Raw genomic sequence first — 57671 nt, 5'->3', positions numbered from 1 at the left:
GGCTGCTGCTCGCGGATGCGCGGCGGCGCGGTGTGCCGGTGCTGGCGGTGGACGTGAACCGCTCCTCCGTGACTCACCGGATCGAACTGGTGTCCGGTTCGGCGCAGGGGGGTGCGGTCTGGGGGCTCCGGCTCGCGCTCTTCGAGGTGCATGGCATAGGTGCGGCCGAAGCCCGGCGGATCGAGGCGGGCCGGCCCTACCTCTCGCTCCAGGACCTCTGGCAGCGGGCCCGACCGGGCCACCCGGTCGCCGAACGCCTGGCCCGGGTGGGCGCGTTGGACGCCTTCGGCGCGAACCGGCGCGATCTGCTGCTGCACATCGCCGAGCTGGACCGGCGCGGGCCCGGCGGGTCCGGGCGGACGGGACGCCCGTCGCTCCTTGCTCCCGCCGATCTCAGCGACGTCGAACGGCTCAGCGCCGACCTGGGGATCCTCGGCACGGGCGCCTCCCGGCATCTGATGGCCGACCATCAGGAGTTCCTCACGGAGCTGGGCGCGCTGTCGGCCGCACTGCTGCGCGAGGTCAGGGACGGCGAGACGGTGCTGGTCGCCGGGGCCAAGACGGCCACCCGGACAGCGCCGGACGGCTCGGGCCGCGGGGGCGTCCGCACCACACTCGACGACGGCACCGGTCTGATCCACTGCGCCTTCCTCGACATCGCCCCCGGCCCCGGCGGCCCGGCCGATCCCCACGGCCGGGGCGCCTGCGCGCAGACCGTCCTGCACTCCTGGCTGCTGTTGGTACGCGGCACCGTCCAGCAGCACGAATCGGGCAGCTTCAGCGTGTTCGGCGGCGCTGTCTGGAATCTCGCCGAGCTGGCTGAACTGCGCCGCCAGGGCGGCCTGGAGGCGGTCACCGCGCGTCTCGCCGAGGGGCCCCGGCCGACTGCGGGGCCGGCCGGCCCCGGCGCGGCGGACCACCCGGATGCGGGCCCCGGGGGCGCGGCCGGCGCGCACCCGGCGGACGCGGCGGCCGCCGCACCGGGGCGCACCATCCAGCTGGAGACCGGGCATGAACTGCCCCCGGGGGCCGGCCTCCAGCCCTCCGGCGCCCGCGCCGCGACCGCCCGCAAGCTCTGGCACGCCAGCCCGGGGAGCGCGGGATGAGCGCCGCGCCCCACCTGCCCGCCACGCCGCCACCGGGCGAGGGCAAGCCCGCCGTGCCACCGGCGGCCACCGGTGTGCTGCGGCCTCCCGGCATGCTCCATGTGCGCTTTCGGGGCGCCGGGGATACCGCCGTGGGCGCCGAGGTGTACGAGGAACTCCTGGGGCTGTTGGCGCGGTTCACACCGGTGGTCGAGGCGCTGCCGCCGGACGCGGCGCTGGCCGACGTCCGCGGGGCACAGCGCTACTTCGACCGGGACGCGGCGGGCATCGCCGAACTGGTGCGGCTGCGCGCCCTGGCGTGGCACGGTGTGCGGTGCACGATCGGGATCGGCGCCAATCCGCTGCTCGCGAGGATGGCGGCCCAGGAGGCCGGGCCCGGAGAGATTCGGGCCGTCCCCGGCGACAGTGAATCCGTCGCCGCGTTCCTCGCCGGCCGGCCGGCCTCCGCGCTGTCCGGGGTGGGGCCCGCGACCGCCCGTACCCTGTGCGCGTACGGCCTCGACAGCATCGGCCGGATCGCCGCCGCACCGCCCGCCACCCTGCAGCGGATCCTCGGGGCGAAAGCCGGCCGCGCCGTCCACGAGCGGGCGCGCGGCATCGATCCGACACCGGTCTCGCCCAACGCGGCCGCCCGCTCTATGGGCGCGGAACACCACTTCGTGCACGACGAGCTGGACCCGGCAGGACGCCGCCGGGCGCTGCTCTCCCTCGCCGACGACCTAGGGGCACGGATGCGGGCGACCGGGCAGGCGGCCCGCGCGCTCACCCTCACCGTCCGCTACGCCGACCGCTCCACGACGACCCGCACCCGGCGGCTGGCCGAACCGACCGCGCACGGGCCCGCGCTGACCGAAGCGGCCTACGCGCTGCACGCCGCACTCGGCCTGCAGCGGGCGCGGGTGCGGTCCGTCGCGCTGCGGGCGGAGGACCTGTGCCGCGCCGAACTCGCCACGCGCCAGCTGATGTTCGACCCGGCGGAGGACAAGGCGCACCGCATCGAGGCCGCCGTCGACCGGGCCAGGGCCCGCTTCGGAACCGCGGCGGTGCGGCCGGCGGCGAAACTCGGCTCCGGGGGCCGGCCGCCGTGGCCGGCCGGCAGGCCCGGACCTCGGGCCGCTCAGCCGTAGAGCCGCTCGGCGTACCGCGGGCCGTAGTGCTCCTCCAGCGCATCCAGCGGGAGGTCCTGGGCCTCGACGCCCTTGACGATCCGCGCCCGCGACGGCAGCGCGTCCGGCTCCCAGCTCTCCGGCTCCCACAGCCGCGAGCGCAGGAACGCCTTGGCGCAGTGGTAGAAGACCTCCTCGATCTCCACCAGCAGGGCGAGTCGCGGCCGGTTGCCCTTGACCACGAGGTCGTCGAAGAACGGGGCGTCCCGCAGCAGCCGCGCGCGGCCGTTGACGCGGAGGGTGTCACCGCGCCCGGGGATGACGTAGTTCAGCCCGACATGCGGATTGGTGAGGACGTTGGCGAAGCCGTCCAGGCGCCTGTTGCCGGGGCGGTCCGGGATCACGAGGGTGGTGTCGTCCAGGACATGGGTGAAGCCCGCGGGGTCGCCCTTGGGCGAGACATCGCACCGGCCCCGGTCATCCGAGGTGGCGATCAGGCAGAACGGGGAGCGGGCCAGCCACTGGCGGTCCAGGGCGTGCAGCCGGTCCCGGGTCTTGTTCGCGGCGTGCGCGGTCGGTTCGCCGATGAGCTCGCGCAGCTCCGCCTCCGACGAAATCTCGCTGAGCCCGGCCAGATCTGCCCTCGTCACCGCAGTCTCCCCTCGGTCACTCCCCGGTCCGCCACGTGTGTGGCGACCGTGCGACCGACTTTACGGGAGCCCTCCGACAAAGCGGCCGATCGCGACGTACGCGACGTGGGACGGCGGGTGACGCACCGCAGACCCCGGACGTCCGGTGAGAGTTGTGTGCTGCTTCCTTCACCGTCACGCGGCTGGCCCTCACTGCTTACCCGGCCGTAACTTTAACTTTCAGTCAACAAGCTTGGCCCTTGCGATCCGGATCGCAGGTGAACGGCTCACCGGGCACTTCGGAGACCCCTCACCCCGCAAGGAGCACCGTATGAAGCTGCGTTGGACGCGCACACTCACCGTACTTCCCACCCTCGCCCTGGCCCTCGGTCTGACCACGGCCGCCCCGGCCGCAGCCGATGCCACCGTCAGCAGCGGCTGGAACAACTACTCCTGCAAGCCCTCCGCCGCGCACCCCCGGCCGGTGGTCCTGGTGCACGGCACCTTCGGCAACTCCGTCGACAACTGGCTCGGTCTCGCGCCCTATTTGGTGGCGCGCGGCTACTGCGTCTTCTCCTTGGACTACGGCCAACTCCCCGGCGTCCCGTTCTTCCACGGGTTGGGCGCGGTGGAGGCGTCCGCGCAGCAGCTCGCCACGTACGTCGACCGGGTGCTGGGCGCCACCGGGGCGCGCAAGGCCGATCTGGTCGGGCATTCCCAGGGCGGCATGATGCCGCGGGTGTACCTCAAAAACGGTGGCGCGGACAAGGTGAACGCGCTGGTCGGGCTGGCCCCCAGCAACCACGGCACCGATGTGAACGGGCTGACCGATCTGCTGGATCAGTTCCCCGGTGTGAAGGACTACGTCGACGCCTTCACCCCCGGACTGTCCGACCAGATCGCCGGATCGGACACCCTCAACCGGCTCAACGAAGGCGGCGACACCGTCCCTGGTGTGCACTACACCGTCATCGCCACCCGGTACGACGAGGTCGTCACGCCCTATGGGACGCAGTTCCTCGACGGCCCCGACGTGCGCAACGTCCTGCTGCAGGACTTCTGTTCCGCCGACCGCTCCGAGCACGTGGCCATCGGGCTCTTCGACCGGATCGCCTTCCACGAAACAGCCAACGCCCTCGACCCGGCCCACGCCACCCCGACGACCTGCGCGTCCGGCTGACGAGGGGCGGCCCCGGCCCGCAATCCGGGGCCGGGGCCGCCTTCGTTTCCGGGCGGGGCGGCCGGCCCGTCACCGGCCGGCCGCCATGGCTCAGCCGCGCTGCCGGGCGGCCTTGCGACGGCTGGTGGCGAACAGGAACGCGGCGCCGACGGCCAGTACGGCGGCGCCGCCGACCGCGAGCGGAGCGGTGGAGCTGTCGCCACCGGTCTCGGCCAGCCGCAGGCTGTCCACCGGCTTGCTGTTGCCGTTGGGCTGCGGGGCGTTGGCACCCTCACCGCCGCCCAGGGCCGGGTCGTCCGCCCCGGCCGACGGGGCGGACGGCCCGGCCTGGGTGTGGGCGTCCGCGTCGCCGTGGCCGTGGTGCTCGACGGAGGACCTGCCGGCGCCCGCGGCGATCTGGGTGTCGGTCGGCGCGGACGCGGACGGCGCCGGTTCCGCGGTCTGCGAGGAGCCGCCCGCGGTGCTGCCGCCGCCCTTGCCGAACGTCACGTCGGAGCAGGTGTAGAACGCCTCGGGGCTGTCCGAGCGCTGCCAGATGCTGTAGATCAGGTGGCGTCCGGTCTTCGCCGGCACCTTGCCGTCGAAGACGTAGTCGCCGTTCTCCATCTTCGGGTCCGTCACGTCCACGAACGGCTTCGACTCCAGGTCCGACCACTTCAGCGGCTTCGTCGGGTCGTAGCTGTCCTTCGTGATGTACAGCTCGAAGGAGCCCTTGTGGGGGGCGGTGCCCTTGTAGCGGAAGGTGTGGCCGCCGGCCTGCATCGCGCTCGACGGCCAGTCGGCGCGCGGCAGGTCCAGGCCCTTGTACTTGTCGTTCCCCGCGCTGCACAGCTTCCCGTCGGGGATGATCTCCTTCGACTTGCCCGCGGCGTTGGCGATGTTGACCGCGTTCCAGTCGTAGAAGGCCTGCACGCCGCTCGCCGCCACCGCGGCCTTGCACGCCGCGGACCGCGGGCTCTCGGGGCCCTCCGCGTAACAGGCCGACACCCGGCTGACCGGGTCCGTCATCGAGCCGTGCGCGGCGGCAGGGCCCGCGGCGAGAGCGGTGAGGGCGAGCGGGGCGATGCCCACCAGTGCGATCCCGGTGGCCTTGCGACGAGCGGTCATCGTGGGGGTCTCCTTCATCAGGTACATCGAGCGGGGTGAGGACAAAAGGGGGCGGTGGGGGGTCGGCAGGCACGGCCGGTGCCGCCCCCCGGTGAACGGCGCCGACGGCACACAACTCCGCCTTGCGAACAGCACGTTAGCCCCGCTGAACAGCCGATTTGAGGGCCGAAGGCCGATCCCGGGGATCCTTATGGTGCGGTTAAGGAAGGGCTAAGCGGGGGCACAGGCACGCGAGGTGAAAAGGGGCATCCGGGGCGGGAGTTGCGGGCGTGTGCCGTCCTCCCGGTCGCGCCGGGCCGCTCCGGCCGGACCGCCCCTGACGCACCGTGCTCACCTGGCGCTTCCCGTGCTCCCCCCCTGTGCGCTCTTGCGGGATGACCTTCCGGGTTGCACGGTCGGGGAGGACTGCTCCGGAGGCGCTGCCGGACGGGGAAGGTGGGAGGGCATGTGACCTTGTCATCGCGATGGGCGCGCGAGACGTTCGGCGGCTTGGCCGGTCCGCTCGCGGAAGCCGTTCCGACCTGCCTCGCACGCGCTCACGAACGCGCCAGAGACGGCCATCACGGCGTGCACACCCAGACGCTGGAGGCATACGGGCACGGCTTGCACGCGGTGCAGTACGAGGAGCTGGCAGCCGGGCTGGAGCACCTCGCGGGGGCCACGGCGGTCCGCCTCCAGACCCGGACCGTGATGATCGTCGCCGACCACGTCGTCCATCCGATCCGCTACGCCAAGACCGACGTGCCGGTGACCGCGGCCCGGCTCAGGCGTGCCACCGGCCTCCGTGCGGACCTCATCCGCCGGCACGGGCCGGAACCCCTGCAGATGGAGCTGGACCTCGGGCTCGACGAGGTCGAGGAGCAGGAGGTGCACCCCGACCTCGGGCAACTGCCGCCGGGCGTCGGCCTGGTGCTCGTCGCCTACGCCTGTTCCATGGACCGCGGCGTGATGCGTCTGGAATGGGGCTCCGCGGAGCTGAGAACCGCCGACCGCTATCTGGTCTGGCATCACCACGAGCCGCTCCCGGTAGCGCCCGGCCGGCCGGAGGTCGCATGACGCCGTCCGCGCGTCGGCGCCGGGCGACCGCTCAGGCGATCCAGCGGTAGCGCCGTTCCGGGCGGCCCGTGCCGCCGTAGCGGAGCGAGACCTCCGCGCGGCCTGTTTCGGTGAAGTACTCCAGGTAGCGTCGCGCGCTCACCCGCGACAGCTCGCCGACCGCCGCGCACTCGGACGCGGACAGTCCCTCGGTGTGCCCGCGCAGGGTGCGCTCGACCAGTTCCGCGGTGTGCGCCGCAAGGCCCTTGGGCAGCCCGCGCGAGCCGGGCGGGCGGGTGCCGAAGATCTGGTCGACGTCCTCCTGGCTGGCTTCCTCCAGCCGCTCCAGCCGGGAGCGGACCGCCGCCACATGCCGCAACTGCTCCTGAAGAGAGGTGCGGTGGAACGGCTTGATCAGATAGTGCAGGGCCCCGGCCCGCAGGGCGTCACGGATGATGTGCGCATCGCGGGCGGCGGTGATGAACAGGGCGTCGACGGGCTGCCGCGCCTCGCGGCCGGGCCCCCCGCGGGCCGCTTCCTCCCGGGCACGCAGCTCGCGCAGCACACTCACCCCGTCCATGTCCGGCAAGTACACGTCCAGCAGTACGAGGTCGGGCCGCAGCCGGTCGGCCGCGCGCAGCGCCTCGGCGCCGCTGTGCGCCACGCCCGCCACGGAGAAGCCCTCGGTGGCGGCGACGTAATGGCTGTGCATCTTCGCGACCATGAAGTCGTCGTCGACGACCAGCACCTCGGTCATCGGACGCCTTCCTCCATGACCACAACTTTCATAAGGACCCTTAATACCGGAAGCGAGACGCGAGGTTAACCCCCGGGCAACATGTGGCCCGCATCACACCGTCCACCCCCCGCCGGCCAACCACAGAAGGGTGGTGTCACCTGTGCGTCCGCGCACACCCCTCGCTCTGCTCGCGGCAGCGCTGCTGGTCCTCCTCGGGCCCCCGCTGCTCACCTCCGGCAGCGGCGCCGAGACCGGCACGCAGATCCCCGGCCTGAAGATCATGGTCCCCAACACCCCGGGCGGCGGTTACGACATCACCGCCCGTACGGCCGCCAAGAGCACCGAAGACGCCGAGCTGAACCACAACGTCGAGGTGTACAACCTGCCCGGCGCCGGGGGCACGGTCGGACTGAGCCGGCTGGTCAACGAGCACGGCAACGGCAAACTCGTGATGTCCATGGGGCTCGGGGTGGTCGGCGCGGTGCACACCAATCACGCGCCCTCCACCCTCGCCGACACCACCCCCATCGCCCGGCTGACCGAGGAGCCGGACATCGTCGTCGTCGCGAAGGACTCCAAGTACAAGACCTTCGGCCAGCTGCTCGCCGACTGGAAGAAGCGGCCCGGCAAGATGCCGGTCGGCGGCGGATCCTCGCCCGGCGGCCCGGACCACCTGGCGCCCATGCTGATGGCCAAGGCCGCCGGCATCACCCCCAGGACCGTCAACTACGTCCCCTTCGACGGCGGCGGTGAACTGCTCGCCTCCGTCCTCGGCGGCAAGGTCGCTTTCGGCGTCTCCGGCCTCGGCGAATACCTCGACCAGATCAAGTCGGGCGAACTGCGGCTGCTCGCCGTCACCGGCCCGAAACGCGTCCCCGGATTCGACGCGCCGACCCTCAAGGAATCGGGCGTGGACGTGGAGTTCACCAACTGGCGCGGCATCGTCGCCCCGCCCGGCCTGTCCGCCACCGAACGGGACAAGCTGATCAACCTGTTCACGAAACTGCACGACTCCCCGCAGTGGAAGGACGCCGCCAAGCGCAACGGCTGGATCGACGCCTTCGCGACCGGCGAGACCTTCGGCCGCTTCCTGGACGCCCAGGACCGGCGGGTCGACAGGGTGCTGAAGGAGCTGGGGCTGTGAGTACCTCCGAGACCACCCACCGCACCCTGCGCGAACGGCTGCGCGGCCGCTCCGAACTCGGCGTGTGCGCCCTGCTCCTCGTCCTCGGCATCCTCGTTCTGACCGACGCCGTCACCATGGACACCGACTTCGCCCAGCGCGGCCCGGTGGGCCCGACCACCGTCCCGTTCGTCGTCGGCGGCCTGCTGCTGCTCGTCGCCCTCCTGCTCGCGGTGGACGTGCTGCGCGGCGGCCGCGGTGAGGCCGAGGGCGGTGAGGACGTCGATCTGACCGAGCCGGGCGACTGGCGCACCGTCGCACTGCTCGTCGGCGTCTTCCTCGCCAACGCCGTCCTCATCGGCCCGCTCGGCTTCCCGATCTCCGGCGCCCTGCTCTTCTGGGGCTCCGCGTACGCGCTGGGCAGCCGCAACCTCACCCGCGACCCGCTGATCGCGGCCGGGCTCGCCCTGGCCACCTTCCTGATCTTCAACAACCTGCTGGGTGTCCCGCTGCCCGGCGGCCCGCTGATGGGGGTGCTGTAACCGATGGACTCCCTGAACTCCCTCCTCGACGGCTTCGGTACGGCGCTCACCCCGCTCAACCTGCTGTGGGCCGCCATCGGCGTCCTGCTCGGCACCGCCATCGGCGTGCTGCCGGGCATCGGACCCGCCATGGCGGTGGCGCTGCTGCTGCCCGTCACCTACGGACTCGACCCCACCGGCGCGTTCATCATGTTCGCCGGCATCTACTACGGCGGTATGTTCGGCGGCTCCACCACCTCGATCCTGCTCAACACACCGGGCGAGAGTGCCGCCGTCGTCGCCGCCATCGAGGGCAACCCGATGGCCAGGGCCGGCCGAGGAGCACAAGCACTCGCGGCGGCCGCCATCGGCCACTTCGCCGGCGGCATGATCGGCACGATCCTGCTCGTCGTCCTCGCTCCCACGGTGGCCGCGCTCGCCGTCGACATCGGCGCCCCCGACTACTTCGCCATCATGGTCCTGGCGTTCATCGCGGTGACGTCCGTTCTCGGCAGCTCCCGCATCCGCGGCTTCGCCTCCCTGCTGATCGGCCTCACCCTCGGCCTGGTCGGCCTGGACCAGATGACCGGCCAGCAGCGGCTGACCTTCGGCTCCCTGCAACTGGCCGACGGCATCGACGTGGTGATCGTCGCGGTCGGGCTGTTCGCCATCGGCGAGGCGCTGTGGGTGGCCGCCCACCTGCGGCGCTCCTCCGGCGAGTCGATACCCGTCGGCCGCCCCTGGCTGGGCCGCGCGGAGCTGCGCCGCACCTGGAAGCCGTGGCTGCGCGGCCCGCTGATCGGTTTCCCGTTCGGCGCCATCCCGGCCGGCGGCGCGGAGATCCCCACCTTTCTGTCGTACGTCACCGAGAAGAAGCTCAGCAAGCACCGCGACGAGTTCGGCCGGGGCGCCATCGAGGGCGTGGCCGGTCCCGAGTCGGCGTCCTCCGCGTCCGCGGCGGGCACGCTGGTGTCCATGCTGACGCTGGGCCTGCCCACCACGGCGGTCGCCGCCGTCATGCTGGCGGCCTTCCAGCAGTACGGCATCCAGCCGGGACCGCTGCTCTTCGAGCGGGAACCGGACCTGGTGTGGGGCCTGATCGCCTCCCTGTTCGTCGGCATGGTGCTGCTGCTCGTCCTCAACCTGCCGCTGGCACCGGTCTGGGCGAAGCTGCTGCGGATCCCGCGTCCGTACCTCTACGCGGGCATCCTGTTCTTCGCGGCGGTCGGCGCGTACGCGGTCGGCGGCGAGGCCCTGGACCTGGTGATCTTGCTGGTCATCGGCCTGATCGGGCTCGGCATGCGGCGCTACGGGCTGCCGGTGCTGCCCGCCGTCATCGGGGTCATCCTCGGCCCGGCCGCGGAACAACAGCTGCGCAGGGCGCTGCAGATCAGTGACGGCAGCGCCGCCGGTCTGGTCAACACGCCGTTCGCGGCGACCGTCTACACCGTGATCCTCGTTTTGCTGGCATGGCCCTGGCTCAAGCGGCTGGTGCTGCGGGGGCGGACCGGGCCGGGGTCGGGGACGGGAGAGGACTCGGAGTCGGGCTCTGGCTCTGGCTCTGGCTCGGAGGGTGACGCGAAGGGGTGAGCCGGGGGCTGCGGTCTGCGTGTCCCCGGTCCGCCGACACGCAGAGCGCGATCCGGTAGCCGGTAGCGGCGGTCGGTGAAGGGTGAAGGGTGAAGGGTGACGGGCGGTGGTTTCCGGCGGGGTGAGGCCCGTCTGCCACCACGTGCAACTCACCGGCTGCCGCGGACTGTCGGGCGACCGGCCTCCTCGCGGAACTCCCGGGCCTCCTCACGGACCCTCGGCCGGGACGCTCCGGATTCCGGCCGGTCGGGTCCGGCCCGGGCGCGCGTCCGCTGCTCTCCGGCAGTTGTCAGTGGGCTCCGGCACCATCGGTACATGACGACAGACCAGCCCGCCGACCAGCGGGAAGCGCCGCTGCATGGCACCGAGGCCGCCTATTGGGAGTCCGCCGCCGAGACCTTCGACGACGAGCCCGATCACGGCCTGCGTGATCCCGCCGTCCGCGCCGCCTGGGCCGATCGGCTGCGCTCATGGCTGCCCTCCGAGCCGTCCGACATCCTCGATCTCGGCTGCGGCACGGGCAGCCTGGCCCTGCTCGCCACCGAGCAGGGCCACCGCGTGACGGGCGTCGACCGCTCGGCCGCCATGGTCGCGCGCGCCCGCGCCAAGCGCGCCGGGCGTGAGGCCGACTTCCTCGTCGGTGACGCCGCCGCTCCGCCTGTGGGGGAGCGGCAGTTCCCCGTCGTCCTGGTGCGTCATGTCCTGTGGGCGCTCCCGGATCCGCAGGCCGCCCTGCGGCACTGGGCCGGCCTGCTGGTGCCCGGCGGGCGGCTGGTGCTGGTCGAGGGGCGCTGGGGCGAGGCCGATCCGATCGGCCTCACGGCAGAGGAACTCACCGCCCTCACCGCCCCGTTGGCGTCATCCACCCGTCTGGAAGATCTCTCCCGCGATCCCGTCCTCTGGGGCAAGGAGGTGCAGGACGAGCGGTATGCCCTGATCGCGTACCCGGGCCGCACGCCCCACGCGGCCCCTCCGCGGCCGGATGCGGCCGTCCGACCCGAACGGCCCGTCCGGCACACCGAAGTCGTGGACGTGCACCTCGTGTTGCGCCGAGGCGACGAGGTGCTGCTCGCCCGCCGCTCCGGCACCGGCTATGCGGACGGCCTGCTGCATGCCCCGTCGGGACATGCCGAGGACGGCGAGGACGTGCGGGAGGCCATGATCCGCGAGGCCCATGAGGAGCTGGGCCTGCGGCTGACGCCGGCGGACTTGCGCGTGAGCCTGGTCATGCAGCACCGCGCTCCGGCACCGGCGCAACCCCGCATCGGCTGGTTCTTCGAAGCGGCCTACGGCGCGGGCGGAGAGCCGGAGAACCGCGAGCCGGAAAAGTGCTCGCAGCTGGCGTGGTTTTCGCTGGACGCGTTGCCGGACGACATGGTCGCGTACTGCCGGGCGGGGCTGGACGGCCTGCGGGCAGGCCACCGATTCCTGCTCCACTGGCACCGCGCCGGCGACAGCATCGCCTACGACCCCTCAGCCCCCGGCCGCGCGGTCGCCCTGGACGGGCCGTAGCCGGCCGGGCGGTGGTGGCCGGAGGTCCTGGTCCCGGCCCCCGTCCAGGCCCCCGTCCCGGTCCCGGTCCCGCGAAAGTTCACGCACACATCGCCACTCGGCGCCGAACGGCCGGTAGCCGAAGGCTCGGTTGATGGCCAGCATCGGGGCGTTGGTGGCGTCATTGCCGGTGAAGGCCACGGTGCATCCGGCGTCCCGGGCGCGGCGCAGCGAATCGGTCTTCGCGAGCCGGGCCAGCCCCCTGCCTCGGAAGGCGCGGAGGGTGCCGGTCATGCCCGAGGAATAGCGGCCGAGACCGTCGACCTCGGCCAGGGTGTACGCCGCGACCGCACCGTTCACGGTCACCACCGAGCTGAGGTTCCAGTCGATGTCCGGGTGTTCCCAGGTGTGCAGTAGCCAGTCCTCGTAGGTCATGGCGTCGCACGCGACCTCGCCCGGCTCGTCCGCCGTCGCCTCGGCGTCCGCATCGAACAGCGGGCGCGGGTCGGCCCCGAAGTCCGCGCCGGTGCACAAACGGACACCGGGAGGCATGGGGGAGGGCAGGGGCGGCAGATCGGCGGACCGTAGATCGAGACGGAGGGAGCGGGCCGGGCGGGTGCGGTGGTAGCCGCGGCGCTCCGCGAAGGCGAGCGCACCGGGCTCGTCGAGGGCCCAGGCGTGCAGATGGGTGGCGCCGGCCTCGGTCAGATGCGCCTCGGCCGCGGTCAGCAGCGCCGATCCGACGCCCCGACCCCGGTGCTCCGGGTGCACCTGCGGGGTCGCGGCGCTCTGCCCCGGCAGGCTGCTGTCGTACAGCAGGGCGCTGCGAACGGCGCCGACGATACGGCCGTCCAGCTCGGCGACGAACAACCGCAGACGCTGCGCCGCCGGCGCGCAGGCGACATCCCAGGCAATGCCCTGCGGAGTGGAGAGGAGGAACGGCAGCGCGGCACGCCGCAGGTCTGCCACGGCCTTGGCGTCGGCGGGCCGGAATTCGCGCACGGTGGGCGTCATGGCTGCGGACGGTACGCCGCCCGCTCCCTCTGCGCCTCCCCATTTCCGCCCAGCGATGCACGGTTGCCTCATTCCGGACGCCCCGTCACCGGCATTGGCGAGCCCCGGCAACCGCCGGGGCACGGTGACCACCGGAGGCCACCCGGGGGCGCGCCGGCTCGTAGCCTCCGCGCCACCGGCGCGAATTCGCCCCGATCCCGGTGTGGGCGGCGCTGCTGACGCACAATGGGTGCGACAAAACCGCGCACCGGCGGATGCGGGCACCCCGCGCACCCGCCCGGGCCCCACCAGCACCAGGAGCGCCACCGTGTCCCCCCAGACCCTGACGATCATCATCGACCCGGACGCGGCGGACGCGCCGTACGAACAGGTACGCACCCAGATCGCCGACCGGGCCAGGGACGGTGCCCTGCCGGTCGGCTACAAGCTGCCGACCGTCCGCGGACTCGCCGAAGACCTCGGTCTGGCAGCCAACACCGTCGCCAAGGCGTACCGCGCCCTGGAGTCCGACGGCGTGATCGAGACCCGGGGCCGCAACGGCAGCTTCATCGCGGCCGCCGGCGAGGCCGCGGACAAGGAAGCCGCCGCGGCCGCCGAAAGCTATGCGCGGCGCGCCCACCGGCTGGGCCTGGACCGGCGCGCCGCCCTCGCCGTCGTCGAGGACGCCCTGCGTGCGGCCTACGGAACCGGCACCTGACCGCGCCGCGCGGCGCCCCGCACGCCACCTGAGATGCCCCGGACGCCGGTCCCCCGGCGTGCCGCCCTCCACCCGCCCGAAGGAATCGCATGCCCAGTCAGCAGGCACTCGTCCGCCGTCCCTCTCCGCGTCTCGCCGACGGCCTGGTCACGCACATCGACCGGCAGCCGGTCGACGCCGCCCTCGCCCTGCGCCAGTGGGAGGGCTACGTCCAGGCGCTCCGCGAACACGGCTGGCACACCACCGAGGTGGACGCGGCCGACGACTGCCCGGACTCGGTCTTCGTCGAGGACACCATGGTCGTCTTCCGCAATGTGGCGCTGATGGCCCGCCCCGGTGCGGATTCCCGCAAGCCCGAGACGCGCGCCGCACGGGCCGCGGCCGAGGCACTCGGCTGCTCGGTCAACGAGGTCCGGGCGCCCGGCACGCTCGACGGCGGCGACGTCCTGAAGATCGGCGACACGGTCTACGTCGGCCGCGGTGGGCGCACGAACGCCGACGGCGTACGGCAACTGCGCGCCGCCTTCGAGCCGTTGGGCGCCCGTGTCGTCGCCGTACCGGTGAGCAAGGTGCTGCACCTGAAGTCCGCGGTCACGGCCCTGCCGGACGGCACCGTCATCGGCTACCCGCCGCTCGTCGACGACCCGGCGGCGTTCCCGCGTTTCCTGCCGGTCCCCGAGGAGTCCGGTGCGCATGTGGTGCTGCTCGGCGGTGGCAGGCTGCTGATGGCCGCCAGCGCGCCCAAGAGCGCGGAGCTCTTCGCCGACCTGGGCTACCGGCCCGTCCCCGTGGACATCGGGGAGTTCGAGAAGATGGAGGGCTGCGTGACATGCCTGTCCGTACGCCTGCGCGAGCTGTACGCCTGAACGCGCATATCGTGGCGGTATGAGCAACCTCGATCTCAGACCGGCACCCAACCTGTGCGGGGGGAACGGCCGTACGGGACCGGTCCGCGACGTCCAGCCCGGCAAGCAGGTGCCTCTCGGTGAGAGCACCGTCGTCCGCCGGCTGCTGCCCAACCTCGGGCGGCGGATGGTCGGCGCCTGGTGCTTCGTCGACCACTACGGTCCCGACGACATCGCCGGCGAGCCCGGGATGCAGGTCCCACCGCACCCGCACATGGGCCTGCAGACCGTCAGTTGGCTGCACGAGGGCGAGGTGCTGCACCGCGACAGCCTGGGCAGCCTGCAGACCGTACGGCCCCGCGAGCTGGGCCTGATGACGTCGGGGCGGGCCATCTCCCACTCCGAGGAGTCCCCGCACGGCCACGCGCCACTGCTGCACGGCGCCCAGCTGTGGGTGGCGCTGCCCGGCGAACACCGCAATGCCGCGCCGGCCTTCGAGCACCACGCCGACCTGCCCGTCATCACCGGTGGCGGCGGTCTGTCCGCCACCGTCATCCTCGGTGAGCTGGCCGGCGCCACCTCACCCGGCACCACCTACTCCCCGCTCGTCGGCGCCGACCTCACCCTCGCCGCGGGCACCGACGCCCGCCTGCCGGTCGACCCGGACTTCGAGTACGCGGCGCTGGCAATCTCCGGGGAGACCGAGGTCGACGGGGTGCGACTGGCGCCCGGCGCCCTGCTCTACCTCGGCTGCGGACGCACCGACCTCCCCCTGCGGTCCGACGACGCCGGCAGCCTGATGCTGCTGGGCGGTGAGCCGTTCGAGGAGGAGATCGTGATGTGGTGGAACTTCGTCGGCCGTACCGGCGAGGAGATCGCGCAGGCCCGCGCCGACTGGATGACCAGCTCCCGCTTCGGCGACGTCCACGGCTACGACGGCACCCGGCTACCCGCCCCCGAGCTGCCGCCGGTACCCCTGAAACCACGGGGAAGGGTGCGCTGACCTGCGGCTACGGTGGACACTCGGGTCTGCGTGCGATCCGCGATGTGGGGTGGGACGGCGATGCCCGGGGTGAGCCGCGGGTCCGGTTCGGGGGCGCCCCAGGAGGTCTGGAGGGGGAGGGTGCCGGCCCACACGTCCAGTTCGGCGTCAGGGCCCTCACCGTCGTCCGGCGGGCCGGTGCGAATCTTCACCGACGCCTCGTCGAGGGAGAGGGCGAGCAGTGCGGTGGCGGCCAGTTCCTTGCGACCGGGGCGTCGCGCGTAGTCCCACTGGCCCGGTGCGGCCTGCTCGGTGAGGCAGCGCAGGCCCTTGATCTTCTCGTCGGGGTCGGTGACGGGGCGCGGAGTGCCGAAGACCATGGCGCTGCGGTAGTTGACGCCGTGCTCGAAGACCGAGCGGGCCAGTACCAGCCCGTCGACGTGGGTGACGGTGACACATACAGCTGCCGCGGGGGACGCCACCAGGCTGCGACTGGCGACGGAGCCGTGGAAGTAGAGCGCCGCGCCGTCCGAGCCGTAGACCGTGGGCACCACCATCAGCGTGCCCTCCACCGTCACACCGAGGTGGCAGATGAAGCCCGCGGCCAGGATGGCATCGAGTTCGGCGCGTTCGAGGCTGCCCTGCTCGCGGAGCCGACGGTGGCGAGTGCGCTCGGTCTCCGGCAGCGGCCGGTCGGCAGGGGAACAGGTCAAGGCGGTCCTTCCCGGGCGGTTGCGCAGGCGGTGTGTGGCGACTGAGCCGTGACGGTCCTCGGAACGCACGAAGCTGCTGGCGGGCAGGGGGCTGACTCACGTCGGAGCATACTGATATGGCCCGTGAGTGGCTAGGCGATCAGCTGAATTCGTTGAATGGTTCGCCTGCTGCGACGAATTTCGTTGCGGAGAAACTTGCTGCGGGATGACGGCTAGGGGATGGCGGAGTCCACCATGGCAGCCCCGTCGACCTTGCCCGCCCCCCAGTCGTTGTCGGCCATTGCGCCGGTGAAATTGTCCAAGCGGGCGGAATCGGCCAGCAGTTGCGCGAGTTCGGTCTGGTGGAGGGCAGGGCGCGCCTGGAGTGCGAGAGCGCACACCCCGGTCAGATGCGGCGCGGCCATGCTGGTGCCCGACATGGACTGGTACTGGTTGGTTCCCGCACCTCCCACCAGCGCCGAGGTGATGGCCTGGCCCGGAGCTGCGAGGGTCGGCGCGGCGCGGCCGTCGCGGGTGGGCCCACGGCTGGAGAAGGTGGACAGGTTGCCCCGGCCGGCGCCCTTGGTGATGTAGGACGCGGCGGTGACCACCTTCCGGCTGGTGCCGGGGACGGAGATGGTGATCTCGTCGTTCCGGTGGGGGCCGAGGAACTGGGGGACGGTGAGACCTCGCTCCATCCAGGCGTGCCAGCGGCCGCCCTCGGTCACCGTGCGGCCGGTGAGCGTCAGACCCCAGGTGCCGGGCAGGACCGCCGTACGGCCCGCAGGGTTCAGTTGCACGTAGATCCGGTTGTCGCCGTTTCCGGGGTGGTCGACGACGGAGTCGACGAAGGCCCTGTTCCCACCCGGGAGGGCCATGTCGTGGGTCGTGCCCGGCGTGACTTCCGTGCTCGCTGTGCCGCCGGGAGGCGTGATACGCAGGGAGAGGCGATCCGCGCCGGAGTACCAGATGTCTATCGTGTCCGGCGTCGTGTCGTCGGCGGGCACCGAGAACTGCACGATGTCCTGAGTCCCTTCGCTCACCTGCCCTGTCGCGTGGATACCGGCGTTCGCCGCGTTGCCCGCGGACTTGACCAATGCGTGCCCCGCGTCGCGGAGCAGATTGTCGATGCCGACTTCGAGCAGGCTCGACCCGTCGTGCGGCCCCAGGTTGTCCCCCTGGCTGATGTTGATCACAGCCGGCCGGCCGAGAGCCTCGGCGACATCGAAGACGTAGCGCACGGCATCGAGGGTGCTTGCCGAGTCGCCCATGGCTTCGGTGGTGACCTGGTTGGCCACCACGACCAGTTCCGCCTCGGGTGCGACACCGATGAAGGTGAACTCGGGTTGTCCGTTGCCGGCTGACGAGCCGTCGCCCGCGGCGATGCCCGCCACATGCGTGCCGTGTCCGACGGAGTTGTCCATGTGCCGGACGACGTCCAGCGGGTCCGGTGCCAGGAGCGCGGCGTCGATGGCGGGGCGCTGGTACTCGACGCCGTAGTCGAAGGGGGCCGGTGAGACCTCCCCGGCCTTCGGCGTCAGATTCTGATCCCAGATACGCAGAATGCGGGTACTGCCCGTCGGTCCGCGGAAGCAGCCGTGGCGCCAGTCGATGCCGCTGTCGATCACTCCCACGATCACTCCGGTGCCGCGGAACGAGGGTGGGCCCGCGTGCACCTCGTCCGCGTTGATCTCCGGCAGGGACGCGTCCAGTTCGGGGAAGGTCGGGCGGGACGCCTCGACGTGGGCGACGGCGGCCAAGTCGTCGAGCTCCGCGAGACGATCGACCCCGACCTCGCCGCTGAGGACATCCCCGGCCCGGGTGAACACCGACATCCCGAGGCCCCGGAGGGTCTCTTGTGCCTCGGGCCCGTCACCGCCGTGCCCCTCCGCGAGCCGTACGAGTACGCGTACCCGCGGCGCTTGGACACCTTCAACCGTGAGGCCGAAGCGGCCGGTGGATTCCAGGAGGGCGAGATCCGCCCGCCCGTTCTCGGCCTGGGACGTCAGGAATTTCAGTCGTGAGTCGAGCATGGGAAAGCTTCTCTCTGACAGACCACCGTTCCCTTGTGGGGGCCGAGTGATCATTTGTCAGGTGCCCCGGTGCCCATCTCGCGGTGGAGTGGCTCGGACAGCTCCACATGGTCGACACAGTCAAGTTCTGTCAGACGCCCGAGGCTCTCGGGCGTGAGGCTCGCGGTCACCACGTCGCCTGCGATGGTGTGCACCCGCGCGCCGGCGTCGGCGATGCCTCGTCGCTCTTGCTCGCCGGGCTCACCCGTCAGTCGGACAAGTACCCTGAGGGGAGTTGTGGCGGCTGATTCGCGGGCCGGGTCCGCGGCGAACAATGCGCGCCGCGCGGCGGAGCCAAGCTTCTCAGTGCGCATATTCCTCACCTTGCCTGCTCCGGTGAGTGACCCGTCTCCCTCCGGATTGCGCGCTTCTGCACCTCTTCTTTGCGTGGACGGCTGCATATGCCGTACTTCAACGGTACGCAGTGCACGCGCCTCCCGCCACCGTGCGCGCCGGGCCACCTCGCACACCTGCCGCACGCCGGCAGGTCGTTGACCGTTCGACCGTGCCGGCGTGCTCACCACCGGTCGTGCGGAGCGCCGCAGCGATGGGCACACGCCTCACATCTGCTGCGGGAAGACGTAATAGGACTCCAGCGGGCCCCCGCTGATGTGCACCAGTCTGACGAATGCCACCTGATCGTCGTCATTCGACAGGTGATCGAGAACTCTGGTGTCGATGCAGACGCCGTTCACCTTGAACTCGGGCTCCAGCCGTTCTCTGATGAACTTCTCCGGGTCGGCGCTCAGGGTTTCCCAGTCCCCTTCGTCGAGTTCTATCTCGAAGGTTTCGAGAGGGTACGACTGCGCCTCGCTTTTTCGGATCGCCTTGGCCATGGCGCGCGCTCCTTCCGAAGAGAGCTCTCCCCTCCTTTCAGCTTGCGCTCTCCAAGAGCCCGGGCAAGTCGAGTGCAGGCGACCGGGCTTCCTTCCGTGGGAGGAAGCCCGGTCATGCGAGCGGGATTTCGCACCGAAGCGTGGCGACTACAGATACATCCCCGCGTCCGCCCCCGAGTCCTGGGCCGGGACCGAGGCGGGGCGGGTGCCGCGGCGCAGGGCGTAGAGCTCGGCGAGGGAGGCGCCCTCGCGGCCGATGCCCTCCTCGGTTCCCAGCCAGTTCACCGCCTCGGTGCGGGTGAGCGGGCCGACCTCGATCCGGGCCAGGCAGCGGCCGGGGCGGACCACCGCGGGGTGCATGCGCTCCAGATCCTCGTTGGTGGTGACGCCGACCAGGACGTTGCGCCCCTGGCCCAGCAGACCGTCCGTCAGGTTGAGCAGCCGCGACAGTGCCTGGCCCGCGGTGTGCTTGGCCTCGCCGCGGATGAGTTCGTCACAGTCCTCCAGGAGCAGCAGACGCCAGCGGCCCTTGCCGGTGCTGTCCTCCTCCCCGATGGCGATGTCCATGAGGTAGCCGACGTCGTTGAACAGCCGCTCCGGGTCGAGTACGCAGTCCACCTGGCACCAGTCGCGCCAGGAGCGGGCCAGGGTGCGCAGCGCGGAGGTCTTGCCGGTGCCGGGCGGGCCGTGCAGCAACAGCAGTCGGCCGGCGATCTCCTCGGGGGCCACCTTCATCAGCCGGTCCATGGCGTCGGCCACCGGCGCCGTGTAATTGGGGCGGATCTCGTCCCATGTTCCCGCGGAGATCTGCCGGGACGTCCGGTGCGGGCCTCGGCGCGGTGAGAAGTACCAGAACCCCATCGCGACGTTCTCCGGCTGCGGCTCCGGTGCGTCCTCCGCGCCGTCCGCCGCCTGCCCCAGCACCTTCTGGGCCAGTTCGTCGCTGACGGCGGTGACCGTCACATCGGCCCCGCGGTTCCACCGGGAGACCAGCAGGGTGAACCCGTCGCCCTCCGCGAGGGTGGCGCTGCGGTCATCGTCGCGGGCCGAGCGCAGAATGCGCGTGCCGGGCGGCAACAGGGTCAGCCCGGACTTCACCCTGTCCACGGAGCGGCTGCGGGCGTACGGCTGCTCTCCCTTGGCGAACCGCCCCAGAAAGAGCGCGTCGATGACATCGGAAGGGGAATCGCTGTCGTCCATGTTCAGACGGATCGGAAGGGACTCCTCGGCGGCGGACGGCTGGACGTGATCGGCAGACATGCCGCCATGATCGGTCACGGTCCCCCGTCCGGCACGCGGATTATCGCGGTGTTTTCCCCGGACAGAACAGAACCGTTACGTGGAAACCGGGCATCCGGGTCGCGGGACGCGCGGAAGAGCCCCGGGCGGTGTGCCGCCCGGGGCGCCGAGGTGACCGTGCTACGGGACGATCTTGAGCAGCTTGTTCGGGGATCCGGTGCCCGGGTTGGTCACGACTCCGCCGGTGGCGCCGCCGGTCAGGGCCGTGGCGACCGCCGCCGGGGTGGCGGTCGGGTGGCCGGCGAGGTAGATCGCGGCGGCGCCCGCCACGTGCGGGGACGCCATCGAGGTGCCGGAGATGGTGTTGGTGGCGGTATCGGTGGTCTTCCAGGCGCTGGTGATGCTGCTGCCGGGCGCGAAGAGGTCCACGCGCGAGCCGTAGTTGGAGTAGCTCGCGCGCGCGTCGGTGGAGGTCGTCGCGCCGACCGTGAGCGCCTCGGGGACGCGTGCGGGGGAGTAGTTCTGCGCGTTCGCCCCCGAATTGCCGGCGGCGACGGCGTAGGTCACCCCGCTCTTGATGGAGTTCTGCACGGCCGTGTCGAGGGCCGCGTCGGCGCCCCCGCCCAGCGACAGGTTCGCCACCGAGGGGCCGCTGTGGTTCTTGGTGACCCAGTCGATGCCCGCGACGACCTGGGCGGTGGTCCCGGAGCCCGCGTTGTTCAGCACCCGCACCGCCACGATCCTCGCCTTCTTGGCGACGCCGTAGGAGGTGCCGGCCGCGGTCGCCGCGACATGGGTGCCGTGCCCGTTGCCGTCCTGGGCGGTGTTGTCGTTGTCGACGGCGTCGTAGCCGTTCGCCGCCCGCCCGCCGAAGTCCTGGTGGGTGATGCGGACGCCGGTGTCGATGACGTAGACGGTGGAGCCGGAGCCCGCGGTGTCGGGGTAGGTGTACTTCTGGTCGAGCGGCAGGTTCGTCTGGTCGATCCGGTCCAGCCCCCAGGACGGCGGGTTGGTCTGGGTGCCCAGGGCGTGCAGGGTGCGGTCCTGGAAGACCTGGTCGACGGCCGGGTCCGCGGCCAGCCGTCTCGCCTGCGCCGCGGAGAGCGTGGCGGCGTATCCGTTGAGGGCCGCGGTGTAGGTGTGCCGCACGGTGCCGCCGTACTCGGATATCACGCTTCTGCCGTGCGCCGAGGCGGATGTGAAGCCGGCGTCGCGCTTGAGGGTGACGAGGTAGCTGCCGCGCACCGCGTCGGCGGCGCCGGCACCCACGACGGTGCCTTCGGCGGGCGCCGCGTGGGCGGGGAAGGACAGGGCGCCGAGTGCGGCGGCGGCCGTGGTCGCGGTGAGCGCCGCGGCGATCCGCAGTTGGGCCGAACGCTTCGGGGTGGAGCGCGGGGTGGTGTTACGCATCACTGCCATCGCGAGGGAGTCCTCCTCATCGGTGGCGCGCCGTGGTGCGCGCGCAAGGGCTGTGGCGTACGGGGTCGTACGCACCGGGCGGTGCGGAGGGGTCCGTTGACCGCCCGTCAAAAGGTTCGGCGAGCGGCCCTCGCGTATCAAGACTTCTGTCGGGATGTCATATGCACGTCATAGCAAAGCAATGTCAGCCCCGACATGGCATCTGAGATCCCCATGGATCGTCAGATTTGCCGTGAAGCATGCATCAGCTTTGGCATGGACACTTCCGGTTACCGGTGAGTCCTGCTACCACGGATGAGGCAGAGACCCTGCTGAGGGAGGTTCCATGAGACTGTCCCGATTCGCGGCCACGACGGCCGCCTTCTTCGTCACCACGGCGCTCGCGCTCACCGGCACGAGCGCCGCCGCATCCGGCCAACAGGCCGCAGCCACCGGCTATACGGCCCTAGGCGACTCCTACTCCTCGGGAGTGGGGGCCGGTAGTTACGACAGCGCGAGCGGCGACTGCAAGCGCAGCACCAAGGCCTACCCGGCCCTCTGGGCCGCGTCGCACTCACCCTCGTCCTTCCGGTTCGCCGCATGCTCAGGTGCTCGTACGGGTGATGTCCTGAACAGCCAGCTCTCCTCGCTCGACAGCACCACCGGGCTCGTCAGCATCACCATCGGCGGCAACGACGCGGGCTTCGCCGACACCATGACGACCTGTGCGCTCAGCTCCGAGAGCGCCTGCCTCGCACGGGTCGCCCAGGCCGTCGACTACGTCCGCAACACCCTGCCCGCCAAGCTCGACGGGGTGTACACCGCCATCTCCCAGAAGGCCCCGTCCGCCCGCGTCGTCGTTCTGGGATACCCGCGCTTCTACAAGATCGGCGGCAGCTGCATCGCGGGTCTTTCGGAGAAGTCCCGCACCGCGATAAACGGTGCCGCCGACGAGATCAACGGCGTCACCGCCAAGCGCGCCGCCGACCACGGCTTCTCCTTCGCCGACATCAACACCACCTTCGCCGGCCACGAACTCTGCTCGGGCGCCGCCTGGTTGCACAGCGTGACCTACCCCGTCCTGGAGTCCTACCACCCCACGGCCACCGGACAGTCCAGCGGCTATCTGCCCGTGTTCGGCGGCGCCGCGTAATCTCCCGCACACCCGATGCCGAGGAGGGGCCGGAATCCGGGCCCTCCTCGCGTTCCCGACCGCCGCTCGTGTCAGGTGCCGTCCGCTGCCCGACGGGCAATCAACTTGCCCTGGCCAATGCCTTGTACGCGATGTTCCGTATGGTGTTCGTCAACGTCGAAGCGAGGCAGGTGGATCCGTTGAGCGGTCTGCACGCGTGTCCTCCAAGAGAGATAGGGTTACCCTGCCCGGGCCGGGTGCCCTCGTACGGGTGGGGAGAGTCATGGAACAGATAACAGTGCGCAGCAGGGCGCGAGTCCCTGCCATCAACTGCGGTAGCGGCGCGTCCAGTGCGCGCCTCGACCGTCACCTCGCGGTGCTGGGCGGTCCCGCCGTCCCGCAGCGTGAGGCACAGGGTGCGACGTCATTGATGCAGGAGCTCACCGCTCGTGATCACTCGCGCACGACAAGGAGCCGCGGGGCCAGGGTTTCGCTGTTCGCACCGCTGCGCAGGCTGCGGCGTTCGCTGTTCGGCGGCCACGGCTGACCGTAGTACCCCTGAAGTAAATACCTCGGGCGACCACACCGTCCCGGCGCAGCGCTGCGATCCGATCGCGCATCAGGCCAAGGGCGTCACGCAGCGCGTCGGTGTGCTCGCCGGAGGCAGGAATCCTTCTCTCCGGGGCGCTCCGACGGCCTTCCCCTCACCCGGAGTCCGTCCGGCGCCCGGATACGACCACCCGTCCCCGTGACGGGTGGTTTTTTCTGTCTGCCCATGGTCGCCGGGCGCGCGCCCCGCCGAGGCGCCTGTGGTGGTGCCCGTTCTTCGATGGTTCCTGCCGTTCCGTAACTCCACTGTCACTGCGGGCTGTTGACGAAGCAATCATTCCGGGTCAGGGTGCTGATCGCTTGTGCCGTACAACTACCTCACTCCCGGAGGCGCTTGTGTGCGATCTGCACGACCATCACGAGCACGACGACCCCACCCTCACCTCGGCCGCCGGCGGCCTCAGCCGGCGCCGGATCATGCAGCTGCTCGGCGCCGCGGGCGTGGTCGGCGGGGTGACGGCCGGGGGTACGGACCCGGCCATGGCGGCGGCCGCGGACACCGCCGATGCGGACGGCGGGTACCGGCCGCCCACCGGCGTGGCGAAGGACAGCCCCGCCAAGGCCGCCGCCCTCGCCTGGATCGACGGCGAGGCCGCCGCCATCACCGGGTTGAACGACGAGATATGGCAGCACGCCGAGCTGAGCCTCCGGGAGTGGAAGTCCTCGCTGGCGGAGGCGGAATTCCTGGAGCGAGCCGGGTTCGACGTGCGCTTCGGTACCGCGGGATTCCCCACCGCCTTCACCGCGACGTTCCGTCAGGGGAGCGGCGGCCCGGTGCTCGGCTTCAGCGGGGAGTACGACGCGCTCCCTGGGCTCTCCCAGCACAAGGGCGTCGGGCACCACGATCCGCGGGAGTACATCCACGACCCGTTCGCCCCCGGCTACGGCCCCGGCCACGGCTGCGGACACTGCGCACTGGGCACCGCGGCCGCGGCGGCCGCCGTCGCGGTGGCGAAGGCGGCCCGCACCCACCGGTTGCCGGTCACCGTGAAGTTCTTCGGCTCCACGGCCGAGGAGCAGCTGATCGGGAAGACGTACGCGGTCAGCAAGGGGGTGTACGAGGGGCTGGACGCCTTCCTCGACTGGCACCCGTCGACGTCCAACGCCACCGGCTGGGGCACCACCACCGCGATGACCGCGGTCACCTTCACCTTCCTCGGGGTGGCCGGCCACGGCGGCACGCCGCTCGGCAACAAGAGCGCGCTGGACGCCGCCGTGATGATGGCGACGATGTCGGAGTTCCTGCGCGAGGAGAACCTCGCGCCGTCCGGCCGGCTGCACTGGGTCATCAACAACGGTGGTGACATCCCCAACGTCACCCCGGAGATCGCCGAGATCTCGTACTACGTGCGCGAGGGCAGCCCGGAGCGGGTGCAGGTGCTGCTGGACAAGGTCATCGCCATTTCCGAGGCCGCCGCCAAGGCGAGCCGCACCCGGGTCCAGCACAAGATCACGTCGGCGTGCTGGAACCAGTTGCCGTCCCGCTCCTTCGCGGAGCTGATGCACGACAACATGCGCACCATCGGCCCGCCGGACTTCGACGACGACGCGCAGCGGCTCGCGAAGGAACTGCAGAAGTCGCTGGGGCTGCCGCAGAAGGGCCTGCACGACGAGATCGGCGCCCTGACCCCGCCCAACCCGGTGTTCATGGGCGGTGGTTCGACCGATGTCGCCGACATCAGCTGGCAGGTTCCCACCGTGTCGATGGGCGCGGCGCTGGCCCCGGTCGGTACCAAGATGCACACCTGGTCCACGGCTTCCTGCGCCGGTGCCGGGCCCGGCCACGCGGCGCTGCTGGCCGCCGCCAGGTACCTGGCCGCGACCGCCGTCGACCTGCTCACCCAGCCGGCCCGGCTCAAGGCCGTCAAGGACGAGTTCGCCCGGCGGACCAAGGGCGTGACCTGGCGGACCGCGCTGCCGGACGGCTATGAGCCCCCGATGTACGAACCGCCCGCCTGGTTCCTGGAGCGGACGGGGCAGAGCTGGCCGCCGAAGAACATCACCTGGCCGCCGAAGCGGGTGGTCAGCCAGGAGACGTTCTCCTCGTTGGGGCCGGAGTTGGCGCCCCAGGAATGAGCACAGGGACGTGACGAGCGCCGGGGCGCGTGCCCCGGCGCCTCACAACAGGGCGAACTGCCCCTCGGGCCCCTCTTCGTGGTGGTCCAGTACGGATGCCGGACGCCGCGCCGAGAGCGGCGCGGGCAGGACTCCGGCCGCCCGCAGCTCGGCCGCCCCGATCTCCGGCCCGTCCGCGGTCCGCCGGCACAACTCCGCGGTCGGCGCCCGTAGTTCGGCCAGCAGCGCCAGGACGGTGATCAGCTCCAGCAGGTCCGAGGTCCACTCCTGCGGCCAGGTCGCGGGGCGCAGCGCCGCCAGCGAACCGGCCTCGGCCGGCTCCTCGCCCGCGCCGGTGCGCTGCGCGAACCAGGCGTCAAGGACGCGTACGCCGCCCGCGTGGTAGTCCCAGGCGCCCGGCGGGACCGGCGCGATCCGGCCGCTGCCCAGCAGCAGCGCCTCGTCGTCCCGGTCGTAGGCGAGAGTCTGCGGCAGTCCGCGCTCGGGGAGGGCGGAGCGTACGTAGGGCCTACGTCCGCCCGGCATCCGGGGTCGCTCCGCGGTGCGCGCCCCGGCGTACGCGGGCTCTTCGCTCGTACGGGCGCCCCGGGTGTGCAGCCACAACAGCCGTCCGCCGAGGGCCACACCGTCCTCCCAGATCGCCGGATCGGCGGGGAGCGGCACCACGCAGCCGTCGGGGGAGTGGCGGGCGCTCGCGGTGATCCAGGCGAGGAGTTCGGCGGGGGCGGCCGGGCGTCCCAGCCTGCGGCCGAGCAGGTCGAGCAGGCCCGGTGCGAGGTTCGGCTCGACGCCGCCGGGCCGTCGGTAGAGCGGGTGGATCCGGCCAGGACGGCCGGCCGGCGACCGCCCGTCCGGGAGCACCGCGGAGCACACCACCGCGGGGCCAGGCACCTGGGGCACCGCTCCCCACGCGACCGCGAACAGCTGGCGGTCGTCCGCCACCCGCCACAACTCCGGCCGGGCGGTGTCGATCAGCCGGTGGTCGGGCAGCAGCCACTGCTGATCGAAAGGGCCGTGCAGCACCCGCTGGGGCGCGGGGCACGGACCGTCCGCCCGCAGCAGCCGCTCGGTGGGGGTGGCCTGGCCGGGCAGCTGCCCCACGGCGGAGTGCAGTGTCCGGGCCCTGGACGGCCGGAACAGCCGCTCACGGGCCGCCGCGTCCTCGGCCGCCACCAGCCGCTTCCAGCGGGCCGTGAGGACCGCGGGGTCCGGCCCCATGACCCAGGAACGGCCGAGCCGCAGCGGCGCCACGGACCACGGCATCAGATCGGACAGCCGTGGCGTGTCCTGCTTCGCCGTCACGCGGAGCCCCTCCCGGACCGTTCGGTTGACCCCGGCATCGTAACCAGGGGCCGGTGGCCGCGCCGGATCCTTCGCCCCGGAGCACTCCTGCCCATGCGCCCTTCCGGTAACTGATCTTGGAGGGGTACCGTCCACGCGGTACGCCCGAAGCGCGGTGCGGCGTGGCTCCGCCCTGCGCGTGGGACCTTGCTCAGGGGAGGACCGCCATGCCGGACACCGTCTCCCCCACGCCTGACCGGCGCGGGGGAACCTCCATCGGCGCTCGCGCCGCGGCACGGCTCGACCGGCTGCCGCCGTCCCGATGGCACCGCCGGATCACCCTCATCGTCGGCATCGGCGCCTTCTTCGACCTCTACGAGATCTTTCTCGGCGGCGTGCTCGGTGCGGTCCTGGCCGAACAGTGGCATCTCGGGCACACCGGGAAGTCCTGGGTGATCGCCTCGGGATTCCTCGGCATGTTCGTCGGCGCCAATGTGCTGTCGGTGCTCGCCGACCGCTTCGGGCGGCGCCGGATGTTCATGCTGAATCTGGGCGCGTACTCGCTCTTCTCCCTGCTCTGCGCGTTCGCGCCGAACCTGGAGTGGCTGCTCGCGCTGCGGTTTCTCGCCGGGCTCGGCCTCGGTGCCGAACTGGTCCTCGTCGACACCTATCTCGCCGAGTTCCTGCCGCGTGCGGTCCGCGGCCGGTACATCGCCTATGCGTACACCGTCGGCTTTCTCGGTGTGCCGGTCGCCGCGCTCCTCGGGGCACGGCTGGTGGCCGAGCAGCAGCTGCTGGGCATGGAAGGCTGGCGCTGGCTGCTGGTCGCCGGCGCGCTGGGCGCCGGCTTCATCCAGCTGATGCGTAGCCAACTCCCGGAATCCCCGCGGTGGTTGACGGTGCGCGGGCGGACCGACGAAGCCGACCGGATCGTGTCCCGCATCGAGGAGCGGGTGGCGCGGGAGACCGGCACCAGCCTGCCGTCCGTCCCGGAGGTGGAGACCGTTCCGGAGCGGAAGGTGCCGCTGGGGGAGATGTTCCGCGGGGACTTCCGCCGGCGCACCGTCATGTGGTGGATCTTCCAAGTCCTGCAGACCGTCGGCTACTACGGCTTCGGGTCGCTGGCGCCGGTGGTGCTCACCGAGAAGGGCCACACCGTCACCGCGTCCCTGCTGTACGCCGCGCTGAGTTTCTGCGGCTATCCGCTCGGGTCTGCGCTGTCGATCCCGCTCATCGACCGGATCGAGCGCCGCACGCTGATCATCGCCTCGGCGCTCGGTATGGCCGGCTGCGGGCTGGCCTTCGGCTTCGCCTCGGCCACCTGGGCGATCGTCGCCTTCGGTTTCGGCCTGACGGTGTGCAGCAACATCTTCTCCAACGCCTTCCACGTCTATCAGACCGAGATCTTCCCGACGGGGCTGCGCAGCAGCGCGATCGGCATCGCCTACTCGCTGTCCCGCCTCACCTCGGTCGTGCTGCCCTTCGTGGCGCTGAGCGTGCTGACCGACCTCGGGGCGGCCGCGGTGTTCGCGGGGTCCGCGATGCTGATGGTGCTGCTGTGCCTGGACGTCGCGCTGTTGGGGCCGCGCAGCACGGGGCGGAGCCTGGAGCGCATCTGAGCGCCGTCCCGCGGCCGCGCAGGATCGGCACGGTCAGTGCGCGTCCAGGGTGACCGTGAAGGAGAAGCGGTCGCCGCGGTAGCGGATCCGGGCGACGTCGACGGCCTGGCCGGCCTCGTCGTAGGTGATGCCGGTGTAGTGCAGGATCGGGCTGAGCAGCGGGACCTCCAGCAGCCGGGCGGTCTCCGGGTCGGCCAGCCGCGCCTCGACGGTGTCGGTGATCCGGCTGATCCGCACGCCCACGGCGTCCCGCAACACCTTCGTCATCGGCCACCGCTCCAGATCCGCCGGGTCGATCTTGGCGGCGACATCGGGCCGTACGTAGTTGCGCGCGTGGTTGGTGGGCTCACCCGTCTCCTCGTCGCCGCGCAACCGGCAGAACTCGGTCACCTCCTGGCAGCCCGGGAAATACTCGGCCAGTTCGGCCGGCACCGGCACCGGCCCGTGCTCCAACAGCGTGCTGCTCATCCCGGACTGCTGGGCGACGATCGCGTCCACCGAGCCGAGCAGCCGCACCGGCGCGCCTCGCTGGGCGCTCGGCTCGATGAAGGTGCCGCGGCGCCGGTGCCGGCTGATCAGGCCCTCGGTCTCCAGTTCCTTGAGGGCCTGGCGCATGGTCAGCACGCTCACGCCGTAGTGCGCGGCGAGCGCGTCCTCGGTGGGCAGCCGCAGCGGCGCGTCCGGGGACCGGCCGAGTATGGAGGCACGCAGGGACTGCGACACCTGATACCACAGCGGCAGCTTGCGGTTCAGGGCGAGCGAGTCGGGAGCGAAGGTGTTCACAGGGCATTCCCCGGTCTCACGGGCGGAAGTGGCGCTGGAGACCCTGCCATACGTCGTCGTAGCCGGCCTGCAGATGTCCGGCGTCCCGGGCCTGCTCGGTGAGGGTCAGCGGCCAGCGGGTCTCGAACATGAAGGCCAGGCCGTCGTCGATCTTCTGCGGCCGCAGCTCGGCCGCGCTCGCCCGGTCGAAGGTCTCCCGGTCCGGGCCGTGCGCCGACATCATGTTGTGCAGCGAGCCGCCGCCCGGGACGAACCCCCCTGGGCCCGAGGTCTTCGCGTCGTAGGCGCCCTCGATCAGTCCCATGTACTCGGTCATCACATTGCGGTGGAAGTACGGCGGCCGGAAGGTGTCCTCGCCGACCAGCCAGCGCGGTGCGAACACCACGAAGTCCACACCGGCGAGGCCGGGGGTGTCGGACGGCGAGGTGAGCACCGTGAAGATCGACGGGTCCGGGTGGTCATAGCTGATCGAGCCGATGACGTTGAAGCGGTGCAGGTCGTAGACGTACGGCACGTGGTTGCCGTGCCAGGCGACGACATCCAGCGGCGAGTGGTCGTAGGTCGCGGTCCAGAGGTTGCCGCAGAACTTGTTGACGACCTCGAACGGCCCCTCGATGTCCTCGTAGGCGGCGACCGGGGCGAGGAAGTCCCGCGGGTTCGCCAGCCCGTTGGCGCCGATCGGGCCGAGGTCGGGGAGCTGGAAGGGCTTGCCGTAGTTCTCGCAGACGTAGCCGCGCGCGGTGTCGTCCAGCAGCTCGACGCGGAAGCGGACGCCGCGGGGAATCAGTGCCACGTGGCCCGGCTCCGCGCGCAGCAGGCCGAGTTCGGTGCGCAGCAGCAGCCCGCCGTGCTCCGGGACGATCAGCAGTTCGCCGTCCGCGTCGCTGAACACCCGCTCCGTCATGGAGGAGTTGGCGTGGTAGAGGTGCACGGCCATGCCGGTGCGCTGGGTCGCGTCGCCGTTGCCGCCCAGCGTCCACAGGCCGTCCAGGAAGTCGACCGGACCGGCCGGGTCGGGCAATGGGTTCCAGCGCAGCCGGTTGGGGTCGGGGACGCAGTCGGTGAACGGCGCCGAGCGGATGGCGCGGCGCTCGGCGCGGACGAACGGCGGGTGCGCGGCCGAGGGGCGGATGCGGTAGAGCCAGGAGCGGTGGTTGTCGGCCCGGGGCTCGGTGAACGCCGAACCGCTCAGCTGCTCCGCGTACAGGCCGAGGGGGGCGCGCTGGGGGGAGTTGCGGCCCACCGGCAGGGCGCCGGGGAGGGCCTCCGAGCTGTGCTCGTTGCCGAAGCCGGAGGCGTATCCCAGCCCCTCGGCCGTCTTCCTCGCCTGCTCGTTGCCCGTACCTGTCATCGCGTGCTCCCGCCGCTCAAGGAATCCTATGCAAGACCTTAGGATTGCTGCGGGGGTCCGTCAACGGAGGCTTCCCGGCCGCCCTGGCCGGATCCCGGCCCCGACCCGCGCCGGTCCGTTCTCCGCACGACCGGCTGTCGTCCGCCCGAACCGGGGGCAGGATGGACGGGTGCAGCAGCCCACCCCGCCACCCGCCCCGCTCCGGCGCGTCCCCGTCCAGCGGCGCAGCGCCCAGCGCCTCGCGCGCATCCTCGACGCCTGCGCCGAACTGCTGGAGGAGACCGGATACGAGGACCTCAGCACCCGCGCCGTGGCCGGCCGGGCCCAGGTCCCGATCGGCTCCGTGTACCGCTTCTTCCCTCATAAGCGGGCCATGGCCGAAGCGCTCGCCCGGCGCAACCTCGACGCCTACGCCGACCGCATCACCGCCCGGCTGAGCGCCTCCGCCGAGCCTCTGGTGTGGCGTCACGCGATGGACGTCGTGCTCGACGAATACCTCGCCATGAAGCGGACGGTGCCGGGCTTCGCCCTGGTGGAATTCACCGTTCCCGCCCCACAGGAGTCCCGGCAGGCCAACTACGAGGTGGCCGACCGGCTGCGCGAGCTGTTCGCCGGCCGGCTCGGCCTGGACGCCACCGACGAAGGGCTGCGCACCGCCTTCCTCGTCGCCGTCGAGACCGCCGACGCGCTGCTCCAGCTCGCGTTCCGTACGGACCCGGGCGGCGACCCGGCGATCATCACCGAGACCAGGCATCTGCTGCGGGCCTACCTCGGGCGGTATCTGGACGACGGCCCCGCGGACGGCACGGACGTCGGTACGGCGGCAGGGCCGGCCGGACCGGACGGGGGTGTCGGGGCGGGCTGACGGCGGCTCTCCGGGGCGGACGTCCGCGCGGTGCGCACGTCCGCCCCGGAGGCGCGTGGTGCGTCGTTCTCCCGCGATTTCCTGTCGCCGGGCTTCCCTCATGCGTACCGGTCGGTATGGTCGGAGCGTACGCGCACCGCCGCCACCGGCACCGTCCCCGGGAGGGACCGATGAGTCGTACCGCCTTGCGCATCTGCCCGCTCTGTGAGGCCACCTGCGGGCTGAGCGTCACCGTCGAGGAGGGCGTCGCCGACGGGCGGGAACTGCTCGGCCAGGGGCGGATCACCGCCGCCCGGGGCGATCGCGACGATGTGTTCAGCAAGGGGTTCATCTGCCCCAAGGGCGCCGCGTTCGGTCAGCTCGACGCCGACCCCGACCGGCTGACCCGTCCCCTGGTGCGGCGCGACGGGCAGCTTCGGGAAGCCGGCTGGGACGAGGCGTTCGCGGCCGTGCAGGCGGGGCTGCGGCCGCTGATCGAGGAGCACGGCGCCAACGCCGTCGCGGTCGTGCTCGGCAACCCCAATGTGCACACCGTCGCCGGCGCGCTGTACCCGCCGGTTCTGCTCAGCACCTTGCGGACACGCAACGTCTTCACCGCCTCCACGGTCGACCAGATGCCCAAGCACGTCTCCAGCGGCCTGCTCTACGGCGACCCGCTGGCGATCCCGGTGCCCGACCTCGACCGCACCGACCATCTCCTGGTGATCGGCGCCAATCCCCTGGACTCCAACGGCAGCCTGTGCACCGCGCCGGACTTCCCCGGCCGGCTCAAGGCGCTGCGGCGGCGCGGCGGGCGGCTGACGGTGATCGACCCGCGGCGTACCCGCACCGCCCGGATCGCAGACCGGCACCTGGCGATCCGTCCCGGTACGGACGCGCTGCTGCTGTGCGCGATGGTGCAGGTCCTCTTCGAGGAAGGGCTGGTGGACCTCGGGGAGCGGGCCGCCCACATCGAAGGGGTCGCGGACGTCGAGCGGCTGGCAGCGGAGTTCACCCCGGAGGCGGTGGCGCCCGCCTGCGAGGTGCCCGCGGACGAGATCCGGACGCTCGCCCGGGAGCTGGCGGCCGCGGAACGGGCGGCCGTATACGGCCGGGTCGGTGCCAGCACCGTCGAGTTCGGCACCCTCACCAGCTGGCTGGTCGATGTGCTGAACATCCTCACCGGCAACTTCGACCGGGCGGGTGGCGTGATGTTCCCGCTGTCCGCGACCGGCGCCGCGCCCCGGCCGCCCAAGCCCGGCCGGGGATTCGCGCTCGGCCGCTGGCACAGCCGCGTCTCCGGCCACCCCGAGGCCAAGTCCGAGCTGCCGTTGGCCGCGCTGGCCGAGGAGATCGACACCCCGGGGGCGGGGCCGGGGCACCCGGGCGCGCCGGACGGCCCGGTCCGGGCGGTGATCGCCATCGCCGCCAACCCGGTGCTGTCCGCCCCGGACGGTGAGCGGCTCGACCGGGCGCTGGCCGGTGTCGGCTTCATGGTCAGCGTCGACCCCTACCTCAACGAGACCTCGCGGCACGCCGATGTCGTACTCCCGCCGCCCCCGCCCTCCCGCAGCGCGCACTACGACTTCGCCTTCAACGCCCTCGCCGTCCGCAACCAGGCCCGCTACACCCGGGCCGTGCTGCCGCTCGGCGAAGGGCGGCCCGACGAATGCGAGATCCATGCCCGGCTGATCCTGTGCGCGGGCGGCCAGGACGGCGCGGGCCCCGGCCTGGTCGACACGATGGTGATCGACGCGGCGCTGGGCAAGGCCGTCGCCGACTCGCACTCCCCGGTGCACGGACGGCAGCCCGCCGAACTCGCGGCGGAGCTGACCGGCCTGACCGGCGCCGAACGCCGGCTCGACATGATGCTGCGGCTCGGCCCCTACGGCGACGGCTTCGGCGCGGAGCCCGACGGGCTCACCCTGGCCCGGCTGCTGGAGCGCCCGCACGGCATCGACCTCGGCCCGCTGACCCCGCGGGTGCCAGACGTCCTCAAGACCCGCGGCGGGACGGTCGACCTGTGCCCGGAGCCGATCAAGGCCACCGAAGCGGCACGCCTGCGGACGGCGCTCGCCCGGCGTCCGGACGGCCTGTTGCTCGTCGGACGGCGCCATCTGCGGTCCAACAACTCCTGGATGCACAACCTCCCCGCCCTGACCGGCGGCAGCAACCGCTGCACCGTGCAGGTGCACCCGCAGGACGCGGCGCGGCTGGGGCTGACCGACGGCGGCCCGGCGCTACTGAAGGGGGACGGCGGGGAGCTGGAGGTGCCCGTGGAGGTCACCGACGCGGTGCGGCCGGGCGTGGTGAGCATGCCGCACGGCTGGGGGCACGACCGGCCCGGTACGCGGATGGGGGTGGCGGCCGCCGACCCAGGACGGAACGTCAACCAGCTCAACGGCGGCGCCCGGCTGGACGTCCTGTCGGGGACCGCGGTGCTCAACGGTTTGCCCGTTCAGCTCGCCCCGGTGCCCCCTATTCCGGCCGCTCGCTCATGACCTGGTGTTTTGCTCGTATTGCTCGCACGTCAAGACCTTGTTAACGAAAGTTTGCGGCACCTAACGTCGCCACGACCGCCATCCCCGGTGGGTGTTCAAGGGCGAACGTGAGGTACCCCAATGCTGACAATCCTCGGATTTGTCATGATCGCCACCTTCCTGGTGCTGATCATGATGAAGAAGATGTCACCGATAGCAGCGCTCGTACTCATTCCCGCACTGTTCTGCGTGTTCGTAGGACAGGGCGCGAATCTGGGCGATTACGTCATCAAGGGCATCGGTGACCTGGCCCCCACGGCCGCGATGCTGATGTTCGCCATCATCTATTTCGGGGTGATGATCGACGTCGGGCTCTTCGACCCGATCGTCCGCGGCATCCTGCGGTTCTGCAAAGCCGATCCGATGCGGATCGTGGTCGGCACCGCCGTGCTCGCCGCGATCGTCTCCCTCGACGGTGACGGCTCGACCACGTTCATGATCACGGTTTCCGCGATGTACCCGCTCTACCGCAGGCTGAAGATGAGCCTGGTGGTCATGACCGGCGTCGCCGCCACCGCCAACGGCGTGATGAACACCCTGCCCTGGGGCGGCCCCACCGCCCGCGTCGCCACCGCCCTCAAGCTCGACGCCGGCGACGTCTTCGTCCCGATGATCCCGGCGCTGGCCGTCGGCCTGGTCGCGGTGTTCCTCCTCGCCTACGTCCTCGGCCTGCGTGAGCGCAAGCGGCTCGGCGTGCTGACGCTCGGCGACGTCGTCGCGGAGAAGGAGACCGAGCAGGTCCTGGTCGGCGCGGGCGGCGGCAGCGCCACCGCGGCCGGGGGCGGCAACGCGTTCGGCAAGATGTTCCGCAAGATGGCCGCTTCCGGCGGCGCGGGCTCCCCGGCCACCGCCACCGCCACCGGTGACGACGACGCCACGGACGGCCCCGACGGCAGCTTCCAGGGCCTGGACCCGCAGCGCGCCACCCTGCGCCCCAAGCTCTACTGGTTCAACGCCGCGCTCACCGTCGCGCTGCTCACCCTGCTGATCATGCAGACGATGCCGATCCCGGTGCTCTTCATCATCGGCGCCGCCATCGCGCTGACCGTCAACTTCCCCCAGATGAAGGACCAGAAGGCGCGGATCGCCGCGCACGCCGAGAACGTCCTGAACGTCTCCGGCATGGTCTTCGCCGCCGCGGTCTTCACCGGCGTGCTCACCGGCACCGGCATGGTCGAGCACATGGCCCGCTGGCTGGTCAACGGCATCCCGGACGCCCTCGGCCCGCACATGGGGATCGTCACCGGCATCCTGAGCATCCCGCTCACCTACCTGATGTCGAACGACGGCTTCTACTTCGGCATCGTGCCGATCCTCGCCGAGGCCGGCGCCGCACACGGCGTCGCCCCCATCGAGATCGCCCGCGCCTCGCTCGTCGGCCAGCCGCTGCACATGTCCAGCCCGCTGGTGCCCGCCGTCTTCGTCCTCATCGGCATGGCCAAGGTCGAATTCGGCGACCACACCAAGTTCACCATCAAGTGGGCCGCACTGACCTCCCTGGTGGTCCTGTGCGCCGGCCTGCTCTTCGGCATCATCTAGACGCAACAACCCCTTGTCGCACCACCCCCCACACACGGAACGGAACAACGCACCGTGACGGCACCCGCGAGGCCCGGCAGGAGCTGGCTGCTGCGTCTGGTCATCACCTTCTCCTTCGCCCAAGGAGCGGTGAGCATGGCCAGGCCGGCCGTCTCCTACCGGGCCCTCGCACTGGGCGCCGACGAACAGGCCATCGGCGTCATCACCGCGGTCTACGCCCTGCTGCCGCTGCTCGTCGCCGTCCCGCTCGGCCGCCGCACCGACCACGGCCGCTGCGCGCCGCTGCTGGTCGTGGGTGTGGCCCTGATCAGCGGCGGCTGCGCTCTCAGCGGCCTCGCCGGCTCGCTGCCCGCGATGGCCGCCTGGAGCGGCGTGATGGGCCTGGGCCACCTCTGCTTCGTCATCGGGGCCCAGTCGATCGTCGCCCGCCGCAGCGCCCCCGCGGAACGCGACCGCAACTTCGGCCACTTCACCATCGGTGCCTCCCTCGGCCAGCTCGTCGGCCCGATCGCCGCGGGCCTGGTCATCTCCGAGCACGACGGCGCGATGGCCCCCACGAGCGCCACCGCGCTGCTCGTCTCCGGCGCCGTCGGCGCCGTCTCCTACGTCGCGCTCTGGCGCCTGGAGCAGCGCACCACGCCCCCCGGAACCGGCGGCACCACACCCGAACCGGCCGGGGAGCACGTCCCCGTACGCGCCATCCTGCGCACCCGGGGCGTTCCGGCCGGCATCTTCATGAGCCTGGCCGTGCTCTCCGCGACCGACATCCTCACCGCCTACCTCCCCGTCATCGGTGAGGACCGCGCCATCGCCCCCACCACCATCGGTCTGCTGCTCAGCCTGCGGGCCGCGGCCACCATCGCCTGCCGGCTCGTGATGACGCCGATGATCCGATGGCTGGGCCGCACCGCACTGATGGCCGGCAGCTGCGCGCTGGCCGGCCTGCTGTGCGGCGCCATGGTGCTGCCCGTGCCGGTCTGGGCGCTGGCCGTCATGCTCACCGGGCTCGGCTTCTGCCTCGGCGTCGGCCAGCCGCTGTCGATGACCACCGTCGTCCAGGCGGCGCCCGACCGGGCCCGCTCCACGGCCCTGGCCCTCCGCCTCACCGGCAACCGCCTCGGCCAGGTCGCCGCCCCCGCCACCGCCGGCCTTCTCGCCGGTGTCGCGGGGACCGCCGCGCCCTTCGTGATGCTCGGCGCGCTCCTCCTGGCGTCCGCCGGAACCGCGGCCCGCAAGAGCACGCGCGCCGGCGACTCGCCGCCTCCCACGGCCGCCGGCCACCTTCCCCGGCCCGCGGACGGGACCGCACCGGAACCCGTCCGGGACGGCGCCGACCGGGCCGAGCGCTAGGGCTTGTCCGCAGGTGTGAATACAGGCGTGAACGCAGGCGTGACGCGGGCGTTTCTGCGGGTCCGTTCGCCGCCGGGGCCGCCCCGGCCGAGGCATACGCGGTCGTCCTCCGCGCTCCGGTGCGCGTGACCGAGGGCACCCGCCGCATTCCCTGGCGCCTGAAAACTACCGACGCTAGTTTAGAGGGGTCCGGGCGGACGGCCGTGGCGCCCACGGCCTCGACGGACACCCCTACGGGGATGACCACCAGCCGTCTCGGGAGGACCACGACGTGAAGCAGCACGACGCGATGTACATCGACGGAAGCTGGCGGCCCGCCGAGGGGAGCGGCACGATCGACGTCGTCAATCCGGCCGACGGTCAGGTCATCGCCGCCGTGCCGGCCGGTTCGCCGCAGGATGTGGACGCGGCCGTCCGGGCCGCGCGCGCCGCTCTGCCCGCCTGGGCCGCCACCCCGCCCACGGAACGCGCCGACCTGCTGACGGCGCTGCGCGACCAACTCGCGGCGCGCGCCGAGGAGATCGCGGAGACCGTCACCGCCGAGCTGGGCTCGCCCCTCGCGTTCAGCACGGCCGTGCACGCGGGCGTCCCGGTCGCGGTGTGCGGCTCCTACGCCGAGCTGGCCCGGTCGTACGCCTTCGAGGAGAAGATCGGCAACTCCACCGTGCTGCACGAACCGGTCGGCGTGGTGGGCGCGATCACGCCCTGGAACTACCCGCTGCACCAGGTCGTCGCCAAGGTCGCGCCGGCGCTCGCGGCGGGCTGCACGGTCGTGCTCAAGCCCGCCGAGGACACCCCGCTGGTGGCGCAGCTGTTCGCCGAGTGCGTCGACGCGGCCGGCATCCCGGCCGGTGTCTTCAACCTCGTCACCGGCCTCGGCCCGGTCGCCGGTCAGGCGCTGGCCGAGCACGAGGGGGTCGACCTGGTCTCCTTCACCGGCTCGACGGCCGTCGGCAGGAAGATCGGCGCCACCGCGGGCGCCGCGGTCAAGCGGGTGGCGCTCGAACTGGGCGGCAAGTCCGCCAACGTCATCCTGCCCAGCGCCGATCTCGCCAAGGCGGTCGGTGTCGGCGTCGCCAACGTCATGGCCAACTCCGGCCAGACGTGCAGCGCGTGGACCCGGATGCTGGTGCACAAGGACCGGTACGCGGAGGCCGTGGAACTCGCCGCGGCCGCGGTCGCCAAGTACGTACCGGGCGAGCGGGTCGGCCCGCTGGTCAACGCCAAGCAGCGGGACCGGGTGCGCGGTTATATCGAGCAGGGCATCGCCCAGGGCGCGAAGGTCGTCGCGGGCGGTCCGGAGGCGCCCCGGGAAACCGGTTACTACGTGACGCCGACCGTCTTCGCGGATGTCACCCCGGAGATGACCATCGCCCAGGAGGAGATCTTCGGGCCGGTGCTGTCGATCCTGCGCTACGAGGACGAGGAGGACGCCGCCCGGATCGCCAACGGCACCGTCTACGGGCTCGCGGGCGCGGTCTGGGCGGGCGACCAGGAGGAGGCGGCCGCCTTCGCCCGACGTCTCGACACCGGTCAGGTCGACATCAACGGCGGCCGCTTCAACCCCCTGGCGCCGTTCGGCGGTTACAAGCAGTCGGGTGTCGGGCGCGAGCTGGGCCCGCACGGTCTGACCGAGTACCTCCAGACCAAGTCGCTGCAGTTCTGATGTGCGGCGTTGCGGCGGTGCCGCGGCCCTGAGCCGTGAGCCGCGGTGACGAGGGCGGCCCTGGTGTGCCTCACCTGCTTTCCTTGTCCCGTCCGAGCCGCCGGCCGCCTCTGTCCCCTGGCCGCCCTTCCCCTCTTGGCTCTCCTTCTCCGTCCGACCTTGTCCGTCTTCTTCCGTCCCGCGGAGCACGCGTCCCGCTTCTCCGCCCGGTCCGCCCCTCCGCCGTCCTCCGCACCGAGGAGATCCTGTGGTTCGCGCCGCACTGCTGTCCGCCGTCAACGCCCCGCTCCGGGTCACCGAGATCGACCTGCCGGAGCCCGGCCCGGGACAGGTCCGTATTCGTCTCGCCGCCGCCGGCGTCTGCCACTCCGACCTGTCGCTGTCCAACGGAACCCTCCGTCAGCCCGTCCCCGCGGTCCTCGGACACGAGGGTGCGGGCACCGTCACCGCGGTCGGACCGTCGGTGACCTCGGTGGCCCCCGGCGACCAGGTCGTACTCAACTGGGCGCCGTCCTGCGGCGACTGCCACTTCTGCGGCCTCGCGGAGCCCTGGCTGTGCGCCAACTCCGGTCACGCCGCGGACGCCCCGTACGCGCACCTCGCGGCCGACGGCAGTGAGCTCTACCCCGGCCTGGGCACCGCCGCCTTCGCCGAGGAGACCGTCGTCCCCGCGCATGCCGCTCTGCCGCTCCCGGACGGGGTGCCGCTCGCCGACGCCGCGCTGCTGGGCTGCGCGGTGCTGACCGGCTGGGGCGCGGTGCGCCACAGCGCCCAGGTGCGGGCGGGGGAGTCCGTCGCCGTCTTCGGCGTCGGCGGCGTCGGCCTCGCGACGCTCCAGGCGGCGCGGATCGCGGGGGCGGGCACGATCGTGGCGGTGGACGTCTCGCCGGAGAAGGAGGGATTGGCGCGCGCTGCGGGCGCCACCGAGTTCGTGGTGGCCGGCGAGGACACCGCCAAGCGGATCCGCAAGCTGACCGGCGGCTTCGGCGCCGATGTCGCCGTGGAGTGCGTGGGCCGCGCCGAGACGATCCGTACGGCCTGGTCGGCCACCCGGCGGGGCGGGCGCACCACGGTCGTCGGGATCGGCGGCCAGGACCAGCAGGTGACCTTCTCCGCCCTGGAGATCTTCTACTTCGGCCGCACGCTCGCCGGCTGCGTCTACGGCAACAGCGACCCCGCACGGGATCTGCCGGTCATCGCCGAGCACGTCCGCTCGGGCGCGCTGGACCTGTCCGCGCTGGTCACCGAGCGGATCTCGCTGGACGGCATCCCCGACGCGTTCGACGCGATGCTGGCGGGCAAGGGCGGCCGGGCGCTGATCGTCTTCTGACGGGGAGCGGCGCGGGTCGGTCGGTGGGACGGGCCGCGGGCCGGCGGGCCGGGGCGGGCATCAGCGCTCGGGCCGGTCGTCCCGGCGCCGGGGAAAACTGATGCTGCGCGGTCCGTTGACGCCGTACCGGCCGGTCGGTACGGTCGCCCGACATCATGGCGCCGCCCCCCATCCCTCCCCGCACCCACCGGAGTGTGCACGCATGGACTCGGCCCCCTCCGCGACCAAAGGCAACAGCAGCACGCCACCCTCCGCCCGGAACCGCCGCAAGGTCGCCACCGCCGCGGCCCTGGCCTCCGCCGTGGAGTGGTACGACTACTTCGTCTTCGGCATCGCCGCCGCGCTCGTTCTCGGCGACTCCTTCTTCCCCTCCGGCAGCGAGGCCGCCGGCGTGCTCGCCGCCTTCGCGACCTTCGCCGTCGGCTTCCTCGCCCGCCCCGTCGGCGGCGTCATCGCCGGCCACCTCGGCGACCGGCGGGGCCGCAAGCCCATGCTGGTCCTCGCGCTGACCGTGATGGGCCTCGCCACGACCGGTATCGGCCTGCTCCCCTCGTACGACAGCATCGGGATCGCCGCACCGATCCTGCTCGTCTTCCTGCGCGTGCTCCAGGGTCTCGCGGTGGGCGCCCAGTGGGGCGGCGCGATGCTGATGGCCACCGAATACGCCCCCGAGGGCAAGCGGGGGCTCTACGGCTCGCTGGTCCAGCTCGGTGTCCCGATCGGCGTGGTGACCGCCAACTCCGTCTTCCTGGTGGCCGGCGCGGTCACCGACGAGCGGTCCTTCGGCAGCTGGGGCTGGCGGGTCCCGTTCTTCATCGGCATCCTCGTGCTCGTCCTCGCCCGCTACATCCACACCCGGGTCGAGGAGACGCCGGAATTCAAGGCTGCCGAGAACGATCTGGCCGCCGCCGAGAAGGCCGCCGACGCGCAGCGCTCACCGCTGGGCACGATCCTGCGCCACCACCTGGGCACGGTCCTGCTGGCCGGCGGTTCCTTCGCGGTGAACACCGCCACCTTCTACATCCTGATCACCGGTGTCCTGGACTACTCCACACGCGAACTGCACATGGAGCGCACCGCGGTCCTGACCGTCTCGCTGCTGGTCAGCCTCACCCAGCTCGCCCTGATCCCGGCCGCCGCGGCGCTCTCCGACCGCATCGGCCGCCTGCGGGTCTATGCCGCCGGTGCCGTCGGCCTGCTCGTCTGGGCGATCCCGATGTTCCTGCTCATCGACACCGCGTCGCTGGCCTGGATGGCCGTGGGCACGTTCGTCGGCAGCTGTTTCCTGAGCATCATGTACGGGCCGCAGGCCGCGCTGTTCGCCGAGCTGTTCACCGCCGAGATGCGCTACACCGGCGCGTCGCTCGGCTACCAGATCAGCGCCATTCTGGGCGGCGGGCTCGCGCCGTTCGTCATGGTCCTGTTGCTGGAGGCGACCGGTACCTCGATGTCGGTGTCGCTCTACATCATCGGGCTGTCCGTCATCGCCCTGGCCTCGATCTGGTTGCTGGCCCGCCGCGCGGCGGCGTCCGCCCCTGCCGCGGACGGGGCGCCGAAGGTGACGCCCGCAAAGGGCTGACGGCCTGGGCAGGGGGTCAGACGGCGGCCCGGCCCGGCTCGGGGCCCTCCGGTGCCGGGCCGCCGGGCTCGGCGGCCCGCTCCGGGGCGGGGCCCGCGTCACGCACGCCCGGCCCAGGGTCGGGCGCCCCCGCCCGGCGCAGCCGGGGGAACGCCGGGACCGCCGCCAGGAACGCCAGCGAGACGAGGACGAACGGCCAGGTGAAGGTGTGACCGCCGGAGGGGGCGAAGACGGCGGCCATCGTCGCGCTCAGGCCGGTCGCGGTGACCGCGCCGGCCAGCGCGTAGGCCAGGCTCCAGGCGTCCGCGGCGAGGAACACCCCGCACAGCGCCATCGCCACGAGCACCGCGTTGTAGCCCATCGTGCCCTCGGCCACCTGCTTCGCGGGTGCGCCGAGGGCCCAGGCGGTGAGGATGCCGACACCGCTGCCCAGGCACGCCATCACGCCGGCGAGGCGGCAGGCGGCGAAGATGCCGAGCAGGAGGACGAGGCCGACGTACCACTGCGGCATGAAGAAGACCTGCGCGATGTTGGCGAAGAACGCGCGCCACAGATCGGATCCCGCGAGCGCGGTGGGGCCGCTCGCGGGCCGGGCCAGTGCGGCCAGGCTCGCGCCGTGGTGCCAGACCCGCTCGAAGCCCGGCGCGGCGATCGTCGCGGCGCTCGCCATCAGGCAGTACGGCAGGGTGAGGGTCGGCAGGCCCCAGGTGGCGAGTATGCGTGCGACGGCGCCGGTGACGACGGTGACCACCACGCTCCCGGCGCATGCCAGCACGGCGGTGGAGAGGTGGTCGGCGCCGAGGAACACGGCGAGCGCGACGGCCACCAGGCAGGCGTTGAAGCCCTCGAGACCGGCCGTGACCCGGTCGCGGTCCACTCCCAGGATCCGGGCCGTCGCGGTACCGACCGCCGTGCCCAGCAGCCCGTACAGCGCGAACTCCCAGCCCGCGGCGCACAGCGCGAGCGAGGCCGCAGCACCGGCCCACGCGCTCCGCAGGAAGACGACCTGCCCCTTCCCTCGGAGTATCTCGATGACAAAGCGCCCGTAACCCGCGGTGAATCGACCGCACTTGGCCGTGCTCGGCTCGCGCACGCCGCCTCCATGCCTCCCGCACAACGCCCTGCCCGCCAGGGACTGCTGGATTTTAGAGCCGCCCGAGGGCGCGGTGACACGGGGCCTCGGCCGTCGCGTCTAGCCGTGCGGCGGGACCAGCTCCGGGTGCTGCAGCGCGAGGCCGTCGACGAGGGCCCGCAGGCCGGTTTCGAACGCGCCCTCGTCCACCTGGCGTTGATGCTCGGCGAGGAGGTGCGCCTGGCCCAGGTGGGGATAGTCGGCGGGGTCGTAGGCGCTGGGGTCGTCCACGAAGCCGCGGGCGAACGAGCCCAGGGCGGAACCTGCCACGAAGTAGCGGACCATGGCGCAGATCCTGGTGGCCTGGGCGGGCGGCCAGCCCGCCTCGACCATGCCGCCGAACGCCGCGTCGGCCATCTTCAGGCCGGCCGGGCGGCGGCCGGGCCCCTGGGCGAGGAACGGCACGACGTGCGGATGTGCGGCGAGCGCGGCGCGGTAGGAGCGGGCCCAGCCGAGCAGGCCGGTCCGCCAGTCCCCGCCGGCCTCGAACGCCGAGACGTCGACCTTCGCGATGACCGTGTCGGCGACCGCGTCGAGGATCTCGTCCTTCGTCGTGAAGTGGTTGTAGAGCGACGGCCCGCTCACGCCCAACTCGGCCGCGAGGCGCCGGGTGGACAGCGCCGGCAGCCCTTCCGCGTCGATGAGCGCCAGCGCCGTGGTGACGATGCGCTCACGGCTCAGGAGGGGCTTGCGGGGTCGGGCCATGACGCACATAGTAGAGGCTGCCTCCCAAAAACTAGCAGTGCTAATTAACGTTCCGGAGCGACGCGGTGAGCGGACGCCGCCGCGCCGCCGGAGCCGTCCCACTGCGCGCGTCCCTAAGGGGTCTTGATGAACCTGGAGCTCAGCGAGGAGCAGACCGCCGTACGGCAGCTCGCCGAGGACTTCGTCGAGCGCGAGATATCCCCGCACGTCACGGCCTGGGACCGCGCAGAACAGGTCGACCGCGGCATCGTCAAGAAGCTCGGTGACCTCGGCTTCCTGGGCCTGACCGTCCCCGAGGAGTACGGGGGCTCAGGCGGCGACCACCTCGCCTACTGCCTGGTCACCGAGGAGCTGGGCCGGGGCGACTCCTCGGTGCGCGGCATCGTCTCGGTCTCCCTGGGGCTGGTGGCCAAGACCATCGCGGCCTGGGGGGACGAGGCGCAGAAGCAGGAGTGGCTGCCGAGGCTCACCTCCGGGGCGGCGATCGGCTGCTTCGGTCTGACCGAGCCCGGCACCGGATCCGACGCGGGCAACCTCGCGACCCGCGCGGTCCGCGACGGCGGCCCCGGCGGGGACTGGATCATCGACGGCGCCAAGACGTTCATCACCAACGGCACCTGGGCCGACGTCGTGCTGCTCTTCGCCCGCACCGGCCCCGAGCCCGGCCACAAGGGTGTCAGTGCCTTCCTCGTGCCCACCGACACCCCCGGCCTCGGGCGCCGCGAGATCCACGGGAAGCTCGGCCTGCGTGGCCAGGCCACCGCGGAGCTGGTCCTGGACGGGGTGCGGGTGCCCTCCTCCGCCATGCTCGGGCCGGCGGGGAAGGGCTTCTCGGTCGCCATGTCCGCCCTGGCCAAGGGGCGGATGTCGGTCGCCGCCGGCTGTGTGGGCATCGCGCAGGCGGCCCTGGACGCGGCGCTCGGCTACGCGGGCGAGCGCGAGCAGTTCGGCAAGCCGATCGCCGGGCACCAGCTGGTCCAGGAGCTGATCACCGACATCGCCGTGGACGTGGACGCCGCGCGCCTGCTGACCTGGCGGGTCGCCGACCTGATCGACCGCGGGAAGCCGTTCGTCACCGAGGCGTCCAAAGCCAAGCTGTTCGCCTCCGAGGCCGCGGTGCGCGCCGCGAACAACGCCCTCCAGGTCTTCGGCGGTTACGGTTACATCGACGAGTACCCGGTCGGCAAGCTGCTGCGGGACGCCCGCGTGATGACCCTGTACGAGGGCACGAGTCAGATCCAGAAACTGGTCATCGGCCGTGCGCTGACCGGCGTCTCGGCCTTCTGACCGGACGCCGACCGCAGGCCCCGCCGCGGCCGGGCCCCCGCCCGCGTCGGCCGTTCCCGCACCGCCTGCCCGGCCGCCTGCCCTCACCGCGCCGCTAAGCGCTTGCTCAGCGGCGCGGTATGGTGTTCGATCCGTCGGAGGAGAGTCCCCGGCGGATCGAGGAGCGTGCGCGATGGGTGCGGAGGCGGAACGGGCGGCCGAGGCCGGCGACGAGTGGGCCGATGTGACCCCGGACGCCGCGCGGCGGCTGGTCTGCGCCGCCGTCGAGGCGTTCGCCGAGCGCGGCTACCACGCCACCACCACCCGCGATATCGCGGGCCGTGCCGGGATGAGCCCCGCCGCGCTCTACATCCACTACAAGACCAAGGAAGAGCTGCTCTACCGCATCAGCGGAAACGGCCACGAGAAGGCGCTGCGCATCATGGGCGCCGCCGCCGAGGCCGAGGGCAGCGCCACCGAGCGGCTGCGCGACGCGGTGCGCACCTTCGCCCGGTGGCACGCCGAGCACCACACCACCGCCCGGGTCATCCAGTACGAACTCCAGGCCCTGGGTGCCGAGCACTACGCCGAGATCGCCGACCTGCGCCGCAGGACCGACCGGCTGCTGCGGCAGATCATCCAGGACGGCGCGGACAGCGGGGAGTTCCAGGCCGACGACGTACCGGGCACCACGCTGGCCGTGCTGTCGCTGTGCGTCGACGTGGCCCGCTGGTTCTCCTCGGACGGCGCCCGCACCCCCGACGAGGTCGGCGCGCTCTACGCGGGCCTGGTGCTGCGGATGGTGGGCGCGGATCCGGTCTGACGCGTCGGCGTGCCGCCGGATGCACGCGGGCCGGGCAGGGCGGACCCGCCCCGGCGCCGTCGATCGATGACTGCCGCGGGATCAGAGGTAGAAGCGGCTGACCGCCTCCGCCACGCAGACCGGCTTGTCGCCGCCCTCGCGCTCGATCGTCACGGTGGTGGTGAGCTGCACCCCGCCGGAGACCTCGCTGACGTCCGCGATCCGGGCGGTGGCGCGCAGCCGCGAGCCGACCGGGACGGTGGCGGGGAAGCGCACCTTGTTGGTGCCGTAGTTGATGCCCATCTTCACGTTGTCGACCCGCATCAGCTGCGGGACGAACGCGGGCAGCAGCGACAGCGTCAGATAGCCGTGCGCGATGGTGGTGCCGAACGGTCCGGCCGCGGCCTTCTCCTGGTCCACGTGGATCCACTGGTGATCGCCGGTGGCCTCCGCGAACAGGTCGATCCGCTTCTGGTCGATCTCCAGCCAGTCGCTGGTGCCCAGGTCCTCGCCGACCGCGGCCCGCAGCTCGTCGAGCGATCCAAACACTCGGGGCTCTGCCATCTCCGTCTGCCTCCTCAGGATCCGTACGCCGGGCGCGGGGCGCGTCCGACGCGCGCCTCACCCGTACGCTTACTAAGCGCTTGCTCAGCATGCTGAGTGGGGGTACCCGCTGTCAACGCTTACGGACACCCCTGAGGCCGGACCGTGTGTCCTAGGGTTGAGCTGTGCCCCAGCTTCCGTTCAAGGTCCATGAACTCTCCGTCGGTCAGCTCTCCGCACGGAGCGGCGCCGCGGTCTCCGCGCTGCACTTCTACGAGTCCAAAGGGCTGATCAGCAGCACGAGGACGGCCGGCAACCAACGCCGCTACACCCGTGACGCCCTGCGCAGGGTCGCCTTCGTCCGGGCCGCGCAGCGCGTCGGCATCCCCCTCGCGGTGATCCGCGACGCGCTGGCGGAGCTGCCCGACGAGCGCACCCCCAACCGCGCCGACTGGGCCAGGCTCTCCGAGGTCTGGCGCTCGGAGCTGGACGAGCGGATCAGCCAGCTCGTCGAACTGCGGGACCGGCTGACCGACTGCATCGGCTGCGGCTGCCTGTCGCTGGAGAGGTGCGCGCTGTCCAACCCGTACGACAACCTGGGCGAACAGGGCCCCGGCGCCCGGCGGTTGCGCGTCGACCGGGGCGAGAAGGACCCGGTGGCCGGGCGGAACGGCGACGGGTCGCGCGCGGCAGCGCAGGAGGCAGCCGAGGGGCAGTGTGAGGGCGGGGAGTGCGGCGTCGACGCATCCGCTGCTCAAGGATAGGAGCCGCGCAACGCCGTTGACCTGCACGGTGCGCGGGCGCGGGGCGTCGCCGCGAGCCGATCCGCGATCTCACCACACCGAAGGCTTGCGCCCCGCCCACGGGCGGGCGCGCTCCAGCTGCGCGGAGAGCGAGAGCAAGGTGGCCTCGTCGCCGTAGCGACCGCCGAGCATCACGCCGATCGGCAGTCCCTCGGCGTTCCAGTGCAGCGGGACACTCACCGCGGGCTGGCCGGTGGCGTTGTAGAGCGCGGTGAAGGGGGTGAACGCGCCGATGGCGGCGAACTCGGCCTGCGGGTCGGCGTCGTCGCGCAGTGCCCCGACCGGCGCCGGCGGTGCGGCCAGGGTGGGGGAGAGCACCACGTCGTACCCGCCGTCCTGTGGCATCAGTCCGTCGGCGAGCGTCTGCGCGAGCATCCGGAAGGTGTACATCGCGCTCGCGAAGTCGGTGCCGGAGACCTCGGCGCCGCGGTCCCGCAGATAGCGGGTGAGCGGCATCAGCAGCTCCTCGCCCTCCGCGGGCACCGGACGGTTCGCGGCGATCACCGACCAGACCCGGGTGAAGGCGTAGCGGATGCTGTCGTCCACCGGCAGCACCAACTCCTCGACACAGTGGCCCAGTTCACCGAGCAGTTTCGCGGTGTCGGTGACGGCGGTGCGGCAGTCCGGATGGACGTCGACGTTCGGTATGGGCGCGCCGGTCAGGCAGGCGATGCGCAGTCGTCCGGGCTCCCGGCGGGCATGGGCGGTGAAGGTCTCGCCGGGCGGGAGCGCGGGCGCCGTGAAAGGGTCGCCGGGCATCGGGCCCGCGAGGACGTCCAGGAGGGCCGCCGCGTCGGCGACCGTACGCGCGAGCGGCCCCGAGGTGCTCAGGCCCGTGATGTCGTGCAGCAGCGGGCCGCCGCTGACCCGGCCGCGGCTGGGCTTGATGCCGAACAGCCCGCAGACCGACGCCGGGATGCGGATGGAGCCGCCGCCGTCGCTCGCGTGCGCGAGGGGCGCCAGGCCGCCCGCGACCGCGGCCGCCGCCCCGCCGCTCGATCCGCCCGCCGAACGGCTGAGGTCCCAGGGGGTGCGGGCCGGCGGGGCGATGCCGTTCTCGGTGTAGCAAGGAAGCCCGAACTCGGGGGTGTTGGTCTTCCCCAGCATCACGGTGCCGGCGCCGCGCAGCTTGGTGACGAGGTGATCGTCGAGGGGGGAGACCTGCTCGGCCAGCGCCCGGGAGCCCATCGTGCAGCGCACCCCCGCGACGTGGTTGAGGTCCTTCACCGGCACCGGAACGCCGTGCAGCGCGGGGAGCTCCCGCCCCTCCCGGCGCGCCGCGACCGCCTGGCGCTCGGCTTCCGCGGCCTGCTCGCGGGCGAGCTGCGGAGTGCGGGTGACGAAGGCGCCCAGGGTGTCGTCCAGCCGGTCGATCCGCTCCAGGTAGTGCTCGGTGAGCTCGACGGGCGAGAGTTCACCGGACCGGATGGCTCCGGCCTGTTCGAGCGCGGTCAGATCGTGCGGTGCGGCCATGGGACGTCCACCCTTTCGTGGGGTGCCCGTGTGGTCCGGGTACCGGGGTGCGGCAGGCCGGGGGCCGCACGGGCAAAAGCGTGCGCAGATCAGCTCGTGAACAGTTGTTTCAGCTTGAGGGCGAGTTCGTAAAGGCCGTAGGCGAAGGGCACCCCCACCCAGAGCCAGACGGAGGCCAGCAGCAGGGTGCGCCGTGCGGTCACTGGTCCGCTCCCTTCGGGTCGGCGGGGGTGGGCTCGGCGGCGGGCCGCTCCCCGGACGCGGGTGGTTCGTGGTGGCGGGGGTGGACCGGCCGGACCGCCTCGTTGGCGGCGAAGCCCACGGCCAGCAGGCCGATCATGATGAAGAAGGACGTCGCGTAGAGGTCCGGCCCGCTGTGGCCCGCGGCCTTCTGCGCGTCGGCGACGGCGTTGACGATCAGCGGGCCGAGGACGCCCGCGGTCGACCAGGCGGTGAGCAGCCGGCCGTGGATCGCGCCCACCTGATAGGTGCCGAAGAGGTCCTTCAAATAGGCCGGGACGGTGGCGAACCCGCCGCCGTAGAAGGAAAGGATCACCGCGGCACAGCCGATGAACAGCGGCTTGGAGGTGTCACCTGCCAGGGCGATCAGCAGATACATCAGGGCCCCGACGCCGAGGTAGAGGCGGTAGACGTTCTTCCGGCCGGTCAGATCGGAGGCCGAGGACCAGACGATCCGGCCGAGCATGTTCGCGAGCGACAGCATGCCGACGAAACCGGCGGCCGCTGCCGCACTCACCGGCGCCGAGGACCGGGCGAAGAAGTCGGAGATCATCGGGGCGGCCTTCTCCAGGATGCCGATCCCCGCGGTGACGTTCGTGCACAGGACCACCCACAGGCACCAGAACTGCGGGGTGCGCAGCGCGTTGCGGGCCGATACCCGGGCGGTGGTGACCAGCGGGCGCGCCCCCTCGACGGCCGCGGCCGTCGAGGCGGCGGGAGGCTGCCGGTCGGCGCCGGGGACTCGCACCAACAGCACCCCGAGCGTCATGAAGACGGCGTAGACCAGGCCCATGACGAGGAAGGTCCGCGCGATGCCGGCCGCGTCCGCGCCGAGGGCGCCGAGGAGTTGGGTCGACCAGGGGGAGGCGATCAGCGCGCCGCCGCCGAAGCCCATGATGGCGATACCGGTGGCCATCCCCGGGCGGTCGGGGAACCACTTGATGAGGGTGGACACCGGGGAGATGTAGCCGATGCCCAGGCCGATTCCGCCGATGAAGCCGTAGCCGAGGACGATCAGCCAGTACTGCCCGGTGGCCGCGCCGAGGGCGGCGACGAGGAAGCCGGAGACGAAGCAGACCGCCGAGACGCACATCGCCCAGCGCGGACCGTTGCGCTCCACGAGCGTGCCGCCGAAGGCCGCGGACAGCCCCAGCATCACGATGGCCAGCTGGAAGGGGAGTGCGGAGGCCGTCCCGGACAGGTGGAGGGCCGACTCCAGAGGGGGTTTGAAGACGCTCCAGGCGTAGACCTGGCCGATGGCGAGATGGATGGACAGGGCGGCGGGCGGGACGAGCCAGCGGTTCCATCCCGGAGGGGCCACCACGGTGCGCGAGCGGGCGAGCATGCGGCGGAAGGTACAACGTTCATCCACTTCGGGGGAAGGCCGCCTGCCGAATCCCCTGTACCGGGCATCGGTTCCCGGATGGGGCAGACGGCCCGTCAACTCAGATGGCGCGACCGGGGGTTCAGGCCGCGGCGAATGTGCGGCCGCTGTGGACCCGGCCCGCGGCCGTCAGTGCCTCGGCGGTCAGCACGGACGCCGGTGCCACCACCCCGCACTCCCGGCAGGCGGGTCCGGACGCCGGGGGACCGGCGAGATCGGGGAGCCAGGCGAAGCGCGTCCCGCCGCACACCGGGCAGTCCCGGCGCGGGCGCCCCGACTCCATCGCCGCGATCATATTGCGCAGCACCACCGCGAGGCGGGCCGCCGGGTGCCGCTGCGGGGACTCGCAGGGCACGATGTCACAGCCGCCCCAGGTGCGCCGGTGCCAGTCGTCGATCGCGCTGGGCTGACGGATGCCGTCGTGTTTCTCCCTGCGGCGCCGGGCCGCGAACTCCTCCTCGTAGGCCAGCCAGAGGGCGCGCGCCTCTTCCAGCTCGGACAGTGCGGCCATCAGCCGTTCGGGGTCGGGGTCGCGGTCCTGCGGCGCGATACCGACCCTGCTGCACAGATGGTGCCAGGTGGCCCGATGCCCGTAAGGGGCAAAGCGCTCCAGGCACTTGCGCAGGGCGGTACGCCGCTGAGCTGCGACGAGTCGTGGATTGCGGACCTGTTCGGCGAGGGCTCTGAAACCGGCCATGTTCATCCCACCTCCGTGGGGAGGACCCGACTGGACGCAGAAGGGACGTAGCCGATCACCATCTGGATCCATCGAATTTTCGTGCGGTTTTTTCGGCGGGCGGTGCCGGTGCGGCTCCCGGGTGTCTGTGGGGAATTGGAAAAGGTGACTGTTGTTCATCTTCCGGCCGGGGTTAACCGCCGGTAACGTCCCGCCCACCACCCTCCCCCGAGCTGTTGAGGAGCAGGGGGGACCCCCATCGAGGAGCAGGGATGCGACGACGTACCGGAAGGCTCAGGACCGCCGCGGCGGCAGCCCTGGTCGCCCTGGGTGCCACGCTCTTGGCGCCACCCCCCACCGCGGCCGCGGCCGCCGCACCGACCGAAGCCACCGACTACTGCCAGGGCCAGTGCGCCGACATCCTGCCGCCCGGGGCCAGTGGCAACGCCACCCTGGTGGAGATACTCGGCAACAAGCTGTTCGGCACCCACCCCGCGCACACCACCGACCAACTCGGCCCGTACGGCGCCCTGGCGAGCGGCTACCAGTCGCTCACCGACGACACCTTGACCAACTTCTTCAACGACGCCTCCTTCGGCGTCCCCGAGGACCAGGTCGCCAAGGTCACCGCACCCCGTGACGATGTGACCATCACCCGCGACAAGAAGACCGGCGTCCCGCACATCAAGGGCACCACCCGCTACGGCACCGAATACGGCGCCGGCTACGCGGCGGGCCAGGACCGGCTGTGGCTGATGGACCTCTTCCGGCACATCGGGCGCGGTGAGCTGACCTCCTTCGCCGGCGGCGCCCTCGCCAACCAGGGCCTGGAGCAGCAGTTCTGGCCGTCCGCCCCGTACACCGAGGCGGACCTCCAGGCGCAGGTCGACAGCATCCGGGACAACAACGGAGCCCGCGGCAAGCAGGCGATGGAGGACGCGCAGGCGTACGTCGACGGCATCAACGCCTACCGCGAGGAATCCAAGAACGGCCGCTACTTCCCTGGCGAGTACGTGCTCACCGGGCATGTCGACGCCATCACCAACGCCGGCGAGATCAAGCCCTTCAAGCTCACCGACCTCATCGCGCTGGCATCCGTGGTCGGCGGCCTCTTCGGCAACGGCGGCGGCGGCGAGGTCCCCTCGGCCCTCGCGCTGCTCTCCGCCCAGCAGAAGTACGGCGTGGAGAAGGGCACCAAGGTCTGGGAGTCCTTCCGGGAACGCAACGACCCCGAGGCCGCGAAGACCCTGCACGACGGCCAGAGCTTCCCATACGCCGTCAAGCCGGCGAAGGCGAAGGGCACCGCGCTGCCCGACCGCGGCACGGTCGCCGCCGAGCCCTTGGTGTACGACCGCACGGGCGCCGCCACCGCCAAGGACGGGACGCCGCCGCGCGACCCGGTCAAGGCCCCGAAGAAGTACAAGAAGCTGGAGGGGCTGTTCAAGGACGGGGTGCTGCCCAAGGGCAGTTTCGACCCCACCCAGCACCGGGGGATGTCCAACGCCCTGCTGGTCTCCGGCAAGCACTCCGCAAGCGGCAACCCCGTCGCCGTCTTCGGCCCGCAGACCGGCTACTTCGCGCCCCAGCTGCTGATGCTCCAGGAGATCCAGGGGCCGGGCATCAGCGCCCGCGGCGCCTCCTTCGCGGGCGTCGGGATGTACGTCCAGCTCGGCCGCGGCCAGGACTACGCCTGGAGCGCCACCTCCGCGGGCCAGGACATCACCGACACCTACGCCGTCGACCTGTGCAACACCGACGGCTCCGCGCCCACCAAGGACTCCACCGGCTACCGCTACCACGGCTCCTGCCTGCCCATGGAGAAGCTGGAACGCACCAACTCCTGGAAGCCCACCATCGCCGACCCGACGGCGGCCGGCTCCTACCGCATGCAGGTTTTCCGGACCAAGTACGGGACCGTCACGCACCGCGCCACCGTCGACGGCAAACCCGTCGCCTACACGGCGCTGCGCACCACCTACCGGCACGAGGCCGACTCCATCATCGGCTTCCAGATGCTCAACGACCCCTCGTACGTACAGGACGCGAAGACCTTCCAGAAGGCCACCCAGCACATCGGCTACGCCTTCAACTGGTTCTACGCCGACTCCCGGGACATCGCGTACTACAACAGCGGCCTCAACCCGGTCCGTGCCCCCGGGGTCGACCCGGCGCTGCCCGTCAAGGCGGAAGCCGCCTACGAGTGGCAGGGCTACGACCCCGACACCAACAACACCGACTACACCCCGCCCGCGGAGCACCCGCAGTCCGTCAACCAGGACTACTACATCTCCTGGAACAACAAGCAGGCCAAGGACTACGACTCGGCCGGCTACGGCAACGGCTCGGTGCACCGCGGCAACCTGCTCGACGACCGGGTGCGGGCCCTGACGAAGGACGGCGGGGTGACCCGCGCGTCGCTGACCCGGGCGATGTCCGAGGCCGCCGTCACCGACCTGCGCGGTGAGGACGTGCTGCCCGAACTCCTGCGGGTGCTGCGCAGCAAGCCGGTCACCGACCCCGCGCTGCAGACCGCGGTGCAGCGGCTGGAGGCATGGCGCAAGGACGGCGTCCAGCGCCGCGAGACCACCGCCGGCTCGCACAGCTACGCCCACGCCGACGCGGTACGGCTGATGGACGCCTGGTGGCCGCTGATGATCGAGAATGCCTTCAAGCCGGGCCTGGGCGGCGACCTCTACGGCGCTCTGGGGGCCAACCTCGCCATCGACGAGTCGCCTTCGGCGGGCCACGGTCCGACCGGCGCCCACGCCGGATCCGCCTTCCAGTACGGCTGGTGGAGCTACGCGGACAAGGATCTGCGGTCGGTGCTCGGCGACAAGGTCCAGGGCCCGCTCGCCGAGCGGTACTGCGGCAACGGCGAACTGTCCGTCTGCCGCGACACCTTGCTGGAGACCCTGCGGCAGGCGAACGCGAAGACGGCCGAGCAGGTCTATCCGGGCGACGACAGCTGCAAGGCCGGCGACCAGTGGTGCGCGGACGCGATCATCCACCGCGCGGTGGGCGGCCTGACGCACGACACCATCAGCTGGCAGAACCGGCCGACCTACCAGCAGGTGGTGGAATTCCCCGGCCACCGTTAGGAGAGGCGCCGGGCCGGGGCCGCACGAGAGGGACCCGGCCCGGAGCAGCGCTCAAGGACCCGTGGGCGACACGACGCCGGCCGGGCACCCGAAGACCTCGGGCGCCCGGCCGGCGTCGTACAACGGCCTCGTTCCGTCAGGCGAGTTCGCGCTCCCGCGTCTCGGGCAGTGCCAGCACGCACAGCAGCGAGACGACCGCCATCGCGCTGACGTACCAGCCCACCGAGGAGGAGCCGAACTCCGCCTGCAGCCGGGTGGCGACCAGCGGGGCCACCGCACCGCCCAGGACGCCGCCCAGGTTGTAGGCGAGCGAGGCGCCCGAGTAGCGCACCGTGGTGCCGAACAGCTCCGGCAGATACGCACCCATCGGCCCGTACACCACACCCATGCAGAAGAGCGCGCCGCCGATGCCGAGGGCGATCAGCACCGGCTGTTCGGTGTCCAGCAGCGGGAAGAGCACCAGGCCCCAGACGACGGCGAGTCCGCACCCGGCGAGGACGAGCTTGCGGCGGCCCGAGGCGTCGGAGCGGGTGGCGGCGAGCCAGGTGCCGGCCGCCAGGAACAGACAGGCGACGAGCGAGAGGCCGAGCATGGTGTTCCGCGAGACACCGAGCGTTCCGGTGGCGTACGAGAGGCAGTAGGTGGTCGCGGTGTAGAACAGGCCGTAGGCGACGACCATGCCGCCCGCGCCCAGCAGCAGCTCGCGCGGATGCCGGCGGAAGACGTCCACGGCCGGGACGCGGCCTGCTTCCTGGGCCTCCCGCACCTTCGCGAAGACCGGCGTCTCACTGATCTTGAGCCGGACGAACAGCCCGACACCGACCAGCAGGAACGACAGCAGGAACGGCACCCGCCAGCCCCAGGAGCGGAAGGCCGCGTCGTCGAGGACCGCGGACAGCAGCCAGAACACACCGGTCGCCGCGAAGAAGCCGACGGACGGGCCGAGTTGGGGGAAGGCGGCATACAGTCCGCGGCGCTTCTTGGGCGCGTGCTCGACCGCCAGCAGAGCGGCTCCGCCCCACTCGCCGCCCAGCCCGATGCCCTGCAGGAAACGCAGCAGGATGAGCAGCACCGGCGCCCAGATGCCCAGCGTGCCGTAGCCGGGCAGCAGCCCGACGAAGGCGGTGGACAGGCCCATCAGCAGCAGCGAGGCGACCAGGACGGACTTTCGGCCCACCCGGTCGCCGAAGTGCCCGAAGATCACCGAGCCGAGGGGGCGCGCGGCGAAGGCCACCGCGTAGGTGGAGAACGACGCGAGCGTCGCGTTGACCGGATCCAGGGTCGGGAAGAACGCCTGGTTGAGGACGAGCGCGGCGGCCGTGCCGTAGATATAGAAGTCGTAGAACTCGATGGCGGTCCCGATGAACGAGGCCAGCGCCACACGGCGCAGGGTCTCGCCGCCGCCGGTCTTCTCCACGGCGTCCGCGTCGGCCGGCGCCGCGGACGGGCCCGCTGCCCCCTTCCGCGGCACGGCCGTCGCCCCTGACTTCGTCGGGGCCACGGCCGCTTCGTCCGGGCTCGTCTTCGCTGTTTTCGCTGGTGTCGCGTCACTCTGCACGAGCCGCACTCTCACGCCAGGTGTACGGGGCAGTCAACAGGCGAAATGGCCTGTCTCGGGTGTTGAGACAGTGCGGGGCCGTTCGCGCCGCTCGAACGCCCCGTCAGCGGTAGCGCAGGTACTGCTGACGCACCGTACGGAAGCGCCGCAGGGGCCCCTGCCAGGCGGCGACGACCTCGTCCGTGTCCGCGCCCGCGTCGATCATCGTCCGCACGGCCGACGAGCCGGTCAGCCGGTCGATCCCGTTGTCCGGCCGCCAGGCGAAGCCGCTCCAGACCCGCTTCGCGGTCACCAGCAGACCGATGCCGGTCCGCACCGGATCGAAGACCTCGCGGTCGTGGACGTGCAGTTGGACACCGCCGATCGTCTTGCCCTGGAACTTGGAGAACGTCGGCGCGAAATACGCCTCTCTGAAGTGCACGCCCGGCAGCCGCAGTTCGCCGGCGGCCGCGGCCCACCGCCGGTCGATGCCGTCCGCACCGAGCAGCTCGAAGGGCCGGGTGGTGCCGCGCCCCTCGGAGAGGTTGGTGCCCTCGAACATGCAGGTGCCCGCGTAGACGAGCGCGGTATCGGCGGTGGGCATGTTGGGGCTCGGCGGGACCCACGGCAGCCCCGTCGTGTCGAAGAAGTCCTCGCGCCGCCACCCGGTCATCGAGACCGTCTCCAGCTCCACCGGCCGCCCGGCGGCCTTGGGCACGAACTCGCCGTTGAACAGCAGCGCCAGCTCCGCCACCGTCATCCCGTGCGACTGCGCGATCGGCTCCCGGCCGACGAACGAGGCATACGCCTTCTCCAGCACCGGGCCGGTGGCCGACCGGCCGGTGACCGGGTTCGGCCGGTCGAGCACCACGAACCGCTTGCCGGCGAGCACGGCCGCCACCATGCAGTCGTACAGCGTCCAGATGTAGGTGTAGAAGCGGGCGCCGGCGTCCTGGATGTCGAAGACGACGGTGTCCACGCCGGAGGCGGTGAAGATGTCGGCGAGTGCCTTGCCGCTCTTGTTGTACGTGTCGTAGACCGGCAGCCCGGTCGCCGGGTCGTCGTAGCGGCCCTCCGAGCCACCGGCCTGGGCCGTGCCCCGGAAGCCGTGCTCGGGGCCGAAGACGGCGGTCAGCCGCACCCGGTCGTCCGCGTGCATCACATCCACGATGTGCCGCACGTCCGGGGTGACCCCGGTGGGGTTGGTGACGATGCCGACCCGGCGGCCGTCCAGCAGGCGGTAGCCGTCCGCGGCCAGCCGGTCGAAGCCGGTGCGTACCGTGCGGCCGCCGGGGGCCGCACGGCCGCCGGGCACCCGCGCCGTGGCGTGGGCCGGGCCGGTGGCCGCGGCGACGGTGGCGCCGGCCGCACCGGTCGCCGCCAGATGCCCGAGCAGAACGCGTCTCGACAGAGCCATGCGCACACCTCCGTGATCGGGTACGTGTCGTGCGCACGCTAACGCGGTCGGGGCCGCTACGGAACGCACCCGGCCGTCACGGGGCCGGGCTCTTCCGTTCGGACATACCGACTGGTTAGTCTGCCCAGGCAGTCGAGTGGACGTGACCGAGGGAGAGCCAGCGTGGAAGCCGTACGGGACAAGGCCGTTGTCGTGACCGGGGCCGGCGGGGGGATCGGCGCCGCACTGGCCCGCCGGTTCGCCGCCGAAGGTGCCCGCGTCGTGGTCAACGACCTCGACGGGGCCAAGGCCGAGAAGACCGCCGAGGAGATCGGCGCCCTCGCGGTCCCCGGCGACGCCTCCACCATCGTCCCGGCCGCCCGCGACGCCCTCGGCGGCGCCATCGACATCTTCTGCGCCAACGCGGGCGTCGCCCCGGCCGGCGGCCCCGAGGCCGCAGAGGACGTCTGGCTCCAGGCATGGGACGTCAACGTCATGGCCCATGTCCGGGCCGCCCGCGACCTCGTGCCCCACTGGCTGGAGCGCGGCAGCGGCCGCTTCATCTCCACCGTCTCCGCCGCCGGGCTGCTGACCATGGTCGGTTCCGCGCCGTACAGCGTCACCAAGCACGGTGCCTACGCCTTCGCCGAGTGGCTGTCGGCGACCTACCGCCACCGCGGCATCGATGTGCACGCCATCTGCCCCCAGGGCGTGCGCACCGACATGCTGGCCGTCACCGGAGCCGCCGGCGACCTCGTCCTCACGCCCGGAGCCATCGAGCCGTCCGCCGTCGCCGACGCGCTGTGCACCGCGATCGAGGAGGGCCGCTTCCTGGTCCTGCCGCACCCCGAGGTGGCCGGCTACTACGCCGCGCGCGCCGCCGACCCGGACCGCTGGCTGGGTGCCATGAACCACCTCCAGCAGAAGCTGGAGAAGGCCGAGGGCAAGGGCGCGTAACCGCACCACCGGGGGTGGCGAGCCGGACGGGCCCGGCCGCGCCACCCCCACCCGCACTCCAGGTGTCCCCGCAGGGATGATCAGGCGATCAGGAAGAAAGGGCCGCACCCCGATGACCTCCTACCAGGACAAGCCGTGGCTGGCGCAGCTCACCGACGCGCAGCGCGCGCCCGTCCAGCCGCCCCCCTCGACGCTGCACGCCTTCCGGAGCGCGGTCCGCCGCGCCCCCGACCGCACCGCGCTCACCTACTTCGACGGCCGGCTGTCCTACGCCGAGACCGACGCGCTCTCCGACGGCATCGCCGCCCACCTCGCCGAGCGCGGCTTCTCCCGCGGTGACCGGGCCGCGGTCATGCTGCAGAACACCCCGCACTTCGTGCTCGCGCTGCTCGGCGTCTGGAAGGCGGGCGGCGTGGCCGTGCCCGTCAACCCGATGTACAAGTCCGGCGAGATGCAGCACATCCTGCACGACGCCGAGGTCACCGCCGTCATCTGTGCCGACCGCACCTGGGACGGCTTCCTGCGGGACACCGCCGCCGCGGCCCCGTCCGTGACGAT

At 72.0% G+C, this 57671-nt stretch carries 49 protein-coding genes (2 of these 49 only partly in view); 28 read left to right on the top strand and 21 right to left on the bottom strand.

What is annotated here, in order from left to right; translation table 11 throughout:
* Both ACH4FH_RS27375 and ACH4FH_RS27370 read left to right on the top strand, forming a co-directional pair.
* Positions 1–1106: the 3' portion of a PHP domain-containing protein gene (locus ACH4FH_RS27375; protein WP_398558574.1), read on the top strand. It extends 2446 nt beyond the left edge of the window; 1106 of the gene's 3552 nt are visible here — the last part of the coding sequence; the start codon falls outside the window, past its left edge; the stop codon is at positions 1104–1106.
* Positions 1103–2233: a DNA polymerase thumb domain-containing protein gene (locus tag ACH4FH_RS27370; RefSeq protein WP_398558573.1), complete on the top strand. Its 1131-nt coding sequence runs from the start codon at positions 1103–1105 to the stop codon at positions 2231–2233. Before ACH4FH_RS27375 ends, ACH4FH_RS27370 begins: the two co-directional genes overlap by 4 nt.
* Here ACH4FH_RS27370 and ACH4FH_RS27365 read toward each other — a convergent pair.
* Positions 2224–2862, bottom strand: a complete 639-nt coding sequence (locus ACH4FH_RS27365; protein WP_398558572.1) for a pyridoxamine 5'-phosphate oxidase family protein — start codon at positions 2860–2862, stop codon at positions 2224–2226. The two genes, ACH4FH_RS27370 and ACH4FH_RS27365, sit on opposite strands and share 10 nt — an antisense overlap.
* A gap of 310 nt (positions 2863–3172) precedes the next feature.
* On the opposite strand from ACH4FH_RS27365, the gene ACH4FH_RS27360 reads away from it, so the two are divergent.
* Complete coding sequence (locus tag ACH4FH_RS27360; protein WP_398558571.1) at positions 3173–4021, top strand: esterase/lipase family protein; 849 nt, start codon at positions 3173–3175, stop codon at positions 4019–4021.
* Positions 4022–4111: 90 nt separating this feature from the next.
* Here ACH4FH_RS27360 and ACH4FH_RS27355 read toward each other — a convergent pair whose 3' ends face one another.
* Positions 4112–5128, bottom strand: coding sequence for a lytic polysaccharide monooxygenase (locus ACH4FH_RS27355; RefSeq protein WP_398558570.1), 1017 nt, complete (start codon positions 5126–5128; stop codon positions 4112–4114).
* A 567-nt stretch (positions 5129–5695) separates the two neighbouring features.
* Between ACH4FH_RS27355 and ACH4FH_RS27350 the strand changes: the two genes are divergently transcribed.
* Positions 5696–6184: a hypothetical protein gene (locus ACH4FH_RS27350; protein ID WP_398558569.1), complete on the top strand. Its 489-nt coding sequence runs from the start codon at positions 5696–5698 to the stop codon at positions 6182–6184.
* A 31-nt stretch (positions 6185–6215) separates the two neighbouring features.
* On the opposite strand, the gene ACH4FH_RS27345 is transcribed toward ACH4FH_RS27350, so the two are convergent.
* Positions 6216–6920, bottom strand: a complete 705-nt coding sequence (locus ACH4FH_RS27345) for a response regulator (protein WP_398558568.1) — start codon at positions 6918–6920, stop codon at positions 6216–6218.
* Positions 6921–7062: 142 nt separating this feature from the next.
* Between ACH4FH_RS27345 and ACH4FH_RS27340 the strand changes: the two genes are divergently transcribed.
* From ACH4FH_RS27340 to ACH4FH_RS27325, 4 genes are all read left to right on the top strand, one after another.
* Complete coding sequence (locus tag ACH4FH_RS27340; RefSeq protein WP_398558567.1) at positions 7063–8046, top strand: Bug family tripartite tricarboxylate transporter substrate binding protein; 984 nt, start codon at positions 7063–7065, stop codon at positions 8044–8046.
* Positions 8043–8567 carry a tripartite tricarboxylate transporter TctB family protein gene (locus ACH4FH_RS27335; RefSeq protein WP_398558566.1) on the top strand — a complete coding sequence of 175 codons (525 nt, stop codon included), beginning with the start codon at positions 8043–8045 and terminating at the stop codon, positions 8565–8567. Before ACH4FH_RS27340 ends, ACH4FH_RS27335 begins: the two co-directional genes overlap by 4 nt.
* A 3-nt stretch (positions 8568–8570) precedes the next feature.
* Positions 8571–10136 carry a tripartite tricarboxylate transporter permease gene (locus tag ACH4FH_RS27330; protein WP_398558565.1) on the top strand — a complete coding sequence of 522 codons (1566 nt, stop codon included), beginning with the start codon at positions 8571–8573 and terminating at the stop codon, positions 10134–10136.
* A 315-nt stretch (positions 10137–10451) separates the two neighbouring features.
* Positions 10452–11648, top strand: coding sequence for a methyltransferase domain-containing protein (locus tag ACH4FH_RS27325; protein ID WP_398558564.1), 1197 nt, complete (start codon positions 10452–10454; stop codon positions 11646–11648).
* On the opposite strand, the gene ACH4FH_RS27320 is transcribed toward ACH4FH_RS27325, so the two are convergent.
* Positions 11610–12641, bottom strand: a complete 1032-nt coding sequence (locus tag ACH4FH_RS27320; protein ID WP_398558563.1) for a GNAT family N-acetyltransferase — start codon at positions 12639–12641, stop codon at positions 11610–11612. The genes ACH4FH_RS27325 and ACH4FH_RS27320 overlap by 39 nt on opposite strands.
* 307 nt (positions 12642–12948) lie before the next feature.
* Between ACH4FH_RS27320 and ACH4FH_RS27315 the strand changes: the two genes are divergently transcribed.
* The 3 genes from ACH4FH_RS27315 (at position 12949) to ACH4FH_RS27305 (ending at position 15186) form a co-directional block, all read left to right on the top strand.
* Positions 12949–13338: a GntR family transcriptional regulator gene (locus tag ACH4FH_RS27315; RefSeq protein WP_398558562.1), complete on the top strand. Its 390-nt coding sequence runs from the start codon at positions 12949–12951 to the stop codon at positions 13336–13338.
* Between the two features lie 89 nt (positions 13339–13427).
* A complete protein-coding gene (gene ddaH, locus ACH4FH_RS27310; protein ID WP_398558561.1) occupies positions 13428–14204 on the top strand; it encodes a dimethylargininase in 777 nt (258 codons plus the stop codon).
* 19 nt (positions 14205–14223) lie between these two features.
* Positions 14224–15186, top strand: a complete 963-nt coding sequence (locus tag ACH4FH_RS27305) for a pirin family protein (RefSeq protein ID WP_398558560.1) — start codon at positions 14224–14226, stop codon at positions 15184–15186.
* On the opposite strand, the gene ACH4FH_RS27300 is transcribed toward ACH4FH_RS27305, so the two are convergent.
* The 6 genes from ACH4FH_RS27300 to ACH4FH_RS27275 form a co-directional block, all read right to left on the bottom strand.
* Positions 15114–15878 (bottom strand): pyridoxamine 5'-phosphate oxidase family protein, encoded by a 765-nt coding sequence (locus ACH4FH_RS27300; protein WP_398558559.1) that lies wholly within the window; start codon positions 15876–15878, stop codon positions 15114–15116. The two genes, ACH4FH_RS27305 and ACH4FH_RS27300, sit on opposite strands and share 73 nt — an antisense overlap.
* A gap of 212 nt (positions 15879–16090) precedes the next feature.
* Entirely contained in the window at positions 16091–17890 is a 1800-nt protein-coding gene (locus ACH4FH_RS27295) for a S8 family peptidase (RefSeq protein WP_398558558.1), read from the bottom strand.
* Positions 17891–17940: 50 nt separating this feature from the next.
* Positions 17941–18243: a hypothetical protein gene (locus ACH4FH_RS27290; protein WP_398558557.1), complete on the bottom strand. Its 303-nt coding sequence runs from the start codon at positions 18241–18243 to the stop codon at positions 17941–17943.
* A gap of 246 nt (positions 18244–18489) precedes the next feature.
* Positions 18490–18765, bottom strand: a complete 276-nt coding sequence (locus tag ACH4FH_RS27285; protein WP_398558556.1) for a hypothetical protein — start codon at positions 18763–18765, stop codon at positions 18490–18492.
* 147 nt (positions 18766–18912) lie between these two features.
* Entirely contained in the window at positions 18913–20025 is a 1113-nt protein-coding gene (locus tag ACH4FH_RS27280; RefSeq protein ID WP_398558555.1) for a DUF5925 domain-containing protein, read from the bottom strand.
* A 159-nt stretch (positions 20026–20184) separates the two neighbouring features.
* A complete protein-coding gene (locus tag ACH4FH_RS27275) occupies positions 20185–21423 on the bottom strand; it encodes a S8 family peptidase (protein ID WP_398558554.1) in 1239 nt (412 codons plus the stop codon).
* A 325-nt stretch (positions 21424–21748) separates the two neighbouring features.
* Between ACH4FH_RS27275 and ACH4FH_RS27270 the strand changes: the two genes are divergently transcribed.
* From ACH4FH_RS27270 to ACH4FH_RS27260, 3 genes are all read left to right on the top strand, one after another.
* Complete coding sequence (locus tag ACH4FH_RS27270) at positions 21749–22555, top strand: SGNH/GDSL hydrolase family protein (protein WP_398558553.1); 807 nt, start codon at positions 21749–21751, stop codon at positions 22553–22555.
* Positions 22556–22817: 262 nt separating this feature from the next.
* Entirely contained in the window at positions 22818–23081 is a 264-nt protein-coding gene (locus ACH4FH_RS27265) for a hypothetical protein (protein WP_398558552.1), read from the top strand.
* A gap of 398 nt (positions 23082–23479) precedes the next feature.
* Complete coding sequence (locus tag ACH4FH_RS27260; RefSeq protein WP_398558551.1) at positions 23480–25219, top strand: amidohydrolase; 1740 nt, start codon at positions 23480–23482, stop codon at positions 25217–25219.
* A 42-nt stretch (positions 25220–25261) separates the two neighbouring features.
* Here the strand turns inward: ACH4FH_RS27260 and ACH4FH_RS27255 are convergent, their stop codons facing one another.
* Positions 25262–26521: a type ISP restriction/modification enzyme gene (locus tag ACH4FH_RS27255; protein ID WP_398558550.1), complete on the bottom strand. Its 1260-nt coding sequence runs from the start codon at positions 26519–26521 to the stop codon at positions 25262–25264.
* A gap of 206 nt (positions 26522–26727) precedes the next feature.
* Between ACH4FH_RS27255 and ACH4FH_RS27250 the strand changes: the two genes are divergently transcribed.
* Positions 26728–28119 (top strand): MFS transporter, encoded by a 1392-nt coding sequence (locus ACH4FH_RS27250; RefSeq protein WP_398558549.1) that lies wholly within the window; start codon positions 26728–26730, stop codon positions 28117–28119.
* Positions 28120–28152: 33 nt separating this feature from the next.
* Here the strand turns inward: ACH4FH_RS27250 and ACH4FH_RS27245 are convergent, their stop codons facing one another.
* Together ACH4FH_RS27245 and hmgA are read right to left on the bottom strand one after the other, a co-directional pair.
* Positions 28153–28902, bottom strand: coding sequence for a GntR family transcriptional regulator (locus tag ACH4FH_RS27245; protein ID WP_398558548.1), 750 nt, complete (start codon positions 28900–28902; stop codon positions 28153–28155).
* 16 nt (positions 28903–28918) lie between these two features.
* Positions 28919–30253 (bottom strand): homogentisate 1,2-dioxygenase, encoded by a 1335-nt coding sequence (gene hmgA / locus ACH4FH_RS27240; protein WP_398558547.1) that lies wholly within the window; start codon positions 30251–30253, stop codon positions 28919–28921.
* 169 nt (positions 30254–30422) lie between these two features.
* On the opposite strand from hmgA, the gene ACH4FH_RS27235 reads away from it, so the two are divergent.
* The 7 genes from ACH4FH_RS27235 to ACH4FH_RS27205 all read left to right on the top strand — a co-directional run bounded on the left by ACH4FH_RS27235 (position 30423) and on the right by ACH4FH_RS27205 (position 41101).
* Positions 30423–31118 carry a TetR/AcrR family transcriptional regulator gene (locus tag ACH4FH_RS27235; protein ID WP_398558546.1) on the top strand — a complete coding sequence of 232 codons (696 nt, stop codon included), beginning with the start codon at positions 30423–30425 and terminating at the stop codon, positions 31116–31118.
* A gap of 170 nt (positions 31119–31288) precedes the next feature.
* Positions 31289–33598, top strand: a complete 2310-nt coding sequence (locus tag ACH4FH_RS27230) for a molybdopterin-dependent oxidoreductase (protein WP_398558545.1) — start codon at positions 31289–31291, stop codon at positions 33596–33598.
* 120 nt (positions 33599–33718) lie between these two features.
* Positions 33719–35176, top strand: coding sequence for a CitMHS family transporter (locus tag ACH4FH_RS27225; protein WP_398558544.1), 1458 nt, complete (start codon positions 33719–33721; stop codon positions 35174–35176).
* Between the two features lie 54 nt (positions 35177–35230).
* The gene (locus tag ACH4FH_RS27220) at positions 35231–36526 is read left to right on the top strand and encodes an MFS transporter (protein WP_398558543.1); all 1296 of its coding nucleotides are present in this window, start codon (positions 35231–35233) and stop codon (positions 36524–36526) included.
* A 271-nt stretch (positions 36527–36797) separates the two neighbouring features.
* Positions 36798–38192 carry an aldehyde dehydrogenase family protein gene (locus ACH4FH_RS27215; protein WP_398558542.1) on the top strand — a complete coding sequence of 465 codons (1395 nt, stop codon included), beginning with the start codon at positions 36798–36800 and terminating at the stop codon, positions 38190–38192.
* Between the two features lie 247 nt (positions 38193–38439).
* A complete protein-coding gene (locus tag ACH4FH_RS27210) occupies positions 38440–39522 on the top strand; it encodes a Zn-dependent alcohol dehydrogenase (RefSeq protein WP_398558541.1) in 1083 nt (360 codons plus the stop codon).
* 202 nt (positions 39523–39724) lie between these two features.
* Complete coding sequence (locus ACH4FH_RS27205; RefSeq protein ID WP_398558540.1) at positions 39725–41101, top strand: MFS transporter; 1377 nt, start codon at positions 39725–39727, stop codon at positions 41099–41101.
* Between the two features lie 16 nt (positions 41102–41117).
* On the opposite strand, the gene ACH4FH_RS27200 is transcribed toward ACH4FH_RS27205, so the two are convergent.
* Positions 41118–42194 carry an urea transporter gene (locus tag ACH4FH_RS27200; protein ID WP_398558539.1) on the bottom strand — a complete coding sequence of 359 codons (1077 nt, stop codon included), beginning with the start codon at positions 42192–42194 and terminating at the stop codon, positions 41118–41120.
* A 99-nt stretch (positions 42195–42293) separates the two neighbouring features.
* A complete protein-coding gene (locus ACH4FH_RS27195; RefSeq protein WP_398558538.1) occupies positions 42294–42938 on the bottom strand; it encodes a TetR/AcrR family transcriptional regulator in 645 nt (214 codons plus the stop codon).
* A 126-nt stretch (positions 42939–43064) separates the two neighbouring features.
* On the opposite strand from ACH4FH_RS27195, the gene ACH4FH_RS27190 reads away from it, so the two are divergent.
* Both ACH4FH_RS27190 and ACH4FH_RS27185 read left to right on the top strand, forming a co-directional pair.
* Positions 43065–44225 carry an acyl-CoA dehydrogenase family protein gene (locus tag ACH4FH_RS27190; protein ID WP_398558537.1) on the top strand — a complete coding sequence of 387 codons (1161 nt, stop codon included), beginning with the start codon at positions 43065–43067 and terminating at the stop codon, positions 44223–44225.
* A 172-nt stretch (positions 44226–44397) separates the two neighbouring features.
* The gene (locus ACH4FH_RS27185) at positions 44398–45027 is read left to right on the top strand and encodes a TetR/AcrR family transcriptional regulator (RefSeq protein ID WP_398558536.1); all 630 of its coding nucleotides are present in this window, start codon (positions 44398–44400) and stop codon (positions 45025–45027) included.
* An 81-nt stretch (positions 45028–45108) separates the two neighbouring features.
* Here ACH4FH_RS27185 and ACH4FH_RS27180 read toward each other — a convergent pair whose 3' ends face one another.
* On the bottom strand, positions 45109–45570 hold the full coding sequence (locus ACH4FH_RS27180) for a MaoC family dehydratase (protein WP_398558535.1): 462 nt from the start codon (positions 45568–45570) through the stop codon (positions 45109–45111).
* A gap of 164 nt (positions 45571–45734) precedes the next feature.
* Here ACH4FH_RS27180 and soxR point away from each other — a divergent pair, with 164 nt between their 5' ends.
* Positions 45735–46313, top strand: a complete 579-nt coding sequence (gene soxR, locus ACH4FH_RS27175) for a redox-sensitive transcriptional activator SoxR (protein WP_398558534.1) — start codon at positions 45735–45737, stop codon at positions 46311–46313.
* Between the two features lie 69 nt (positions 46314–46382).
* On the opposite strand, the gene ACH4FH_RS27170 is transcribed toward soxR, so the two are convergent.
* The 3 genes from ACH4FH_RS27170 to ACH4FH_RS27160 form a co-directional block, all read right to left on the bottom strand.
* Positions 46383–47825, bottom strand: a complete 1443-nt coding sequence (locus ACH4FH_RS27170) for an amidase (RefSeq protein ID WP_398558533.1) — start codon at positions 47823–47825, stop codon at positions 46383–46385.
* Between the two features lie 199 nt (positions 47826–48024).
* Positions 48025–49410 carry an OFA family MFS transporter gene (locus ACH4FH_RS27165; RefSeq protein ID WP_398558532.1) on the bottom strand — a complete coding sequence of 462 codons (1386 nt, stop codon included), beginning with the start codon at positions 49408–49410 and terminating at the stop codon, positions 48025–48027.
* A gap of 121 nt (positions 49411–49531) precedes the next feature.
* The gene (locus ACH4FH_RS27160; RefSeq protein ID WP_398558531.1) at positions 49532–50146 is read right to left on the bottom strand and encodes a hypothetical protein; all 615 of its coding nucleotides are present in this window, start codon (positions 50144–50146) and stop codon (positions 49532–49534) included.
* A gap of 251 nt (positions 50147–50397) precedes the next feature.
* Between ACH4FH_RS27160 and ACH4FH_RS27155 the strand changes: the two genes are divergently transcribed.
* Positions 50398–53223, top strand: coding sequence for a penicillin acylase family protein (locus ACH4FH_RS27155; RefSeq protein WP_398558530.1), 2826 nt, complete (start codon positions 50398–50400; stop codon positions 53221–53223).
* A 136-nt stretch (positions 53224–53359) separates the two neighbouring features.
* Here ACH4FH_RS27155 and ACH4FH_RS27150 read toward each other — a convergent pair whose 3' ends face one another.
* A complete protein-coding gene (locus ACH4FH_RS27150; RefSeq protein ID WP_398558529.1) occupies positions 53360–54694 on the bottom strand; it encodes an MFS transporter in 1335 nt (444 codons plus the stop codon).
* A 190-nt stretch (positions 54695–54884) separates the two neighbouring features.
* Complete coding sequence (locus tag ACH4FH_RS27145) at positions 54885–56177, bottom strand: exo-beta-N-acetylmuramidase NamZ domain-containing protein (protein ID WP_398558528.1); 1293 nt, start codon at positions 56175–56177, stop codon at positions 54885–54887.
* A 162-nt stretch (positions 56178–56339) separates the two neighbouring features.
* Between ACH4FH_RS27145 and ACH4FH_RS27140 the strand changes: the two genes are divergently transcribed.
* Together ACH4FH_RS27140 and ACH4FH_RS27135 are read left to right on the top strand one after the other, a co-directional pair.
* A complete protein-coding gene (locus ACH4FH_RS27140) occupies positions 56340–57113 on the top strand; it encodes an SDR family oxidoreductase (RefSeq protein ID WP_398558527.1) in 774 nt (257 codons plus the stop codon).
* A 112-nt stretch (positions 57114–57225) separates the two neighbouring features.
* Positions 57226–57671, top strand: partial view of a class I adenylate-forming enzyme family protein gene (locus tag ACH4FH_RS27135; protein ID WP_398558526.1) — the beginning only. 1216 nt of this gene lie beyond the right edge of the window; 446 of the gene's 1662 nt are visible here — the first part of the coding sequence; its start codon is at positions 57226–57228; the stop codon falls past the right edge of the window.

The organism is Streptomyces sp. NPDC017993, assembly GCF_044328065.1.
Classification (GTDB): domain Bacteria; phylum Actinomycetota; class Actinomycetes; order Streptomycetales; family Streptomycetaceae; genus Streptomyces.
The sequence above is the reverse complement of the archived record's forward strand: the minus strand, read 5'-3'. Positions and strand labels throughout refer to the sequence as shown.

Bases quoted from the DNA above. Each gene is read 5' to 3' on its own strand.
- ddaH (WP_398558561.1), top strand. From the start codon at position 13,428: ATGCCCAGTCAGCAGGCACTCGTCCGCCGTCCCTCTCCGCGTCTCGCC.
- ACH4FH_RS27185 (WP_398558536.1), top strand. From the start codon at position 44,398: ATGGGTGCGGAGGCGGAACGGGCGGCCGAGGCCGGCGACGAGTGGGCC.
- ACH4FH_RS27195 (WP_398558538.1), bottom strand. From the start codon at position 42,938: ATGGCCCGACCCCGCAAGCCCCTCCTGAGCCGTGAGCGCATCGTCACC.
- ACH4FH_RS27370 (WP_398558573.1), top strand. From the start codon at position 1,103: ATGAGCGCCGCGCCCCACCTGCCCGCCACGCCGCCACCGGGCGAGGGC.
- ACH4FH_RS27160 (WP_398558531.1), bottom strand. From the start codon at position 50,146: ATGGCCGGTTTCAGAGCCCTCGCCGAACAGGTCCGCAATCCACGACTC.
- ACH4FH_RS27285 (WP_398558556.1), bottom strand. From the start codon at position 18,765: ATGGCCAAGGCGATCCGAAAAAGCGAGGCGCAGTCGTACCCTCTCGAA.
- ACH4FH_RS27345 (WP_398558568.1), bottom strand. From the start codon at position 6,920: ATGACCGAGGTGCTGGTCGTCGACGACGACTTCATGGTCGCGAAGATG.
- ACH4FH_RS27360 (WP_398558571.1), top strand. From the start codon at position 3,173: ATGAAGCTGCGTTGGACGCGCACACTCACCGTACTTCCCACCCTCGCC.
- ACH4FH_RS27170 (WP_398558533.1), bottom strand. From the start codon at position 47,825: ATGGCCGCACCGCACGATCTGACCGCGCTCGAACAGGCCGGAGCCATC.
- ACH4FH_RS27190 (WP_398558537.1), top strand. From the start codon at position 43,065: ATGAACCTGGAGCTCAGCGAGGAGCAGACCGCCGTACGGCAGCTCGCC.
- ACH4FH_RS27280 (WP_398558555.1), bottom strand. From the start codon at position 20,025: ATGTCTGCCGATCACGTCCAGCCGTCCGCCGCCGAGGAGTCCCTTCCG.
- ACH4FH_RS27295 (WP_398558558.1), bottom strand. From the start codon at position 17,890: ATGCTCGACTCACGACTGAAATTCCTGACGTCCCAGGCCGAGAACGGG.
- ACH4FH_RS27325 (WP_398558564.1), top strand. From the start codon at position 10,452: ATGACGACAGACCAGCCCGCCGACCAGCGGGAAGCGCCGCTGCATGGC.
- ACH4FH_RS27225 (WP_398558544.1), top strand. From the start codon at position 33,719: ATGCTGACAATCCTCGGATTTGTCATGATCGCCACCTTCCTGGTGCTG.
- ACH4FH_RS27320 (WP_398558563.1), bottom strand. From the start codon at position 12,641: ATGACGCCCACCGTGCGCGAATTCCGGCCCGCCGACGCCAAGGCCGTG.
- ACH4FH_RS27180 (WP_398558535.1), bottom strand. From the start codon at position 45,570: ATGGCAGAGCCCCGAGTGTTTGGATCGCTCGACGAGCTGCGGGCCGCG.
- ACH4FH_RS27330 (WP_398558565.1), top strand. From the start codon at position 8,571: ATGGACTCCCTGAACTCCCTCCTCGACGGCTTCGGTACGGCGCTCACC.
- ACH4FH_RS27205 (WP_398558540.1), top strand. From the start codon at position 39,725: ATGGACTCGGCCCCCTCCGCGACCAAAGGCAACAGCAGCACGCCACCC.
- ACH4FH_RS27355 (WP_398558570.1), bottom strand. From the start codon at position 5,128: ATGACCGCTCGTCGCAAGGCCACCGGGATCGCACTGGTGGGCATCGCC.
- ACH4FH_RS27265 (WP_398558552.1), top strand. From the start codon at position 22,818: ATGGAACAGATAACAGTGCGCAGCAGGGCGCGAGTCCCTGCCATCAAC.
- ACH4FH_RS27165 (WP_398558532.1), bottom strand. From the start codon at position 49,410: ATGCTCGCCCGCTCGCGCACCGTGGTGGCCCCTCCGGGATGGAACCGC.
- ACH4FH_RS27270 (WP_398558553.1), top strand. From the start codon at position 21,749: ATGAGACTGTCCCGATTCGCGGCCACGACGGCCGCCTTCTTCGTCACC.
- ACH4FH_RS27290 (WP_398558557.1), bottom strand. From the start codon at position 18,243: ATGCGCACTGAGAAGCTTGGCTCCGCCGCGCGGCGCGCATTGTTCGCC.
- ACH4FH_RS27230 (WP_398558545.1), top strand. From the start codon at position 31,289: ATGAGTCGTACCGCCTTGCGCATCTGCCCGCTCTGTGAGGCCACCTGC.
- ACH4FH_RS27305 (WP_398558560.1), top strand. From the start codon at position 14,224: ATGAGCAACCTCGATCTCAGACCGGCACCCAACCTGTGCGGGGGGAAC.
- ACH4FH_RS27155 (WP_398558530.1), top strand. From the start codon at position 50,398: ATGCGACGACGTACCGGAAGGCTCAGGACCGCCGCGGCGGCAGCCCTG.
- ACH4FH_RS27145 (WP_398558528.1), bottom strand. From the start codon at position 56,177: ATGGCTCTGTCGAGACGCGTTCTGCTCGGGCATCTGGCGGCGACCGGT.
- ACH4FH_RS27250 (WP_398558549.1), top strand. From the start codon at position 26,728: ATGCCGGACACCGTCTCCCCCACGCCTGACCGGCGCGGGGGAACCTCC.
- hmgA (WP_398558547.1), bottom strand. From the start codon at position 30,253: ATGACAGGTACGGGCAACGAGCAGGCGAGGAAGACGGCCGAGGGGCTG.
- ACH4FH_RS27275 (WP_398558554.1), bottom strand. From the start codon at position 21,423: ATGGCAGTGATGCGTAACACCACCCCGCGCTCCACCCCGAAGCGTTCG.